A 54,955-nucleotide genomic window follows, 5' to 3' on the forward strand; every position below is an offset into this window, starting at 1 on the left:
GCCGCCGAGGAACTCATCGGACAGTTCGGCATCGGCTTCTACTCGACGTTCATGGTCGCCGACAAGGTCAGCCTGGTGACGCGCAAGGCCGGCGAGACCACCGGTACCCGCTGGGAGTCGACCGGCGACGGCACCTACACGATCGACGACGTGCCGGACGCACCTCAGGGCACCTCGGTCACGCTGGCACTGAAGCCCGTCGACACCGAGGACCACCTGTACGACTACGCCGACAAGTCCAAGCTGCGTCAGCTGGTCAAGCGCTACTCCGACTTCATTGCGTGGCCGATCCGCATGGACGTCGAGAAGACGGTCCCGGTCGAGACACCCGGCTCCGACACCGAGTCCGACGAGGACAAGACCCCTGAGACCAAGACGATCGTCGAGGAAGAGACCATCAACTCGATGAAGGCTCTCTGGGCCAAGTCGCGTTCGGAGGTCTCCGACGAGGAGTACCAGGAGTTCTACCGGCACGTGTCCCACGCCTGGGATGCGCCGCTGGAGACCATCACCCTGCAGGCCGAGGGAACCTTCGAGTACCAGGCGCTGCTGTTCATCCCGACGCAGCCGCCGTTCGACCTGTTCATGCGCGACAGCAAGGTCGGCATCCACCTCTATGTGAAGCGCGTGTTCATCATGGACGACTGCGCCGAGTTGATGCCGGAATATCTGCGTTTCGTGAAGGGGGTCGTCGACGCCGCCGACCTCTCCCTCAACGTCTCGCGCGAGATCCTGCAGCAGGACCGGCAGATCCGCGCGATCCGTCGTCGCCTCACCAAGAAGGTGATCTCGACGGTCACCGAGATGCGCGACAGTCGGCCCGACGACTACCGCACCTTCTGGGACGGCTTCGGCCGCGTGTTCAAGGAAGGCCTCGTCAACGATCCGGACAACCGCGACGCACTGCTCAAGGCGTCGTCGTTCGCGAGCACCCACTCGGAGGAGGAACTGACGACGCTGGCCGACTACATCGGCCGGATGAAGAGCGGCCAGGACACGATCTACTACATGACCGGCGAGTCCCGGCAGCAGATCGTCAACTCCCCACACATGGAGGCGTTCCGCGCCAAGGGGATCGAGGTGCTCGTCCTCTCCGATCCGGTCGACGAGATGTGGGTGTCGGCCGGTGCCGAGTTCGACGGCAAGTCGTTCCAGTCGATCGCCAAGGGCGCGGTCGATCTCGGCGCCGACGACGAGGAGACCGACGACACGTCGAAGGAGGAGCAGAACAAGGCCTACGCCGACCTGCTGTCGTGGCTGACCACCACTCTGTCCGACGACGTCAGCGAGACCCGGTTGTCGTCGCGGCTGACCGAATCGCCGGCCTGCCTGGTGGGGGACACGTTCTCGATGTCGCCGCAGCTGGAGAAGCTGTACCGGGCATCGGGACAGCAGTTCCCGAAGTCGAAGCGTGCGCTCGAGCTCAACCCCGATCATCCGCTGGTGGAAGCGCTCAACAAGGCCTACGCCGCCGGGGACCACGACAAGCTGGTCCCGACCGCGAAGCTCGTCTACGGCATGGCCGTGATCGCCGAGGGCGGCGAACTCGAGGATCCGGCGGAGTTCGCGAAGCTGCTCGCGGGCAGCCTGACCGAGTCGTTCGGGGCCGGATCGGATTCCTGATCGGGTTCGCGACGCACCGGGCCGGTAGCCCGGAATGAATCGCCGAGGGTGGACGATCACCGTCGGCGTCGGGGCGCTGGTCCTCGCCGTGGTGCTGGTGTCCGCTCTCCTCGTGGGACTCTCCCGCGAGGACGAGCGGGCCCGCACCCCGGAGGACGCCGTCCGCACTTATCTGACTGCGCTCGCCGACGCCGACGCGTCGGCGGCCCTCGCCGTCATCGACCCACGCCCGGACACCCGGTTCCTCACCGACGGGGTCCTGCGGCAGCAGCGCACCGAAGCGCCGATCACCGACATCGAGGTCGACGATCCGGGGGAGTCCGGCCAGAGTGTCCAGGCGCGGTATCGCCTCGGGTCACGTGACATCGACATCCCGGTGAAGGTGACGCGGGCCGGGGACGGCTGGACGGTCGTCGACGGTGCGGTGGAGGTGCGCATCGAGTCGCTGCTCATGCCGAGCCCGAGGCTGTTCGGGGCTCAGGTGAAGGCCGGCGACACCGTCTTCCTCTTCCCCGGGCCTCAGCGTTGGGGTTCACGGGACATCGACTTCGTCGGACACACCGTCGAGGCCGCGCCGTTCGGTCCGCATGAACCGATGTCGGTCCGGGTGGTGGCCGAGCTCAATCCCACCGGCGTCTCGGCGGTGAGCGATGCGGTCTCGGCACAGCTCACCCGGTGCGCCGCGTCGACCCGGTCCGATGCCGGTGCCGACGTGCCCGGATGCACGCAGCGACTCTTCAGGTCTGCGGTGGACGGCAGCGTGCGGTGGACGGCTCCGCGCGACCTGTCGGGGCTGCGGTACCTGCTCCGGCGGCCGGATCCGGAGGCCGACTCGGCACCGGACGAGAAAGATCTGGGCACAGTCGACGTCGCCGGTGCCGTCGAGTGGCGGGTGGCCTACACCCCGGCATTCGACCGAGCCGGACCCCGCGTCGAGACGACCGACACCCAATATCTGGTGGGGAGCGTCGACCTCACCGCCGACACACCGACGTTCACCGCCGAACCGGCCACCTGACCTCGATACGGCCGGCGGGAAAGGCCGTCGGCCGCCGGCTTGCCTATCCGGCCGGCGCAGGCCGCAACCGGAAGACCGGGATCCGACGTTCGGTGCGCTTCTCGTACAGGTCGAAGTTCGGCCACACCGTACGCAGCTTCTGCCACGCCGCGTCGCGGTCGGCCCCGTCCAGTTCGGTCGGAACGGCGACGGAAACCCTTCCGCCGACGACGATCTCGATCGTCTCGGCGGCACGGAGGTTGTACACCCATGCGGGCATCTTCGGCCCACCGAAGTATGAGCCGGCGATCAGCCAGTCCTCGCCGTCGGGCACGGCCAGAAGTTGTGTGGTCCGGAGCTCGCCGGTCTTGCGACCAGCCACGCGGATGGTGATGTTCGGGAGATCGGCGATGTCGAGGAGGGTCATCCGATTGCCGGTGACGGTCTGAATGGCGTTGTCGCCCAACACGATCTGCGGGAGAAAACGAGGCATCCAGGGGATCGATCCGATCTTGATCGCAAGCCTGCGCCGCACCTTCATCCGCCTAGTGTGACATGACACCGTCCCCGGGTCGGCACGTTGCCCGGGCACCATGATGAACCGCCACGTCCGTGTCGTCCTCCGATAGCGTGCACATCATGGGCGGTCACACGGCGGGACGCATTCTGGTCGACGGCGGACAGACGGGAATGCGTCTGCGGATCGAGACGCCCGGCGGAAGCGACGACCGCGAACTCGGGCCGATTCGTACGGACCGGCCGGTCGTCGAACAGATCGGGGAGGCCGTCGGTGACGCCGGCATACCGCAGGGCACGTGGTCACTGGCCGCTGGGGTCTCCGGACTCACGCCGCAAGCGGCGAGGTCGTCGGCATTGCTCGCCGCGGTCGCCGATCTCGGGGTTACGGCGGTGGCGCTGGCACACGATTCGGTCACCGCTTACCTGGCCGCGAATCGGGACGGGTTCGGGGTGGTCACCGCGGTCGGAACCGGTGTCGTGACGCTCGGCGTCGGACCCGCCGGAGTGCACCGTGTGGACGGTTGGGGGTACCTGTTCGGCGACGCCGGTAGCGCTTACTGGATCGGCCGCGCCGGGATCAGTGCTGCGTTGCGTGCCTTCGACGGACGGGGGAGCGAGACGATACTGCAGCAGCGTGCCGCAGAGGTCTTCGGGCCGCTCGACGAGCTGTACATGGTGATCCAAGGAGATCCGGACCGCGTGGCGCGGGTGGCCGGATTCGCCCGGGCCGTCGATGCGGCGGCACAGGCCGGTGACGATGTCGCGCAGCGGGTCATCGACGGCGCCGCGGACGAACTCGCCGAGTCGGCGGTCACCGCGCTGGAACGCAGTGGCCACCGACCCGGCGACGACGCTCGGATCAGCTGGATGGGAACGGTGATGTCGGCCAGCGCCCGCCTCCGCCGGCGTTTCGTCGACGTGGTCGGGGAGCGCGTGCCGGGCGTCGACATCGGGGCGCCGCACGGGCAACCGCTCGACGGAGTGCGGTTGCTCACGGATCTCGGCGACGCGCACCCATTGGCCGCCGAGGTTCACCGCAGCAACCTGTGACCCCCTCGATCGTCAGCCGGGCCCGTGGGCTCAGCGACCCTTGAACTCCGGCTTGCGCTTCTCGAAGACGGCGGTGATGGCCTCGGACAGGTCCTCGCTGGGCAGGAATGCCGAGTTCCAGGCCGCGACGTAGCGCAGGCTGTCGTGGACGGCGGCGCTTCGCGATTGGTCGAGGACATCCTTGATGCCGTGGACCACCAGAGGCGGGTTGTCGGCGATCTCCCGGGCGGTCTCGCGGGCGAGCGTGAGAGCGGCTTCCTGGTCGTCGGCGACGTCGTTGACCAGGCCGATCTTCTCGGCGCGGGCGGCGTCGAAGTCCTTGCCGGTCAGCGCCAGTTCACGCATGTGACCGTCGCCGATGATGAACGGCAGGCGCGCGAGCGTGCCGACGTCGGCGACCATGCCGACCTTCACCTCACGAATGCTGAACGTGGCGTCGGCGCTCGCGTAGCGGATGTCGGCCGCACAGATCAGGTCGACGCCGCCGCCGATGCACCAGCCCGAGATCGCGGCGACGACCGGCTTGCGGCAGTCCGCGACGGCGGTGATGCCGGCCTGCAGCTTGCGCAGCGACTCCAGGAACTCGGTGCGGGCCGCCGCCTTGGCCTTGTCGGCCAGGACGTTGGCCAGGGTGCCGCCCATCGCGACGAGGTCGAGTCCGTAGGAGAAGTGCTTGCCGGCGCCGGTCAGCACCACCGCACGCACGGCGGGATCGGCGTCGATGTAGCCGAACAGCTCCGGGAGCTCGCGCCAGAAGTCGGGACCCATCGCATTGCCCTTGCCGGGGCCGGTGAGCGCGACCTCGGCGATGTGGTCGGCGACGGTGACGTCGAACGCGGTCCAGTCGCGGTCATTCCAGGCTTGGTCTGCCATGCGACGGAGCTTACTCGGCAGTCAGGACCTCCCGTGGGCGGACCACCGGTGGTGCCCTGTTAGATGAACCCATGAGCGAATACATCCAGGAGGACCTCGATCCCGAGGAGCTCGCACATCGTTCTGAGCTCGCGTCGTCGATCGCCGGAAGCGTGCGCGAACTGATCGACGCAACCGTCCGCACCGAGGTCGGCGACACCGAGATCGCCGAGGCGCGCCGGCTCATCGAGGCCGCCACCGAGATCCTCCGCAGGGACCAGTTGCCCGGCGCCTACGGAATCCGATTCAACTCCGACGGGACCAAGCGGTCGTGGGGCAATGCCGTGCTGGGGCGCCGCAATCCGATCGCCCCGCCCGTCGAGTTGCAGCACGAAGCCGAGTTCAGCTGGTTCGAGGTCGATCTCGGGGCCGCCTACGAAGGCCCGGCCGGTCTCGTCCACGGTGGTGTCCTCGCACTCATCCTCGACCAGCTCCTCGGCTCGACCGCCGAGTTCCAGGGGGTTCCGGGAATGACCGGCACTCTCAACGTCCGGTATCGCGGCGCGACGCCGCTCGGCCGAATCCGCGGCGAGGCGCGGGTGGATCGTGTCGAGGGCGTGAAAACCTTTGTCACCGGCACGATCACGTCGAAGGGCAAGGTCTGCGCCGAGGCCGAGGGGATCTTCATCCTGCCGAAGTGGGCGCGCGGCGAGGTGTCCGATGTGCTGCGCAAGTCCGTCGGAGAGGGCTGAGCGTCTCTCACGACGCTCCGACCGGGCGGAGTCAGACCTCGGCGAGCGGCTTGCGTGCACCGACGAGTGAGTAACGCGCGCAGAGGAAGGCGCCGTTGCGGCCGAACTCCTGTAGTGCGAGGTCGTAGCGGCGGGGGAAGAGCGGCCGTCCGGACCCGAGGGTGACCGGCGCGATCGAGACGATCATGTCGTCGAGCATCCCGGCCTCGGCGAACTGAGCGGCGAGATCGCCTCCACCCACCACCCAGACGTCCTTACCCGCAGCTGCTCCGGTCAGCAGGTCGCGATGGCCGGCGGGGTCGCCGTCCAGGACGGTGATCGAGTCGGCGACCGGAGTGATCGTCCGGTGGGTGAACACGAAGGACGGGATCTCATAGGGCCAGGGCTTGCCGTCGGCCATCTCGTTGTCGAGAAGCCACTGGTAGGTGGTGTATCCCATCACGGCGGTGCCGATGCCGGCGAAGAAGTCGTCGTAGTTCATCGCGCCGCCGTCTTCGAGCGGTTGGGTCAGCAGCCAGTCGAGGCTGTCGTGATCGTCGGCGAGATAGCCGTCGAGAGTGGTCGCGGTGTAGTAGCGGAATGCCATTCAAAAACCTCCGGAGTGCTTGCGGTGCCACATGATCGGGTCTGGGTCGAGCGTCCTGACGTCGACGCCTACGTCGCGCAGCATCCACCGCGCGAGTTGACGACGATGTGCGGAGAAGGTCAGGACGTGCGCGACGATCTGCGAGAGCAGGAACGATTCGGGTGGATCGCACAGTGCGTCGATGACGCGGTCCTGCCAGGCGTTACGGCGGTCGATGTCGCGGACCAGCGCGAGCCACCTCGGTGTCAGTTCGCGCTGGAGTTCGACGAGGGCGGAGAGGTCCGACGGCGGACCGGGCGGCATGTCGGCACCCTCGATGGTCGCCAGCCACGGCTGCTTGTCCGCGACGAGATGTGACATCACCTGTGCGAGTGACTCTTCCGGGCCGTTCCAGTGCAGCGGTTCATGGCCGGGAAGTCGTCGCCGCGTCCATTCCCGTTCGTCGACCCCCTTGGCGGCGTCCAGCAGGGTGTCGATGTCGTCGAGATCGTGCCTGACCATGATCATCAGGACATCGCCGGCGCTCTCGGTGGTGGGTGTACCGCTGTCGACGTAGAGCACTGTGGGCGAATGGAAGTGGATGCCGTTGGGTGCGGGCAGCCAATGGCTGTGCTCGCTCGGTGCGGTACGCCCCGTCGAGGCCGCGCGACCCGGGCTGTGGCCGAAGGCCCGCGTGAACGCTCGTGCGAAACCGTCGACGGACTCATACCCGGAGTCGAAGGCCACCTCGGTGACGGTCTTGCCGTGTTGCAGCAGCCAGGCCGCGCGCTCGAGGAGTACTCGTCGACGAAGCGCGACCGGTGACTCGCCCGCACCCCGGCTCACCTGGCGGGAGAAGTGGAACGGTGACGAGAACGCGCCGGTGGCCATCTCGTCCAGATTCGAATGCTCGTCGGCCAGCACGGCGTCGAGCAGTTCGCGCAACCGGTCACGGTCGCCGCCGGTCCGGTCGTCGGCTGTCGAGTCAGCGGCTGTCGGGTCAGTGGGGCACGGGGTCACCCTTCGAGTATGGGATGGCGACGCCTGTTTCGACCCGACCGATCTTGCTCGCTTCCCGACGGCTCCCGCGCCGAATCAGTCGCGGGTCAGCAGCGGGATGAGTTTCTCGGTCTTCTCCGGGGTCCAACCGGGCGGCTGCAGGATCTCGGCCCAGGCCGCGGGGATGGCGGCGAGGTAGAAGTGTCCGTGACCGTCGGGCACTCCGGTCGATACTGCCATGTCCGCGCTGACCTGCAGGAATGTCACAAACGGAATCCACCGCATCGCCGGTAGGACATCTCGTCCCTTCTTCTCCTCCAGCCAGTCCGGCTCGCGCAAGATGAGTCGTGGCGACCACCACGAGATCGGATCGGAGGCGTGCTGCAGGTAGACCGCACGGCCCGGAACCCATTCTGCGGTCGGCGCATACAGGTCGGGGGCGTCGGCGATGAAGCGAACCTGTCGGCCGTCCTCGTAGATCGGCTGCGATTCGGGCGTGCCCGCGTCGCGGTTGCCGGTCGTGTCGACCCACAGCTTGTTGTTGAAGGTCGGGCCGACGAACAGCGCGCCGTCGGTCCGGGCGTTGAGGGACGGAATCGTGCCGAAGGCCGACTCGGCGGCGAACGATCCGAGACTCTCGCCGAAGACCACGAGCTTGGGTCGCTGGGCTTCCGGGATCGCGCGCACCCGTTCGGAGACGGCCTCGAACAACGCCTGCCCGGCCTGGCGCGCCCGCTCCTTGTCGACCAGGAACGACAGCCAGCTGGGCAGATACGAGTACTGCATGCTCACCGTCGCCGTGTCGCCGTTGTACATGTATTCGATGGAGTCCACCGTCGCCTGGTTGATCCAGCCGGTGCCGGTGGTCGAGGCGACCGCGACGACCTTCCGTTGCAGTCCGCCGGTACGGACGAGTTCGTCGGCCGCCAGTTGTGCGTTGGCGCGCAGGTCGTCGCCCGACCCCAGTCCCACATAGGCGCGGATGGGTTCCAACGCGGGGGCGCCGTTGAATGCCGACAGTTCCTCGACGGTCGGGCCGACCGAGACGAAGATCCGTCCCTGGCGTCCCAGTGAATCCCACGTCACCAGCGACCCTGGACCGCCGGAACGAAGCGGTGACGTCGGGGGCGTGGAATCGGCGGTGGTCTCGTCGTTGACCGCGGCGAACGACGAGTTCAGCGCTTTCATGCCGTAGTTCGCGACCACGCCGTTGAGGACGAAGACGGTGATAAGAACCGCGACGACCAGCGCCGCGATTGCGGAGATCCGCGGCGGCGCAATGCGGTTGAGCTTCCGGACCAGCCAGACGACGCCGTCGCCCCACGCCTGACCGATCAGGGTGAGCAGAAGGAACACCACCACGCAGATGATCACGATCTGCGGATAGGCGGTCCAGGACAGGAAGTCGACGCCCATCATGCTGCGGATCTGATCCTGCCAGCGCTGGAACATCACCAGCATGACCACGGTTCCGGCGACCGCGGCGAGGCCGAGCGCCACCCAGACCCGGTACATCGGCGCCGGCCAGGGTTTGTCGCGCGAGATCATGAAGCGGATCAGCCACGAGAAGAAGACTCCGAGCGAGTATCCGACTGCCGCGGACGCGCCGCTGACCACGCCCTGGAACAGTGCGCCACGGGGCAGCAGCGACGGTGTCATCGACAGCCAGAGGAAGACGAGCGCGACACTCAGGCCCACACAGGAGAAGCGGTCCAGGCGGCGTCGCCACCATGCCGGACGCGCGTCATCGGCACCGCTCCCGGCGGGAGTTCGGGGCTCCTCGGCGGTTCCGGGCGAGGTATCGGCAGGAGGCTCGACGACGGGGTCGCTGGCATGGGTCGACGACGACACGTGGGTTCCTCTTTTCTCGAGAACCCGAAGAACGCTAGCAGCGAACCCTTCTCGGCGACATGGGCTGTGTCCACTTCGGCCCAATACTGTGCCTGTACGGCGACCACCGGTGACGTTGACCGTCGCCGGCGGCGGTCGGTGGAGGCCCGAATCGATCGAGTTGTGCTATTTCACCTCCGAGCGCATCACCCGGATCACTCCGATTCCGAGGGGGACGGCAATCCAGATCAAGCCGGACACCAGGAACCGCGCCCATTCGCCGCCGGTGGCCCATTCCCCGGACTGGAAGGGCATGTGGGTCAGGGTGGTATCGACCCACTGGCCGACGTTGTCCTTGAACCAGGGGACCAGTTCGCTGACCACCGACAGTGCGGTGGGGAGGGCGAAATACGCGACGATGGCTCCGGGGGTGTTCAGGATGAGTGCGGCGAAACCGAATCCGAGAAGTAGCCCGAAGGCCTGGATCGCAAAGGAGTTGACGAAACCGGCAAGAGTGAGCCCCCAGGAACCGGCGGGGTCGGCGAAGGCGATGGCGGCGATGCCGTTTCCGACGATGCCGAGCACCAGGGCCACGGCGACGGCGGCCACCGCGGTGATCATCGACGCGATGAGTTTCGCACCGATGACCCGTTCTCGACGCGGTTCGAGCGTGAACGTGGTCAGTGCGGTCCGCTGGCTCCACTCGCCGGTCACCAGCAGGATCGCCAGGATCGGCAGGATGATCGCAGTCGGAATGTTCATCAGCCCGAAGAACTCTCCGAGGTTGAGGTTCTCGGGAGTGCTGCGGTTGGCGATGAGCATCGCGACCATGATGATCGCGGCGATCACGCCGATCGACGCGGTGAGCCAGAAGCCGGCCCGGGTGTCGACGAGTTTGCGGAGCTCGACCCGCACGAGGCGGGAGAACGGGATACCCGGACGGTTGACGTCGATACCCGCCGTGGGTGCGAGCGGTGTGCTGAAGTCGGCGATGGTCATCGGAGGGCTCCTTCGAGGTCGGGCTGCTCACGCTGGGTGTCGGAGGTCAGCTGCAGGAACATGGCTTCGAGCTGTGCGCCGTCGGCGGGGCGCAACTCGGTGAGGACGACGCCCACCGCTGCCGCGGCACGGCCGACCTCGACCGGATCCGCCTCGACGTCGAGTCCTCCGGACGTGCTGGGACGGGCCACGATCTGTGCTGCGGTCAGTGCCTGCAGCAGAGCTTCGTCGTCGAGGGACCGGACCCGCGAGCCCGCGCCGGCGAGTAGTTCGGCTTTGGTGCCCTGAGCGACGATCCGTCCGCCGCCGATCACGACGATGTCGTCGGCGATGATCTCGATCTCGTGGAGCAGGTGTGACGACAGCAGAACTGTGCCACCACGGTCGGCATAGTCGCGCAACAGGGTTCGCATCCAGTGGATTCCGGCGGGGTCGAGTCCGTTGGCCGGCTCGTCGAGGATGAGGATCTTCGGGTCCCCGAGCAACGCGGCGGCGATCCCCAGCCGCTGTCGCATCCCGAGGGAGTAGTTGCGGACCCGCCGGCCGGCCTCCTCCGGCGTGAGGCTGACCATCTCGAGCATCTCGTCGACGCGGTCGGTGCTGATGCCCATCGTCATCGCGGCGAGACGGAGGATCTCGGCGCCGGTTCGGCCGGCGTGCTGTGCCGAGGCGTCGAACAGCACGCCGACCTGTGTCGCGGGGTTCGGGATCGAGTGGTAGTCGACGCCGTACAGGCGGGCGACACCCGAGGTCGCCGGGGTGAGGCCGGCGATGATACGCATGGTCGTCGACTTGCCCGCGCCGTTGGGTCCGAGGAAGCCCGTGACCTGCCCGGGGCGGCAGGTGAACGACACGTCGTCGACCGCGACGTGGTCGCCGTATCTCTTGGTGAGGTTCTGAACTGTGATCATGCCGTTCATCGTCGCCGGGGCGGATGCCCCGCCACATCGGCCGACGGACCATCGGCATATCAGCCGAAAGTCGTAGACGCGGACGCCCGATGGTCGGACGTCGATGCCACGTTCGCCGACTACGGTTGCGGTGTGCGACCCGAGCAGTATCAACCTCCGCTGACATGGACCGGCCAGGCGTGGCGGCTGGCCGCGATGCTCTCGCTGTCGGTCACGGTGTTCGCCACCCGCGCGGACTATCTGTGGAACGAGGTGCGGTGGTGGTTCTTCGTCGACATCGCTCTGGGCGCGTTGTCCTACGCCGTGGTGTGGTGGCGACGTCGGCATCCGGTGGCCGTCACGGTGTTCACCAATGTCGTCGCGATGGTGTCCACGTTGTCATTGGGGCCGGCGGTCCTCGCGTTGGTGTCGACCGCGACCCGGCGACGCTGGCGCGAGATCATCCCGCTCACGATCCTGTGTGTGGCTGCGAACGTGATCGCGGTCCAGTTCTTCGCGACACCGGAGGAAGAGGACGATCCGGTCCTCGTGCAGTATCTCGTCCTCGGGGCGATGACTGCGGCAATGGTGTTCTGGGGCATGTACATCGGATCGCGTCGCGAACTCCTCGCCAGTTGGCGGGCGCGTGCACTCGCGTCGGAGGCGGAGCAGCAGGCGAAGGTGCAGCAGGCTCGGTCGCTGGAACGAGCACGCATCGCCCGGGAGATGCACGACATTCTCGCCCACCGGATCTCGGCGATGAGCATGTCGGCGGGAGCGCTGGCCTACCGCACCGACCTGACCGGGGAACAGGTGCGGGAGACAGCGCGAACGATCCAGGAGACATCACATCTCGCACTGACCGAACTGCGGGAGGTTCTCGGCGTTCTGCGCGAAGGTCCGGGCGACGCGGCACCGGAGGAACCGCAGGGAGCGTTCGACCTGGTGGCGCTCGTCGACGAGGCCCGGACACTCGGTATGCGTGTCGACGCCCGGTGCGAGATCGACCTCGCCGCACTGCCTCCGGCCATCGCCCGCACGCTCTATCGATGCGTGCAGGAGGCGCTGACCAATGCTCGACGCCATGCTCCGAGTGCGCCGGTCACAGTACAGATCCGCGGTGGACCCGACCACGGGGTCGATCTCCTCGTCGAGAATCCGTTGCCGTTGTCGGCGGGTTCGTCCTCGCCCGCTCCGGGTTACGGACTTGTCGGCCTCGCCGAGCGTGTCGGGTTTCACGGCGGACGGCAGTCGGCGACCGTCGGCGAGGACAAGAGATTCCTGTTGCATGTGTGGCTACCGTGGCAGTCATGACCGCGCGCATCATGATCGTCAACGACGACCCTCTTGTGCGGTCCGGCCTGCGGTTACTCCTCGGCGGCGACCCCGGGCTGGACATCGTCGCCGAGGCCGCGAACGGACAGGAAGCGCTCGACAGCACCGAGATGGCCCGGTTGATCTGGTGTTGATGGACCTGCGCATGCCGGTCCTCGACGGAATCGCCGCCACCGGTCGCTTCAAGACCCTGCCGACGCCGCCCGCGGTGATCGTGTTGACGACCTTCGACGCCGACGACTTCGTGGTGCGCGCCCTGGCGATGGGAGCGGACGGTTTTCTCCTCAAAGACACCGCGCCCGACGAGATCGTCGCGGCCATCCACGATGTTCTCGCCGGGCGACCGGCGCTCAGTCCGTCGGTGACGGCCGCACTCATCAAGCAGGTGGTGAGTGTCGGCGGCGCCCGATCAGCCTCGGCCGCAAGCCGTATCGAATCCCTCACGGCTCGCGAGCACGACGTCGCCGTCGAACTCGCGCGCGGGGCGTCGAATGCCGAGATCGCCGAACGGCTCTACATGAGTCTTGCGACTGTCAAGGCGCACATCTCCCACATCTTCACCAAACTCGACGCCGCCAACCGCGTTCAGGTCGCGATCGTCATGCACGACGCAGAGGTGGTGTGAGCGCGGGTCCGGTGACCAGCGGTAGATCGAGGGTCGTGCGGAGTCCCGCGCGTCCTTCGACCACCGCCGGTATCGCATTGACGATGCGACCCGCCGCCGCGACGATCGCCGCGTGGTTGTGATCGCCCTTGAGGCTGGTCGGGCAGATGTCGACGGTGTACGAGGGTTCGCCGGTGATCTCGACCCGGTAGCACCCGCCGGGTTGCGCGGGCTGGGCCCAGTCCGGACGCAGGTCGCCGCGTAGCCGGGTGACGTGTTCGATCACGATCGCCGGACGTCCCTCGACCTTGCCGATGTTCTGGAAACGCACCGCCGCACGGGTGCCTTTGGCGATGGGGCCCGCGGCGATCTCGAAATCCTCTGGTGCGGGATCGCTTTCGTGGAGTTCCTCGATCTCGTCGACCGTCACCCCGAGCCCCGCGGCGAGTTGCCGGATCGTCGTGCCCCAAGCCAGGCCCAGGACCCCGGGCAGGAACAGCATCGGCGTCTCCTCGAGGGGTTTGCCGAACCCCATCACGTCGAACATGACCGTCGCGCCGTCGTAGGTGGCGTAGTCGGCGATCTCCATGCAGCGGACCTGCTCGATGCGCTGGCAGGTCCCGGCGAACACGAAGGGGATGAGGTCGTTGGCGAACCCGGGATCGACGCCGGTCACGAACAGGCTCGCGCCGCTCGCCGCAGTGGTCTCCTCGATCTTGGTGATGGCCTTCTGCGGCATCACTCCCCACGGGTACTGCAGGGTGTTCGGCGAGGAGCCCACGACGTCGATCCCGGTTGCGAGGAAGCGCACCACATCGTTGAACGCCTCGACCGGCCGCGTGTCGCCCATGGCGCAGTAGACGACGCAGTCCGGTTTCGCGGCGATCACCGCGCCGAGGTCGTCGACCGCCCGGACGCCGGTCGGGGTCTCGAGGCCGGCGAGGGTCGCGGCGTCGACGCCGACTTTCTCCGCCGTGGACACGCACACCGCAACGAGCTCGAACCGCGAGTCCTCGATCAACTGCGTGAGAGACAACCGGCCGACGTTGCCGGTTCCGACGAGGGCGACCCGAATGGGCATGGCGAGAGTCTCCTTGCGCTGGCATCCGCCGGACGGGCCATGTGAACACCTGTCCGGACTCATGTCTGTTCAGTAGACCATTTCTTGGTGGAACCTGTTCTATTTTCGCTACGACCGAGGTAGCGTGGCTCGCCATGGGACGCGTAGACGACAAGGTTGCAGTGATCACCGGGGGTTCGCGGGGGATGGGTGCCGAGCACGCCCGGGCTCTGGTCGCGGAGGGTGCCAAGGTCGTGATCGGCGACATCCTCGACGACGAGGGCAAAGCCCTGGCCGCCGAACTCGGTGCCGCGGCGCGGTACGTCCACCTCGACGTCACCTCACCGGAGGACTGGCAGACCGCCGTCACCACCGCGGTCGACGAGTTCGGGAAGGTCAATGTCCTCGTGAACAACGCGGGCATCGTCAACGGCTCGACGATCCAGCAGTTCCGCCTCGACAAGTGGAAGCAGATCCTCGACGTCAACCTCACCGGCACCTTCCTTGGCATCCAGGCGGTTGCGGATCTGATGATCGAGGCCGGCGGCGGATCGATCATCAACGTGTCCTCGGTCGAAGGCCTTCGTGGAAGCCCGTGGGCGCACGGCTATGTCGCCACCAAGTGGGGTGTCCGCGGACTCGCGAAGTCCGTCGCACTCGAACTCGCCCCGCACAACGTCCGGGTCAACTCGATCCACCCCGGTCTCGTCCGCACGCCGATGACCGAGGGCATCCCGGAGGACATGGTCAAGGTTCCGATGGGCCGGGCAGCGCAATCAAGCGAGGTGTCGACCTTCGTGGTGTTCCTCGCCAGTGACGAGTCGTCCTACGCCACCGGTGCGGAGTTCGTGATGGACGGCGGACTCAGCGCCGACGTGCCGCATAAGTGAACACCCACACCAGGATCACCATCCCGATCAGCTCGACGAGCGTCTGAGTGATCACCGCTGCCGCGGCGAGTTCGGCACCGACCGGGAGTGCCAGCGCCAGCGGGAGCACGACGAGCGAATTGCGCGTCGCGCCGGAGAAGACCACGGCCGTTCCGGAGGCCGGTGTGAGGCGACATCCGCGCACCACCACGAGACCGATGATCGTCATGGCTGCGAGGAACGCGACGTAGACCGGGATGACCCCGGCGATGTCGTCGAATCGTGAATCGATACGCGGGATCTGAGAACCCACCGCGGTGAACAGCACCGCCATCATCAGCGGCACCATCGTGGTCGAGGCCGCGTCGCCGGCACGACGCCCGACGTCGCTTCGCGCCGCCCACGCCTGCGTGAGCCAGGCCAGCGCCAGCGGAACGACGATAAGGATTCCGAAGGCCCACAGGAACGGTTCCGGATCGATCGCTGCCCGGCCATCTCCGAGCAGGAGCGTCAGATACACCGGGACGATGAGCATCTGGGCGAGCAACAGCAGCGGCGTCGCCGCGAGCAGGCGCTGGTTGTCACCGCCCGCGAGCCCGGCGAAGACGACGACGTAATCGACACACGGGCACAGGAGGACGAGCAGCGCGCCCACCCGGATGGCGTCGTCCGCCGGTAACAGGGGAGACAGCGCCGCGACCACCGCGGGCACGATGACGAAGTTCACCGACAACACCACTGCGAGGAACTTGCGGTCGCGGAGGGAGGCAGCGAGATCGGTCGCCTTCACCTGCAGGAAGGTGACGTAGAGAAGTGCGGCGAGCAGCGGGGTGACCGCCACGTCCATCGATTGGGCCGCCGAGGTCAGTGCCAGGCCGAAGCCGAGACCGGCACCGATCGCGAGGAGATACAACGCGACCTGGTGCTGTTCGAGACGCTCGGGGACCGTGACGGTGGCTTGCACTGCACCATTCTGGGTCACTGCCCGTCGTTCGGCGGCACCGGACACGGTGCCGCGCGACACTCGACGGGTGACCGGATCTTCGAGACGCCACGACGCCGCACTCCTCGTGGTGGTGGTCGCGGTCCTGATCGCGGCCAACATCGCCGCGCACCGGTCGGCCGGTGTGCTCGCGGTGGTGGTCATCCCGGTGGCGGCGATCGTGCTGTTGCTCGTCGCGCGGCTCGGCGGACTCGACTGGCGCGAACTGGGTCTGAGCCGAGCGGAACTACGCGCAGGTATTCCGTTCGCCGTGGCGTCGGTGATCGTGGTCGCGGCCATCGTGTCGACGGCCGTGGCAGTCCCCGCGACCCGGGACTTCTTCCTGTCCGATCGCTACGACGACACATCCGAGGCGCTGCTCGCCGCCTTCGTCATCATCCCCCTGCAGACGGTGATCCCGGAGGAGCTCATGTTCCGTGGCGTCCTGCAGGGGACTCTCGAACGGCTGTGCGGGCCGAGGGCGACCCTGGTGTTCGGCGCCATCGCCTTCGGGCTGTGGCACATCCTGTCCTCGACGGGACTCACCGGAGGCAACGAGGGCCTGAGCGATGTCCTCGGATCGGGCACGGCCGCGCAGGTCGTCGGGATCGCGGGCGCGGTCGTCGCCACCGGCGTCGCAGGTCTCGTGCTCGGCTGGTTGCGGCAGCGCACCACGAGTCTCCTCGCCCCGATCGCCCTGCACTGGGCTCTCAACGCCACCGGCGCCATCGGCGCGGCGGTGGCGTGGAATGTGTCGTGAGCCTTTACTGTCAAGCCGTCCCGAACACCCGGTCGCCGACGTCGCCCAGCCCCGGGCGGATGAAACCGTTGTCGTCGAGTTCCCGGTCGATCCCGGCGGTGTAGATGGGGACCTCGGGGTGCGCCTCGTGCAACACGTCGATGCCCTCCGGGCAGGCGACAAGGCACACGAACTTGATCGATCGCGGCGAGTACTCCTTGATTCGATCGATCGCCGCGACCGCCGAAAAGCCGGTGGCCAGAAGCGGATCGACGATGACCACGTCGCGTTCGTCCAGGTCCGCGGGCATCTTGAAGTAGTACTCGACCACCACCATGGTCTTGGGGTCGCGGTAGAGGCCGATGTGGCCCACGCGGGCGCCTGGTACGACGGTCAGCATTCCGTCGGCGATTCCGGCGCCGGCCCGTAGGACGGCAGCGAAGACCAGTTTCTTACCGTCGATCACGCTCGCGGTGGTGGTCTCCAGCGGTGTGTCGATGGTGATCTCGTGCATCGGGGTGTCGCGCAGCACGTCGTAGGCCATGAGCGTGGAGATCTCGTTGAGCAGACGACGGAAGTCGTTGGTGGAAGTGTCCTTCCGGCGCATCAGCGTGAGCTTGTGCTGTACCAGCGGATGATCGATGACGGCGACGGTGCCCATGGTTCCCCTAATCGTGGTGCTCAGAAGACTGTTCCGGTACTGCGGATCGACAAGGGCGGCGACCCGTTCCGCAACCGTGCCGCCAGTGCTCGCCCGGCCGCCCAGGTGCCGCCCTCGAGCACGCAGGCCAGCGGCATCGCCGTCGGGTCGGTCCCGAGACGATCGCGGACGAGGTCGGCGATCTCGTCGAGCAATGCGACGGTGAGGGCACGCCATTCGACGACGAGTTGATCGCCGACCTCCCATTCGACGTCCACCCACTCCTCGTCCCGAAGCGCGAGAACGCCGGTGTCGAGGAAGAGTCCGCCATTGCGGTACTCGGGCAGGCCGGTCAACTGGTCGATGCCGGTCACCTCCACGCCGGCCCACATGAACGGTTCGAGCAGCGAGTAGGTCAGCCACTGGGACAGCTTGTGGAACGGGATCCAGCCGGCGGTGGCGCCCGGACCGGTCACCGCGTCGTGCTGCCAGCAGTCGCCCAGCGGTACCGAGCCGATCCTGTTGTCCGACGGCCAGATCGGGCCGAGGAAGGTCAGGACGGCGTCCAGGATCGCGGTGGCGCTCACGGTGCCGCGACCGTCTGCGGTCAGGTGGTCGAAGAGGCCCCCGGGTCGGCCGGCGGAACCGAAGATCGCCGGCTGATCGGCGAGGGCGGTGCCGAGGCGGCGCAGCAGCTCCACGCGGCCCTCCAGTCCGGTGATCGGGTTACCCGCTGAGACCTGGAACGCGGCGCCCAGGCTCTCGACCGTCACCGCACGTAGACCCGCGGCGTCGACCCGTGACGGCTGCGCCGCATCACCGGAGAACAGTCCGCCGACGAACGCCTCCCAGCTGGCGACGCCGAGGCCTTCCGAGCGCGTCAGGACCAGACCGGTCGACTTCTCCCGATAGGACCATTCGGGACCGGCTCCGGCGTCGAGGAGGACGCTGACCAGGACGACGTCGACGAGTGCGCGGATGTGGTCAGGGGAGTTCGCGGGCGGAAGCATGTCCCGCAGCGACTCGAGTCGGTCGATGCCGCCGGCTTCGAAATGGCGCCAGCGACTGTGGAAGGGGATCGCACCGTCGGGATGGCGTTCGCGGGTGATCTCGACGACGATGTCGGCGGCAGAGGCGAGCGCGTCGTCCTGGACCGTGAACCAGGGCGACCGGCCACCTCGCGCACGGTCGAGGAGCTGGCGGGAGCGTTCGCGAACCGCGGTGCTCGTTCGCAGCAGCGCGGCCGCGGCGATCTCGGTGTCGGGTGTCGCGGCGGTCCGGGCGGCGGTGTCGTTTCGCGTGGTGCCGTTCATTCGAGCCCCCGGCCCTTGACCTTTCGCAACGCCTCGGCGTCGGGAACCGGTCCGGGGGTGAAGTATCCGGCGGCCATCTTGGCGTCGATCTCCACGCGGGCGTCGGCCGGGACGAGTTCGTCGGGGATGTTGACCCGCTCGCCGACCTCGATTCCCGAACCGGTGATCGCGTCGTATTTCATGTTGCTCATCGACACGAGGCGGTGGATCCTGGTGATCCCGAACCAGTGCAGGACGTCGGGCATGAGTTCCTGGAACCGCATGTCCTGAACTCCCGCAACACATTCGGTGCGGGCGAAGTACTGGTCGGCGGTATCGCCACCCACTTGGCGTTTGCGTGCGTTGTAGACGAGGAACTTGGTGACCTCGCCCAACGCCCGGCCCTCCTTGCGGGAGTAGGAGACCAAACCGACGCCACCGCCCTGGGCGCCACGAATGCATTCCTCGATCGCGTGGGTGAGGTACGGCCGGCACGTGCAGATGTCGGAGCCGAAGACGTCGGAGCCGTTGCATTCGTCGTGGACGCGAGCGGTCAGTTCGACCGTGGGATCGGCGAGATCGCGGGCGTTCCCGAAGACATAGACGGTCTGCCCGCCGATCGGTGGCAGGAACACCTCGAGGTCTGAGCGCGTCACGAGTTCGGGATACATGCCCCCGGTCTCCTCGAACAGGACCCGCCGCAACTCGGCCTCGGAACAGCCGAATCGTTCGGCGACGCCGGGTAGATGCCAGACCGGCTCGACCGCGGCCTTGGTCACCAGGGCGGCGCCGCTGGGCAGGAGCAACCTGCCGTCGGGGACGAGGCGCCCCTTCTCGATCGCCTCGGCGATCTCGGGGAGGATGACGTGTGCCTTGGTGACGGCGATGGTCGGACGGATGTCGTAGCCGGCGGCGATCTTGTCGGGAAAGCTCTCCGCTACCGTGGCACCCCACGGATCGAGGGAGACAATCGCCTTCGGGTCACCCCACTGCGGGTACGGGCCGATGTGGTCGGTGGGCGAGGTGTTGGTCAGATCTGCGCGATGGTCTCGGGCCAGCGCGCCGGCGGCCACCGCGAGCGCGCGGTAGACGCTGTATGAACCGCTGTGGGTGCCGATCACGTTGCGGTGGGCGCGAACTCCGGTCGTGCCGATGACCGGTCCGCGCTCGGCGGCGGTCGGTGCACCCCAGTGGATGGACGGGGCGTCGACGCCGCCGCTGTGCGAGGTCAGTCGGATGTGCCCCAGGGATGTGTGCTCGCCGGACATCGCGATCTCCTTCTGCCACGACGGTCACCCGCCACCTCGAGGAAAGCGCCAGCATAGTTCCGAATCCGCGATCCTGCCGGGCAGAACGGCACCCGCCGCCAGAGACGATGATGCGGTGGCACCCGTCCGTACCGGGCACCACCGCATCATCGTGTGAGAGGTGATCAGCGATTCAGCTGATCGATGGATCGGCTCAGATGTCGAACCGGTCCAGGTTCATGACCTTGTCCCACGCCGCGACGAAGTCCTTGACGAACTTTTCCTTGGCGTCGTCGGAGGCGTACACCTCGGCCAGGGCGCGCAGCTGCGAGTTCGAGCTGAACGCCAGGTCGACGCGGCTGCCGGTCCAGGTCTGCTCGCCGGTGGCGCGATCGGTGCCGACGAAGACGTTCTCGTCGTCGGTCTTCGACCATGCGGTCGCCATGTCGAGCACGTTGACGAAATAGTCGTTCGTCAGCACGCCCGGCTTGTCGGTGAGCACGCCCAGCGTCGAGTTCTGGTAGTTCGCTCCCAGTACACGCAGGCCGCCGATGAGGGCGGTCATCTCGGGTGCGCTCACGGTGAGGAGGTTGGCCTTGTCGAGCAGCTTGAACTCGGCAGGCTGGGTGAGACCCTTCCCCACGTAGCTGCGGAAGCCGTCCGCGGTGGACTCGAGGTGGGCGAACGACTCGACGTCGACGTCTTCCTGCGAGACGTCCGTGCGGCCCGGGGTGAACGGGACGGTGATGTCGACACCCGCATCACGAGCGGCCTTCTCGATCGCCGCGACGCCGCCGAGCACGACGAGGTCGGCGAAGGAGATCTTCGCGCCGGCCTCACCGGTGAACGACTCGGCGACACCCTCGAGCGTCCCGACGATGCCGGCGAGTTCCTCGGGCTCGTTGGCCTCCCAGCCGACCTGCGGCTGCAGGCGGAGACGACCACCGTTGGCGCCACCGCGGAAGTCGCTGCCGCGGAACGAGGATGCGGCCGCCCACGCGGTCTTCACCAGCTGCGAGACCGACAGTCCCGACTCGAGCAGGATGGTCTTCAGCGCGGCGATGTCGGCGTCGGAGACGAGCGGTCCCTCGTGCGCCGGGATGTTGTCCTGCCAGCCGTAGGTGACCTCGGGAACCAGCGGGCCGCGGTAGCGGATCGCAGGACCCATGTCGCGGTGGAGCAGCTTGAACCACGCCTTGGCGAATTCCTCGGCCAGCTCCTCGGGGTGATCCAGCCAGCGGCGGGTGATCTTGCCGTACTCAGGGTCGTAGCGCAGTGCGAGATCACTGGTCAGCATCGACGGGTGGGTCGTGCCGTCGCCGAAGGCCTTCGGCACGGTGCCGTCGCCGGCGCCGTCCTTCGGACGCCACTGGTTGGCGCCCGCCGGGCTCTTGTAGAGCTCCCAGTCGTAGCCATAGAGGGTTTCAAGGAAGGCGTTGTCCCACTGGGTGGGCGTCGGGTTCCAGATGACCTCGAGGCCACTGGTGATCGCGTCGGCGCCGGTGCCGTCACCGTGTGAGCTGCGCCAGCCGAGGCCGTTGTCCTCGAGTGCTGCGGCCTCGGGCTCCGGGCCGACCTGGCTCGCGTCGCCGGCGCCGTGGGTCTTGCCGAAGGTGTGGCCACCGACGATCAGTGCTGCGGTCTCGACATCGTTCATCGCCATCCGGGCGAAGGTGTCGCGAATGTCGGCGGCCGAGCCCAGGACATCCGGATTGCCGTTGGGGCCTTCCGGATTCACGTAGATCAGACCCATCTGGACGGCGGCCAGCGGCCGTTCGAGTTCCCGGTCACCCTGGTAGCGCTGATCGGCCAGCCACTCGAGTTCGGGACCCCAGTAGACATCGTCCGGCTCCCACTCGTCGACGCGGCCGAAGGCGAAGCCGGCGGTCTCGAAGCCCATCGACTCGAGGGCGACGTTGCCGGCGAAGACCAGCAGGTCGGCCCAGGAGATCGCCTGTCCGTACTTCTTCTTGATCGGCCACAGGAGGCGGCGCGCCTTGTCGAGGTTGGCGTTGTCGGGCCAGCTGTTCAGGGGTGCGAAGCGCTGCATTCCGGCTCCTGCGCCTCCGCGGCCGTCCTGGACGCGGTAGGTGCCCGCGGCATGCCAAGACATACGAACCATGAGGCCGCCGTAGTGACCGAAGTCCGCCGGCCACCAGTCCTGCGAATCGGTCATGAGGGCGGTCAGATCCGCTTTGAGGGCGTCGACGTCGAGGGACTTGAGGGCCTCGTGGTAGTCGAAATCCGCGTCGAGCGGATTCACGACATCCGGATTGTGCTGCAGGATCTTCAGATTCATCTGGTTCGGCCACCAGTCACGGTTGCCGCCACCCTCGGTGGGCTGCTTGGCACGATCGTGCATGACCGGGCAGCCGCCGGCCTTCGGTTCGGTGTTCGCCTCGGCGATCGGCGGGTGTTCCTGTGCCATGTCGTTCCTTTCGGGAAATGGTGATGGTGACTGATACAGACGTGACCGCGCCCGGTCCTCTGACGCGGACCGGTCGGTCGGATGTGTTGGTCTTCGGCGAACGGTGAACGGTGAATCGGTGGTGGATCAGTGCTGCGGTCAGGACCGGCAGTCGGGGCACAGGCCCCAGTAGACGACCTCGGCCTCGTCGATGACGAAGCCCTGGTCGTTGGACGCGGTGAGGCACGGGGCCGTGCCGACCGCGCAGTCGACGTCGCCGATCGCCCCGCAGGAACGGCAGACCACGTGGTGGTGGTTGTCGCCGATCCGCGATTCGTAGCGGGACACGTGACCCGATGGCTGAATACGACGGATGAGACCGGCAGATGTCAACGCGGCCAACACGTCATAGACGGTTTGCTGCGACACATCGGGCACATCGATTCGCGTCTCCCGAAGCACCGTGTCGGTGTCGGCATGGGGATGCGCATGCACCGCACGCATGACGGCGACCCGCGGTCGGGTGACGCGGAGTCGTGCTGCGCGCAGCTTGGTGGCGCAGTCGTCGTCGGTGAGCATGACTCGAGTATGCACACGTTTCTGGAATGGTTCAAGTTTGGGTGCTGTCGATGTGTCGGATCCTGACTCGGGTACGACGTACGATCGGCCCATGTGGAAGCGACGTCCTGCCGGCCGTGGGTGACCTGATGTCCCGCTACGACGAGATCGTCGACGAACTCTACGGTCTGACGCCGGATCTGTTCGTGAAACGCCGAAACGAACTCGCCAAGGAGGTCAAGGCCGAGGGGGAATCCGCTCTGGCCAAAGACATCTCGCAATTGCGTAGGCCCACGCAGGCCGCCTGGGCGATCAATCAGTGGGTGCGAGCGAATCCCGATGACTGCGATCAGGTCACCGCACTCGCCGCGGACCTGTCTGCAGCGCAACGGCGTTCGGCAGCAGATGTGATGCGCGAGCTGTCCCGCCGACGTCAGGAGTTGATCAGTTCTGCCGCCGACGGGGTGGCGGGTACCGCCGATTCCCTCGGAGTGCGGTTGTCCGACAGTGCGGTTCGCGAGGTTGCGACAACGCTGCGCGCGGCGATCGCGGACGCCGAGACCCTGGAACGCTTTCGACGCGGCAGCCTCGTCACCTCCGCGGAGTACAGCGGCTTCGGTCCGGCCGGGGTCTTCGTCGTACCAGATCTGCCGGCCGAGCCGGAACACGCGGCCAGGGACGGCGTGGATGCCTCGAGTGATGTCGACGCGGTGGCCGCCGGCGAGACCGACGAGGACGCCGAGGTCAGGCGCGAACTCGAGGCACGCCTGTCCCGGGCCGAAGAGGACGAGCGGACGGCGCGCGACGGTCTCGGCGATGCGTCCACCGCGGTCGACGAGGCGTCCTCAGAGGTCGACGAACTCGTCGCACGGGCGCGGGAACTGCGCGAGCAGCTGTCGCGGGTCGAGGACTCACTGCGCTTCGAGCGTCAGCGACTGTCGACCGCCGAGCGGGGCCGGTCGGACGCCAAGGTGGCGCTGCGCGACGCGGTTGCCGAGTCGAACAAGCTGAGGGCCGCGCTCACGGATCTCTGAGGTCGCGTGCGCCGACGTTGCTCCACTTCCGGCGAGGTGACAGCCTCAGATCAGACGCAACGAATCGTCGCGTCGAACTACGAAGAAGTACGGCGCGGGCGACCCCTTGAGGTCCATGGCGCCGATGACCGCATCGTCGGAGATGCGACGGAAGACGTCGTTGATGGGGAGTTGGTCGTACATCATCGTGGCGGTGTCGGTGCCGCGGTAGCGGGTGGTACGCAGCCGCGCCCGTGCCTTGCGGGTCTGGCTCAGCAGGCGGGTCGCTGCGATCGGTGTGGCGAAAGACATCGCTTTGACCTGTGGTGCCCTCTCGGCGACCGTGAGTCCGCTGAAGGCGATCCCCGGGTTCATCGCCCAGAGGGCGGTGTGGTCGCGGGTGGGGAAGAGCAACGGGTGCACGGTCTCGGCGTCGACGAATTGCTTTCCCCACCAGCCGCTGGCGGCGAGGAACCCGTCGAGGGGGTGTCCGGTCGGCAGTTCCGCACCGCGCCAGGTGCCGATCATGAACTCCGGTTCGACCGCGTCGCAGGAGTCGAACAACTCGAGCGCCTCGGCGGTGTCGGTCGGTGTGGTGGTCAGTATCTCGCGCACGTCCATGACACCGATCGTACGGGCGAAGACACAGATAGATAAGAATGTCGCAACGTCATGGGGGCGAACCCGCGGTGAGTCCGCGGGCCGCGGCCCCGGACTCGGGTTCCGACGTGAGCCACGCGACCGCGAACGCGCCGGCGATCGCTCCCGCGAAACCGACGTACGCGAGCCAGCCGAGTCCGTCGACGGCGCGGTCGCCGAGGAACAGGACGCCGATCACCGATGGGATGCCCACCTCGCCCACGACCAGCACAGCGGTGACGGCGTTGACCGGTCCGAGCTGCAGCGCGACCGTCTGTACGTAGAACGCGACGGCGCCGGCGATGGCGATCGTCCAGGCCGCCGGGTCGGTGAGGAGCGCCGCGGCGTCGAACGGATGCACGCCGTCCAGAACGCGAACCGCCACCGCCAAGGCGCCGTACATCGCGCCGGCAAGCGCTCCCGCCGGGATGGCGCCGCGTCGTCCCAGGAGATGCACTACGACCACACCGACCACGGCGACAGTGGTCGACACGATGAACAGCGCCCAGTGGAACGCCATGTCGTGCGCGGTCGCGGCTTCATGCGATGCCGATGCGCCGAGCATGCAGAGCGAGGCGACGACGACGCCCATTGCGGCCAGGTCCCGACCTCTCAGCGTCGTGCCGAGCAGAACACTGCCGAGAAGTACGGTGATGATCAGGTTCCCGGCGACGATCGTCTGTGCCAGAAAGAGGGGGAGAAGCCGCGCCGCGACGGCACCGCCGGCGAAACCGAGGATCACCATGAGCGTGCCGACGAGGAAGGCCGGATCGCGGAAGGTGTCGAGTGTGGAGCGCAGCGACGGTCCGCGCTCGGTCGTGACCGATGCGGTGTCGGTGGTACCGGCCGCGTTCCGTGCACCCAGTGCACGCAGGACCGTCGACAATCCGTAGGCCACCGCGGCGAGCGAAGCCGCCACTACTCCGATCGTGAACACCGTACGAAAGTACCGGTCCCCGTTGTCCGTCGCCGGGGTTCCGAACCGGGTTCGGTGTCGCCGTCGCACCGGAATAGTCGCCGATCCCCGGCAGTTGCCCAGACCATGACCACCTCGAAGTACGACCCGCGCGACCTCCTCGCCGAATCATCGCTCGGTGTTCTCGCCACGATCAAGTCCTCCGGCCTCCCGCAGCTGTCCCCGGTGACCGCGTACTACGACCGTGATTCCGACACGATCTACGTGTCGATGACCGAGGGCCGGGCCAAGACGGCGAACCTGCGGCGCGACCCGCGGGCAGCCCTGGAGGTCACCGGGCCCGACCGTTACACGTGGGCGACGGCCGAAGGTGACGTCGTGTTGATCGGTCCCGGCACCGATCCCCACGGTCCCGAGGTGGAGGCCCTCGTCGACTACTACCGGAAGGCCGCGGGGGAGCACCCGGACTGGGACGAGTACCGGAGCGTGATGGTCTCTGATCGTCGCGTGTTGATGGTGATGTCGGTGAAGCGCGTCTACGGCGAGCGGCTTCGCTGATTCGCCGGCGAAGTTCTTTGCGATGAGGACCGGTGTTGTCCTCGTTGTGCGCCACAGTGGAGGAATGTCCACAGAAATCCAGGTGACGTTCGATTGCGCTGATCCCGCGGCACTTGCCGCCTTCTGGTCCGAGGTGCTCGGGTACCGGATTCAGGCGCCGCCCACGGGATTCGACAGCTGGGACGCGGCGCTCAATGCGATGGGTGTCCCGCCGGAACGCAGGAACGACGCGTCCGCGGTCATCGACCCCGACGGTCGCGGTCCACGAATCTTCTTCCAGCGCGTGCCGGAGGGCAAGACAGCCAAGAACCGGGTACACCTCGACGTCCGGGCCGCACCCGACTTGACCGGTGACGACCGCCTCGCCGCGCTCGAGACGGAGTCGGCCCGCCTCGTGGTCCTGGGTGCAACTCGCGTTCGACGAGTCGAGCCGGAACCGCCCCTCGGTGCCGGGCACATCGTCATGCGTGACCCCGAGGGTAACGAATTCTGCCTGGACTGAGCGCGATTCGTAGCAGACGACGACGCTATGTCCCCACGCGTTCGACGGATTCGTCCGTCAGCGACATGTCGGCTGCGACGTGCAGGGTGCCGTCCAGGTCGGGCTGTTCGAACGTGACCCGCGCGTCCCGTCCGTCGACGATCAGGGAGGCGATGGTGTTGCCGAACAAGGGGCCGAGCGCGTTGTGCCACGTGACGGGGAGTTGCGGCGCTCCGCGGGAACCGGCCCAGCGTCGGACGATCTTGGCAAGACGCGGCGACCAGCCGAGCCGGAACACGCCCTTCATGTACGGCGGTATGGCGTTGTGCACCGGTGAGCACACCAACTGATAGACCGCCGCACCGGTGGTTTCGGCGAAATCCGCTCGCGCGGCATAACTGTGGTGGACGTCGCCCGACAGGACACTGATGGTCGCCGGCACGAGGGTTCGATCGCTGTTGCCGAGGCCGGCGACCCCCCTGATCATCCGGCTCAGCCGGGTGAAGGAATCGAAGAAGCCGGGCCAGTGCTCCAGGTCGGCACCCTGCCGGATCTTCTCGGCCAGCTGTCCGACCCGGCCGTCGCGGCGGGCTCCGATCTCGTTGAGGGTCTCGACGTCGCTGAGGACGGGAGGGAGCAACCACGGCAACGACGACCCGAGCACCAGGTGGTCCACCGACTCGACGTCGTCGTTGACCTGGTCTTCGATCCAATCGAACTCGGTGTCACTCAACATCTTCCGGACGCCACCGGCGAGAATGCGGCCGTTACGTGAATCGATCATCGTCAGTCGCGTCGCGCCGAGATCCCACCGGAAGCTGAACCGGATCCCTTTGACGCCGTCGGTTTCGGAATCGGCGCGGTCGGCGAGATCGACCAGATGCGGCCAGCAGTCCCCGTCGATCTCCCTCACCTGGCGGTAGTCGTCGGAGGCATCCAGTTCCGCGGGGGACAGGTTGCCGAGGTGCTGATACACCCAGTACGACGCGAGTCCGGCCCGTATCCGGTTACGCCACCAGGGTTGGTCGTCCATCTGCCGGCGCCAGGTGTCCGAGGTGTTCCAGTCGTCGCGGATGTCGTGGTCGTCGAAGATCATCGCGGTCGGGACGGTGGACAGGATCCAACGGATCTCCGGGTCGCCCCAGGTGTGCCGGTAGAGACCCTCGTACTCCTGGAAGCTCACCACCTCGTCAGACGGACCGACGGTCGAGGTCCTGGTCGACTCGAGCTTCTCTTTGACCTGCGGCGTCAGTTCGTCGGCGTAGACCTGATCGCCGAGGAGGATGAGGGTGTCGGGCCATTCGTCGACGGGCAGGTGGCGCATGCGGACGGCATAACAGTCCAGTGCGTCGAGTCCGAGTTTTTCGTCGACCTTCGGGTCCTCCGCCTTGGGGTAGCGGCACGACCCGAAGACGATCCGGTGATGGTGGGCGCTCTCGGGTCCGCGCGTCCGAATGATGCTGGGCGGAAAGTCGGAATCCGGCAGGGGCCATTCCCGAGAACCGTCGACGAACACCTCGTATTCGGTCGTGGTGTCCGGGGCCAGACCGGTGACCTCGACGAGCGCGTAGTGATTTCCGACGACCTCGAAGGTGTGCGCGCGGCTGCCGAGGACCTCCACCTCCGCGGATCCGTCCGTCTGGACCCAGACCAGCGCGGATGTCTCGTCGACGTGCCGAAGGATCGGACCCAGTACCAACGCCATCCGCCCAGACTAGGCCCGTGGAACGGTGTCCGTGGGCCGATAACCTATCTGGGTGGAGACCGGAGACGCCGTGATGGAAACCGCCGACACCGAGGCTGCCGTAGCCCGGGTACTCGCGGAACTCGCCGAACTCGAGGACCCGAAGATCCGCGCGGTCAACGAGAGGCACGGAGACGACCACGGCGTCAATCTGACCAAGCTGCGGGCCGTCGCCAAACGTCTCAAGACCCAGCACGACCTCGCTTCCGCGTTGTGGGCTACCGGTGACACGGCCGCTCGACTGGTCGCAGTGCTCATCTGCCGACCGAAGGCCTTCGACGTCGCACAACTCGACACGATGGTGCGCGAGGCCGGTCGGCCGAAGGTGCACGACTGGCTCGTCGGTTACGTCGTGAAGAAGAACCCGCACAAGGAAGAACTGCGCGTCGCGTGGATGGACGACACGGACGAGGCCGCGCGCAGCGCCGGCTGGGCCCTCACCACCGAACGGGTGGCCAAGAAGCCCGACGGACTCGACCTCGTCGGGCTTCTCGACATCATCGAATCGGAGATGCGGGACGCCCCGGAACGCCTGCAGTGGGCGATGAACACCTGTTTGGCGACGATCGGCATCGAACACCCCGGCCACCGGGCGCGCGCCATCTCCATCGGTGAGCGCCTGAGGGTCCTCGAGGACTACCCCACGTCACCCGGATGTATCTCACCGTTCGCGCCCACCTGGATCACCGAGATGATCGAGCGACAGCAGGCGTGAGCGTCATGCGTCGGTCTGCTCGCGCTGCTGTCGTTGCTGCAGCAGACACGGGAATGCCCGGCTCGCTCCTGACCGACCGGTTGCAGATGAGCGAGCGGACCGTACGCCGTGACGTCGAACGTCTCCGCGAGCTCGGATACCGGATCGACGGCACCAATGGCCGCGACGGTGGCTACCGGCTCGACGCGGGATCCACGTTGCCGGTCGAGGTGATCGGCCCGGAGGAGCTGCGGACGGCCTTCGCGACGCCAGCGGAGCGGTCGGCACGAGTGTCCGGGGGAGTCGCGTCAGATGGGTGCTCTCCCTGATGGTCTCGGTGAAGCACTCAGATCACACCGGGCGGTACGCGGTCCTCTATCCGGCGATCGCCGAGCGGCCCGACGCTGCGCCGCCGAGCGCGTAGGGCTGATCGACGTCGGCCGTCCCGCCGGTCTCAACCTCAACGTCGACCGCGTCGGGATCTTCTACGGAGACAATCAGACCCTCGGTGATGTGTCATCGCCCGTGCAGCTGGAGTGCTCGGTGGTGGGCGATCGCCGGATTCCGAGTGTGCCGATTCCGGATGTCGCGGCGCGGATCGTGCTCGACCGCGCGCCGCTCGACATGTGCAACCCTGTGCACCGGAATCGCATCCGGCCGGCCGACGACCGGTCACCCCATCTCGACGACGAGATCGCGCTCGCAGAATCATCTCCACCGCAACAGATTTCGGGAGATCCGATCACGGCGCTGGCGGATGCGGTCTCGTGTGTCCCGGATCGGGCGCTGCCGGTGGTCATCACCACCTGGTCGCTGTCGCGGTTCTCGCCGGAGAGACGACGCCGATTCGTGCATGCGTTGGGAGAGGTCTCCTCGGCGAGGAGGACTGCATGGGTGTCGGTCGAAGGGGTCGGGGTCGTGCCCACCATTCCGACGCTCGGGGATCGTCCGGTGTCTGGGCACAGCATCATCGGGCTGACCGTGTTCGAGCCGTCAACCGCATTGCCGCGCTTCGATGTCGCCGGCGACGCGCTCGGCCGGTGCTGGTCCCGCGGACGGTTCATGTCCTGGTTCGCCTGAGTGGTCCGCGCCGTCCGCGGGCACCCGGCGACCGGTGCGGTCGAGTGCGGACACGGCGATCGACGCACTCGACAACACCGCGGCCACGACGAAGGCGAGCCCGTAACCCGCTCCGGTGATGATGGCACCGAGTGCGGTGGCACCCACTGCCTGCCCGAACATCAACGCGATGAACAGGAGTGCGGTACCCGCAGCCGATCGTGCCGCATCGATGGTCGAGGTCCAGGCGATGAGCGCGGATGTCGCCGAGGTGAAACCCCACCCGAAGAAGAGGCAACCGACGAGCGTGACCGCCATCTGTCCCGGAGCAGCGGCGACCAGGAGAACCCCGACCGTCATCGTTCCGCAGCTGAGTGTCCACGCCGAGGTCGCCGACCACCTCGCCAACGGTGTGGCGGTGAGAGCCACTGCGGCGCCGCCGATTCCGATCATGATCCACGCGATGATCGTGCCACGTTGGGATGATCCGCCCGTGTCGACGAGGATCGCACGGCCGTATGTCCACATGGCGCTCGACGCCCCGCCCAGCAGAACCGCGATGGTCAGTGCGGTGCCGTGGCGGCGGATCCACCCGACGGACAGGGTGTGCGACTGCTCGTCCTGGGCGGCGGAACCCGGCCGGTCGGTGATGAGGAGGGCGACCGCGATGACCGCGGTCACCACGCCGATGATCGCCCAGGTCAGGCGCCATTCGGGTAGGAAGGCGAGTGCCAGCGCCCCGGCGGCGACGAGTCCGGGTCCGGTGCCGGAGTTGACCATCGACTGCGCCCGGTCCACGCGATTCGCGGCGATGTTGCGCCGGACGACACTCACCATGGCGGGCGATGCCAGGCCTGCTCCCGCAGAACTGATCACGGCGAAGAGTCCGAAGGTGAGCAGGTCCCCGGCTGCGGCCATGCCCCAGACCCCACCTGCCGCGGTGGCTGTGGCGACGACGATCAACACCTGAGGATTTCGGCGTCCGTAGCGGAACCCGCACAACGCCGCGAGGCAGTAGACCAGCGACGACCCCGAGGAGATATACCCCGCACGGGCCGAATCGAGAGCCAGGTCCGCCTGGATGTCGGGTAGGAACAGCCCGTAGGCGAGTCGCACCAGCCCGTAGGTCGCCGCGATGAAAGCTGTGCCGGCCACGATGACCGACGGCTCACGACAGAGACCAAACGAAAACGTGCGTTTCATATTTTCGAGTCTAGGCTGATTGCCATGCCGATGCGCAAGAGCTCCGAGGAGAAACTGCTCGACGCAGTCGATGACCTGGTGTTCTCGTGCGGAATCGACTCGACGCCCGTCGACGCCATCCTCGCGCGGGCGGGCGTGTCGGCGGCGACCCTGTACCGCGGCTACCGCAGCAAAGAGGCGCTGGTCGCAGCTTCCCTCGCACGACGACACGAGCGCTGGCGCGAGACGTGGGGGAGTCTCATCGCGGTTGCGGCCGACGCCGAGGGCCGGTTGCTGGCGATCTTCGACGCCATCGACGAGTTCGCCGCCCGGCCAGACGGCGCCCGATGGTGTGCGTTTCTCGGCATCGCTGCCGAGATGTCCGATCCGCCACCAGAGATCGCCGACGCCGTCACGCGCGACACCGACCACATGCGCCGGACCCTGCGCGACCTCGCCGCGCAATTGCCGTGCGCGAATCCCGACCACCTGGCCGAGCAGATCCTCGTCGTGGTCACCGGCGAACTCGCGATGAGACTGCGTGACAGGCCCTTACGGAAGTCGACGGTGGGTCGGGAGATCGCGACGACACTCATCGCGACAGCGCGACCGTCCGCTGGAGCGTGACCGCGTACTACGGATTGAGTACTGATATCGCATACCGCGGTCCGAGTACGACCCGATCCGCTCAGTCGAAGTACGACGCGTACTTGCTGTAGGGCACTTGACCGTTGGGACTGGCCTTGATCGCGGCGGCCACCGGCGGCGGGATGGGTGCCCAGTAGGCGGGCATCGCGGCGGCGAGTGACGGCTTGACGACGTAGAGCAGTGCGAAGTTCACGATCCAGAGCGGCGGCGCCATCGACATGCCGACGGTACTGGTCACGCCGGCCTTCGCATTCGTCACGAGCTGAGCTTCGCCCGACATCTGTTGCGCGACAAAGCCGAACGGGACCTCGATGGTGTAGGCCGACCGATAAAGAGCCAGCAGGGTGTCGATCGCCCCGTTGTTGCGCAGCCATGTACCGACGTAGCCGCCGGGAGCGATCAGCGAATTGACCTGTCGCGTGGGCGCACTCGCGTTCGCGGGGCTCTGCAGCATTCCCTCTTTGTTCACGTACAGGCCGTAGCTTCCGACAACGGAGTTGCCGAACATCGGGCGACCGGTGGTGTTGGTCAAGATGATCAGGCAGGCGTCGATGATCTTCGCGGCGTCACGGCTGCCGCCGATCCCGCCACCGCTCAAGAAGGCTCGGTATTGCTGTTCGGACAGTGCATCTTTCGGGGACAGGCCGATCGCTGCGGCCACGCGATCGGCAGCCGCGATCCCGAGCGGTTGGTTCAACTGCGCGGGGTTGGTGAGCTTGGGTGGCGCGAACCGCTCGAAGGCCGGCGCACCCGAGAAGGGGAGAGCAAACCCCGTCGCGTTTCCCGGAGCAGCGGTTGCGTTCGGGGTCACGCCCGCGGCGAGGGTGATCACCCCGAGGATGGTGAGCAACGTCGTGAGGACCCGTCGCGGACCGGCAGGCGGCCGATCCGGTCCCGTCGAGTACACACTTCGCATAGCCGGCCCCAATCAGTCGAGCGGACAACCCTTCTGTGAGCACACTGAAGCGCCGGGGCCCGCGCGGTGTCAAGGGGCCACTGAAAGCCGTATGACGTTGTACCCGGAAACCGGGCACAACGTCATACGGATTCAGAGCGGGTGGCGGTGGCTCAGATCAGGCCGAGAGCCAGCATGGCATCGGCGACCTGGGTGAAGCCCGCGATGTTCGCACCCATCACGTAGTTGCCGGGAGCGCCGTACTCCTCGGCGGTGTGCAGGCAGTGATCGTGGATGGAGGTCATGATCTCGGAGAGACGATCCTCGGTGTAGCCGAACGTCCACGAGTCACGAGACGCGTTCTGCTGCATCTCGAGTGCGCTCGTGGCCACACCGCCCGCGTTCGCCGCCTTACCGGGCGCGAAGCTGACTCCGGCCTCGCCGAAGATGCGCACGGCCTCCGGGGTGCAGGGCATGTTGGCGCCCTCCGCGACGATGCGGACACCGTTCTTGACCAGCTGGGTGGCGTCGGCACCGTTGAGTTCGTTCTGCGTCGCGCACGGGATGGCGATGTCGGTGGGCACGTTCCACAGGGAGCCGGTGGTGACGAGTCGCGCTGAGGGGCGGGCGTCCACATAGTCGCCGATGCGACCCCGCTGGACGTTCTTGATCTCCTTGAGGAGCTCCAGGTCGATGCCGGCCTCGTCGACGATGTAGCCGCTCGAATCCGAGCAGGCGACGACACGGCCGCCCAGCTGCTCGATCTTCTCGATGGCGTAGATGGCGACGTTGCCCGATCCGGACACGACGACCGTCTTGCCGTCGAGTTTGTCGTCCGCTGCTGCGAGCATGTCGCGGACGAAGAACACCGCGCCATAGCCGGTGGCCTCGGTGCGCACCTGTGACCCGCCCCAGGCGAGTCCCTTCCCGGTCAGGACGCCGGACTCGTACCGGTTGGTGATGCGCTTGTACTGGCCGAACAGGTAGCCGATCTCCCGACCGCCGACGCCGATGTCGCCGGCGGGGACGTCGGTGTACTCACCGATGTGGCGGTAGAGCTCGGTCATGAAGGACTGGCAGAACCGCATGATCTCGTGGTCCGAGCGGCCCTTGGGATCGAAGTCGGAACCGCCCTTGCCGCCACCGATGGGCAGGCCGGTCAGTGCGTTCTTGAAGATCTGCTCGAAGCCGAGGAACTTCACCACACCGAGGTAGACGCTCGGGTGGAAGCGCAGCCCGCCCTTGTACGGTCCGAGCGCCGAGTTGAACTCGACGCGGAAGCCGCGGTTGACCTGTACCTGGTTCTGGTCGTCGATCCACGGCACGCGGAAGATGATCTGCCGCTCGGGTTCGGTCAGACGCTTGATGATTCCGGCATCGGCATAGTGCGGGTGCTTGGCCAGGACGGGGCCGAGGCTGTCGAAGACCTCACGAACGGCCTGGTGGAATTCGGCTTCTCCGGGGTTGCGCGCAACCACCTGTTCGTACAGATCGCTGACCTTCTCGTCGAGCACGGCCACGGCGGCCACCACTTCCTTTTCGATACCTCTGGGAAAGGCGGTGGACCCCCAAATCGGTCACCGCCGTCCTGCAGCCTATCGATCGACAGGAAGTATCTATGAATCCGGTCGGCGTTGAGCCCAGCCGACGATTGCCGGAAACGCCCCGGATGACCGGTCCGCAGCACTCGTCACGAGATAGAAAGCTGAGGTCAGGGGGTTTCCGTTAATGGCCGACTCGTAGTCGGCGGCGTGGGCGACGTGTCGGGCCCGTTCGCGGGCGATGCCGGTCTCGTGCGGCGTGGAGGCCTCCGCGATCACCACGACGTCGGCCGCGGGTGCGGAGTTCCGCGTCGGGAGTGCAGGCGGCCGGAGTCCGGTCTCCGGGACTTCGGCCGATCCTGCGACGGCCCTCATCGGGACGCCGCCCGTCGGTCGTGACCGCGAGCCCAGTCAGGACGTCGTGATCAAGGGTTTCGCGCGTAGATCGAGCATCGGGTGTCGTGCGGCGATCTCCTCCCGCGAGGCGCGGTCCACATCGGTGCTCAGTGTGAGAATCCACGGCACGGACTCGGCGGCCCCGCTCGTCGACGAACCGGCCGGCAACTCTGTCGCCCACGGGTCGAGCTCGAGATCGGCGAGGATGTCGCGCGACAGACTCTCGAGCTTCGACGCGGTGAGCCGACCCGAGGAGTCCGCGAACGCGAGACAGACGTCCTTGCCCACCGGTACCCCGAAGTCGTCGACGTCATTTTCCCGATGCCACTGCCGACGCAGGAGCAGTGAGTCGGAATCTTCCACCACGAGTGAGCACTTCACAGGTTTCGGAAAAGCATTCAATGCGCGTGACGACGCCTGGTCGATGAATTCTCTGAGTCGCCCCGTCGATCCGCAGACTCGTATACGGCATTCCATGACAACCGCTTTCACGGCCACTCTTCCTTTCGCTGAAAACCGGCCTTCCGGGCCGGTCCCACGGACTCTAGCCGAAAAAAATACAAAAGCCAGCTCGCTCGGGTTCGTCGTCGGAGTGGTCACTGAAATCCGCTGTTCTGCAGTAGATTCAGCAAGCCGTCGACCGTGCGCCGGGGGGCGGTCGGCGGCGACTGGACTTTTTTTCTTTGTGGGCTATGGTCACGGAGGTGAGTGGGTTCGAGACCCACTTTCATCAATCATGTCAGCGGGGAATCATGGCAGAGAAGAATTCAAGTTCGAAAAAACGTCGCCAAGAATTGAAGTTGCGGAGGGAGAAAAAGCGCGCAAATGAAGACAGCTCGATCATTCGGAAACGAAAGAATGTTGGATGACGTGGCACAGAACACGCGCCTCGTAGAGGTTCTCACCTATCTCCACGACCGCTTCTCGGCCCTGGCGACGGTCGAGCAGCCGCAGTCCGAGCTCCTTCGGGGGTTCGGGCGGGCATGACGTTCGCCCGCATCTGCGTCCTCGACGAGATCACCACCGAGTCGCTCCGTCCCGATGCGTTCGTCGGCGCAGCTGTGTTCTCAGGGGGTCTGCGCCGGGACTTCGACGTCGTCCAGGGGCTGGTGGACCGGCTCGAGCGCGAGGGGCGGTGGGCTGCCGACGCCGATGACAGTGAGTTCCGGGTCGGGTATTACGCCGCGCTCGGCATCGCCCGCGACCACCTGGATGTGGCTCGTCGAACGCTCGACATCGGGGAGGCGCCGGCCGGCGTGCACCGCCCGGTCCGTAGCCGGTCCCGGCGAGCCGCAGCCGTCGCCGCAGGTCGGTGACCTACGCGTGGGACGGGCGCGATGTGCCCGTCCCACGCGCAGGGACGAGGCGGCGTCAGCGCCGGACGCCGAGTCCCTTGGCGATGGTCGGCCACGCACGATGGAGGTCCTGATTCCAGTAGCCCCACGAGTGCAGCCCGGACCTGAAATCGTAGGTGACCTGCACACCGGCCGCGTCGGCTCGGCGCTTGAAGCTCTGCGTGCACTGGAGAACGACGCCCTCGAGAACGCCGCCCACCGGGGACGCAAGGCCTGCGATACCCAGCGACGGGTCGGGCAGTCCGTTGCCGACGGAGACATACATCGGCTTGCCGTCCAGTACCTCGATGTGTGCGGCCGGGTTGTGGTCATCCCAGCTCGAGTGGCCCAACGGACCCCACATGTTGTCGGGATTGCCACCGCGGGTGGACACCGACGCGGCCGTGGCCTGACGGTACTCGGGTGAACCCTGGTCGAGACATCCACTGAACGCCACGACGCCGCGGTAGAGGTCGGGGTGGCGAACCGCGATCGACATCGCGCCCAGCGCTCCCATCGACAACCCGCCGATGACGTTGCGGCCGTTGCCATTGAAGCGTTTGTCGATCAGTGGGGGTAGTTCCTTCGTCAGGAATGTCTCCCACCTGTTCCGTCCCAGAACAGGATCGGTCTTCTGCCAGTCCGTGTAGTACGCGGCCATGCCGCCGATGGGCATCACGACGTTGACCGGTTTGTCAGCCATGAACTTCACGATGTCGGTCTGGAATGTCCAGCCGCTCTGCGTGTAGTTGGTGTAGATGCCTCCGTCGATCCCGTCCAGGAGGTACAGGGTCGGGCGACGCTTCTCGCGATCCGAGGGTAGGAGGACGCTGACCCGGACGGGTCGCTGCATCGCGGGGGAGTAGACCGTCACCGTTGCCCGCGTCGGGGTTGTTGGCGAAATCGACAGGACGCGTGCGACCTCACGAGCATTCGTATCGTGCGGCGCAGCCGCGACAGGCTCCGCGACGCCGAGGCTTCCGGTCATGGCGACGCCGGCGCACGCGAGCGCCACGGCTCTCGGCCATTTCGACACTGCTCCCCCTTTGGGATCTTCCGACGGGTGCCCCCGCTCCGCGTCGGCGATGACTCGCTTCATGATGGCGTAGTCGCGGCCGAACCGCCGAGGTATCGGACCGGTCTCGGCGCGTCGCTGCAGGGTGGTTCGCAGAATTTCGACCGAACGGACGAGTTGGTCCGGCGGGAGTGGGCTCGTGGCTCGTGTTTGCGCGGAGGTCGCGCGGGTACCCGACCGAGAGGCTGGCCGTGCCCCCATCGAGTGGGTTCATCAACGCAGCCGATCAGAACCACCGACATTGGAAGGACGGTTCTCTGTGAGCACCTATGTCACCGCGAATCCCACCACAGGAGTGACCGAGCAGGAGTTTCCCGGACTCGCCGACAACGAGATCGACGGGCTCGCGGCGCGGTCCCTCGAGGCGTTCGACAGCTGGCGGCGCACCGAGGTGGCGGAGCGTGCCGACATCCTGTCCCGGACTGCGGGCCTCTACGAGAAGCGTGCGGAGGAACTGGCTTCGGCGATCACGACCGAGATGGGCAAGCCGGCGAAGGAGGCGGCCGGCGAGGTCCAACTCGCCGCCGACATCTACCGGTGGTACGCCGAGCATGGTCCGGATCTGCTGGTCAGCGAGGAACTCGATCCACAGGGTGCGCAGTCCTCGATCGTGCAGACGGCGCCGATCGGACCGCTCCTCGGGGTCATGCCGTGGAACTACCCCTACTACCAGGTGGCACGGTTCGCGGCGCCCAATCTGCTGGCCGGTAACACGATCATCCTCAAGCACGCATCCATCTGCGCGGCATCATCGGCGCTGATGGCGGAGATCGTGCACGACGCGGGGGTGCCGCCGGATGTCTACGCGAATGTGTACGCCAGCAGCGATCAGGTCGCTGAGCTGCTGGCGAATCCGGCCATCCGCGGGGTGTCGTTGACCGGCAGTGAGGGCGCCGGCGCGGCGGTGGCCAAGGTCGCCGCCGAGAACCTCAAGAAGTCGGTCCTGGAGCTGGGCGGTTCGGACCCGTTCATCCTCCTCGACTCCGCAGACCTGGACCGCACCACCACGATCGCCGCTCGGGCGCGGCTGTCCAACGCCGGGCAGGCCTGCAACTCGCCCAAGCGCTTCATCGTCACCGACGAGCTCTACGACGATTTCGTGCGCGGGCTGGTCGAGAAGTTCGAGGCCACGGCGGTGGGGGATCCGGCTGATTCGTCGACCCGGATGGGACCGCTGTCGTCGATCTCCGCGCGAGACACCGTCGCCGAACAGGTCAAGACCGCTGTCGACCAGGGCGCAAGGCTGCGGACCGGGGGTTCTCCGATCGACCGCGACGGTGCCTTCTTCCAGCCGACCGTGCTGACCGACATCACCCCGGACATGGACGCCTACTCCGAGGAGATCTTCGGGCCGGTGGCCATGGTCTACAAGGTGTCCTCGGCGGATGAGGCCGTCGATCTCGCGAATGACGTGCAGTTCGGTCTCAGCGGTTCGGTGTGGAGCGACGACATCTCGAAGGCCGAGCAGGTCGCCGACCGACTCGAGGTGGGGATGGCCTACGTCAACGAACACGGCACCACGCTGCCGGGTCTGCCGTTCGGCGGGGTCAAGCGCTCCGGTTACGGCCGTGAACTCGGACGTTGGGGTCTGGGCGAATTCGTCAACACCAAGCTGCGTCGGACGGCTGCCGAGTAAAACGGCGACCGGGGGCCGGATTCAGCTAGACCGGCGGGGACCCTCACCTCGACATCGTCGGGGCCGAGGGTCTCCTGCTCGCCGGTCACCACCCCGACCCGGATCGGGTTCCGGGACGTGTCGGTGACGGTGAGCGGCGGGCCATCGGGCTGGAGATGCTCGTTGCCCCACTGCATCAGCGACATCACGACCGGGAACAGATCACGCCCCATGTCGGTGAGCAGGTATTCGTAACGGACCCGCTGGCCGGGCTCCTGATACGGGACCTTGGTGAAGATGCCGGCCTCGGTCAGTTCTTTCAGCCGGGCGGACGCGACCGCGTCGGTGATGCCCACGCGACGGGCGAACTGGTCGAACCGGGTCGCGCCGTAGAAGGCCTCGCGCACAGCCTCCGGGCCATCGTCGACCGCACTGGGATCGATCCGGTCGAGATCGACGACGTGATCACCGGAGTCGTCAGCCAGGTCGGCGAGCAGAGCCTCAACCTCGCACGTCGTGCCCTGCTGGCTGCCGGCTACCCGGAGTCGGTGCCCGGCGTGTCGGTCGACTGTCAGTGTGGCAGCGGGCAGCAGGCGATCGCGTTCGCCGCCCAGGGCGTCATCGCGGGGACCTATGACGCGGTCGTGGCCGCAGGAGTCGAATCGATGTCACGAGTACCCATGGGCTCGGCCGCGGTCGGCGCCTCGGACCTCAACGGCACCGCGTTCGACACGCGTTATCCCGACGGGCTGGTCGGGCAGGGCATCTCCGCCGAACTCATCACCGCTCGATGGAACATCTCTCGTACCGAGATCGACGAATTCTCCCTGCGATCTCACGAATTGGCGGCACAGGCGACGAAGAACGGGTTGTTCGACAACGAACTCGCGCCGATCGCCGGTCTGACCGCTGACGAGGGGATCCGGCTGGGCAGCACCGTGGAGAGTCTGGCCGGTCTGCGGCCTGCCTACTACGACGAGGCGATCGCCCGACGATTCCCGGAGATCGACTGGCGGATCACCGCCGCCAGTGCGAGCCAGATCAGTGACGGTTCGGCGGCCGTTCTCGTCATGAGTGAGGAGAAGGCAGCCGAGCTCGGACTGCGCCCGCGCGCCCGAGTGCACACCATCGCGGTCGCCGGCGACGATCCGCTGTTGATGCTCGCCGCGATCATCCCGGCAACCCGAAAGGTGCTCGCGCGCAGCGGACTCGATCTCGACGACATCGACCTGTTCGAGGTCAACGAGGCCTTCGCTCCGGTCGTGCTGGCCTGGGCCCAGGAGCTCGGCGTCGACCTCGACAAGGTGAACGTCAACGGCGGCGCGATCGCGCTCGGTCACCCGCTGGGAGCCAGCGGTGCCCGGTTGGCGACCACCGGATTGAACGCGCTGGAACAGCGGGGTGGACGGTTCCTTCTCCAGACGATGTGTGAGGCAGGCGGTCTCGCCAACGCGACGATCTACGAACGCCTCGACTGAATCGGGCGGGCGGCGGTCGGCGTCAGCTGTCGGTGTGGCGTGCGCGCTCCGCGGCCGCCGCCGCACCGTGGTGCCACGGGACGCCGTGCCCGGGAAGGACGGACTTCGCGCCGGTGGCGGCGATCGCGTCCAGCGAGGCCCGATTCCGTTCGAGGTCGGCGGTCGCCGACCCGGCGATCAGCCGGGGCCCGTGCGCCCCGGTGTAGGGGTCGAGCGTCACCAGTGCATCCCCGGAGATGACCGCGTCGCGGTCGGGTAAGTGGAGGGATGCATGGCCGAAAGTGTGTCCGGGGGTCGGGATCACCTCGGCCCCGCCCGGGAGTTCGGCGTCGTCGTCGAAGGTGGTCAACTGAGCGGCGTCGACTCCCCGGACCTTGAACGCTCCGGCAAAGGCCATGCTGCTCAATAGCTTCCAGGACGACGGGTTGCGCAGCGGGACGCCGAGACGGGTGGCGTTCTGATGCGCGTAACGGTAGGGGTGGGCGGCGAGCCACGCGTCGTCACGATGGATGTGTACTGGGATCCGCCAATGCTTGGCCAGGCGTCGCGCGGTGCCCACATGATCGAAGTGTCCGTGGGTGATGATCAATGCCGACACCACGTCGACGTCATGGCCCAAGTGGTGGATCGCCTCGACCAACGGCCCGTAGGACCGGGGCAGTCCCGCGTCGACGATCACGAGTCGGTCGTCCACCTCGACCAGGTACTGGTTGGTGTACGCGTGCTCGAGTCGATGGATTCCGGGTGCGACGTCGCGTTGGAAGACCATGTCCCAGCGTAACCCCGCAGCGCAGTGCTCAAACCCTGGTTCACCAGGGGAGTAGCCCGTTCTCGTCCTGCAGCGTTTCCGGTCGGCCCGTCGGGTCCGATCGTCGCGAGTCGCACGACGGTTCGCGCACTTTCCTCGACGGGCCGGCCCGCCGGTCATCCCGGCCGACGCGGTCATGTCGGTCGCGGTGAAGCCGGGTTCGAGCGCATTGAACCTGATGCCCGGTTCGGACTTCGAATACGTCGACGGAGTACGCGGTCGGCGACTGCGCACGATGTCGAGTGTACGGACCGGTATGACGTGGATCACACAGTCCGTGTGTGCGCCGAGGCCGACTGCGGTGTCAAGTGTTAGGTCTCCGGTGATCGAAACGCCGAGATCCAGCGATCTGAATGCGGTGGAGTGCGTCTTTGCCGCATACGATCTGGGCTGCTCTGCAGTCGCAGGACAAGACAACTCAGAAGGATTGCCGAACCGATGACGACCCACCCTCTCCTCGTCGACGCCGCCTGGCTCACCGAGCACATCAACGATGAGAACGTGCGGGTTCTCGACGCGACGGCCGAGCGCGGACATCCCGATGGCTCCGGCCGTCCCGTGCCCTCTCTCGGCCCGGCGTTGTACGCGCGAGCGCATATCCCCGGTGCGTTGCACGCCGATCTGGATCGCGACCTCGCAGACCCGGATGCGGCGGTGCCGTTCATGGCCCTCGACAGCGAGACCTTCGCCGAACGCCTCGGCGCATTGGGCGTCGGCCCGGATTCCCACGTCGTGATCTATGACCAGGGAGGCAACATCTGGTCGTCACGTCTCTGGTGGAATCTTCATCTCGAAGGGTTCGACAACGTCTCCATCCTCGACGGTGGGTTGCCCGCCTGGCAGCTCGCCGGGCAACCCACCCGGCCGGGGGTCGAGTCCTATCCCGTGGCCACTTTCACTGCGTCGCGACGACACGAGTTGTACGCCGACAAGGAGACAGTGCTCCGAGCCATCGACGACGAAGGCGTTCTCCTGGTCAATTCGCTCGATCCCGCGACCTTCCGCGGCGAGACCGACACCTACGGTCGGCCCGGGCGCATCCCCGGAAGTGTCAACCTGCCGTATCCCGATCTCATCGACGCGGCAGGACTGCTCCGCCCGCTCGACGAGGTGCGCGCCGACTACGAGAAGATCGGCGCACTGGATTCCGGCAAGAAGGTCATCACCTACTGCGGCGGGGGCCTCGCCGCGAGTCTGCTCGCCTTCGAGCTGGCCATCCTGGGCCGCGACGACGTCGCGGTCTACGACGCGTCGATGTACGAATGGGGTGCAGACGAGTCGTTGCCGCTCGAGTCGACTAGATAGCCGGGAGTCTCCACGACCCGACGTCAGGTCGACGGCGCGCGAGTTGCCCTGGCGGAGAACGGAGGCGGGTTCTACGCCGATGAGGAAGCGGCGCGTGCCATCGCCATCCGGCGGAAGCCGACCTCGGCGCGGCCGCGACGGACCGAACGACATCCCGAACAGTTGACCAATGGCCCTGTGGCCGGATGCTCCGCAGAGCGATCCTGTGAGAATGCAGGACTACGAGGTACATGAGGAGTCCCGGATAGCCCAGGTGACAGCAGTCGTCAGGTCCACGCTCGCAGTCGAGGAGATCGGGCCGTGGCTGAAAAACAGTTACGGGGACATCGATCGCGTGCTGTCGGAACGTCAGGCAGGTCCCACGGGGCCGCCCTTCGCTCGCTATCGCATGCTCGGGGGTGGCCGATTCGAGATCGAGGCAGGGTTTCCCGCGACGTCGCCGATCGATCCGGTCGGCGACGTCGGGCCATCTGAGCTACCGGGCGGGCAGGTCGCCGTCACCGTCCATATCGGGCCCTACGACGCGATGGAGCCGGCGTACAAGGCGCTCGAGACGTGGGTGAACGAACACGGCGGAAAGGTCGGCGATCCCTGGGAGGTCTACTTCAGCGATCCCTCCACCGATCCGGCGGGTTGGCGAACCGAGATCGTCCAGCCCTTTCGACCTGCCGAACCGGAGTTGCCGAGCGGCGACAGTCGCTGACGGCCCGAGTTCGGTCGCGCACCGCGGCAACGACCCGGGTCGTTTCGTGCCCTCGAGCGAGCGCCGAATCCCCGGTGGTCCGGACGCAGGTGAGCAGAAGTGCCAGGGCCAACAGGATCTCGGCGATGTCACCCCAGTAGTACATGAGGGTGCCACCGGCCCGAAGTTCATCGGGCGGTGCATCGACCGCGACGAACAATCCGGCGTACAGCAACTGGGCGATGACCGCGTGGCCGAGGATGGCGAGGCCGAGGACCGCCAGACGCATGCGGACCGACGGACGGTCAGGTCCGGGGTCCGGACCGGCGATCATCCACGCGAACAGATAGCCGCCCACGAAGAAGTGGGCGTGAACGACCATGTGGAGGGCTCCGTGGCGTTCGGTGAGCGTGAACAGCGGGGTGAAGTAGAGTGCCGCGAGGCCGCCCACCGTCGCGATCAAGAGTACCGCGGGATGAGTGGTGATCCGCGCGGGTCGCGAACGCAACAGGTGCACAAGCGGTTTGGCCACCGAGGCCGGAGTGGTCCGCAGTGCCAGAGTCATCGGTGCGCCGAGAACGAGGGCCAGTGGTGCAAACATGCCCAGCAGCAGGTGGCCGAGCATGTGATCCTGGAACGAGTCGGATGTGCTCGGACGCAGTGCCATACCCAGGATGATCAGTCCGACGATGAAACTCGCGGTGCGCCAGTGGTTCCATCCGCGCGGCTGTCGATGACATCTCTGGGCGGCGATGAGGTAGACGATCGCCGGCAGAGCTAGTGCACCGATCGCCAGCAGCATATCGGCGGAGATGACACCGGAACCCGCTTGATGGGCAGTGTTCACGACGTCGGGTTGCGCTGCTCTGCCCGCGGCGGCGCCGTGAGCGGTGTTGCGGTCCGCTGGAGAGCCCATCCGATGAGTACGAGGACTGCGCCGAAGATCAGAAAGCCGATGTCCCAGAGGGTTTGGTTGTCACCGCTCCGGACATGGTGGATTCCCAGGATGTGGTGATCGATGATGCCCTCGACGAGGTTGAACAGTCCCCATCCGACCAGAACCCAGCCCCACAGTGATCGTGAAGTCCACAACCGCTGTCGTGCACGGGTGACACGCGAATACAGCAGTGCCAAGCCGATCAGCACGGCCAGCCAGGTGACAGTGTGGAACAGTCCGTCCCAGAGCGTGTTGATCTCCAGTCCGTGGACCGTGTCGGCAGGGTAGTAGGCGACGCCGACGCGGTCGTCGTCGGTGCTCGTCAGCATGTGATGCCACTGCAGTATCTGATGGAGCAGGATGCCGTCGACGAATCCACCGAGACCGATGCCGAGGACGACTCCCGGCAGAGCGAGCGAGGTTGTCGTGTCTTTACTCTTCACTGGTGAGTTGCTGCGCACCCGACCGACGTACCCGGGACGTCGGGGAGTCCAAACATCGGGCGCGTACTCACTACGCGCTCCAGGAGAGGACCTCGGCGCCTCGATGCGCGAGCATCATCGTTGGAGCTTTTGTGTTACCCGAAGGAAGAGTCGGCTCACGGAAGCGTTGACGACGCTCAGACTCTCGGTGCCCACGACACGCAGCTCGCGCGGTCCGAGGGTGCTTGACGTCGGCACCTTGGATCGCCAGGTGTCGAGGGCGACGAGGTGATCTTGGAAGTTCTCCCCGACGGCCGGTACGTCTGCGACTGACCCACAGGGGCCGACGCCGGAACGTAGGAGAATGGCTGGTGTGCCGATCGCCCCGGCGCAAAGTACGACCGCCTGACCTGCCACGATCCGCGCACCAGGACACCGCGATCGGTCCACCGGTTCAGTCCTCGACGGCCCGAGAGTGGGGGAGATGCGTCCCGGGACGAAAGTGTCGGTGAATCCGTTCTTGCTGGAGTCTGGAGTGCACGGATACAACCAGTTCGCCTGGCGATAGATGGATGCCCTGCCGATGGCCATCGCCACGTCGGGGCGACGGTCCGTGCCGCCGGCTTCAAGCACGACGACCGAGGCGCACGATGCTGCCAATCGCGAGGCGACGATCGAACCGGCGGAGCCGGCGCCGACCACGACATAGTCGGCGCTGTCTGCTGGGCGTGTGCGCATGACGGAGCCTTCGGTCTGGGCGGTGGTAGCGAATCGTACTCGTGCAGAGTGGTTTTGGCCAGGAACGTTGTTTAACCGGACTGTCGGCTGAGTGGTGCAGAGGCGTGCGTCGAGAGCATGTCGTCGATGAACCACCGGGGTCGGCCGACCGGAGTGGACGTCCATCGCCATGACCTCGCTTGCGGCACTGCCGGCGATGGGTGACGAATCCGCGGAATGGGTGGCGCTCCTGTTAGTTAGCCGAAATGCGTTTCGGCGCTCAGTACTTCGTCGTCATGGCGTCTATTCGGTACTGGTTGCGACATCGTTCCGGTAGATAGCGAGGGCGTGTCGCTGGGCTTCGTCGACGTCGGGGTCGGTCGCTGCACGCAGGAAGGTGGGGTGGGTAAGCTGGCGCGCGATCTTGACTTGTTCGGGATACGTCAACGCCCAAAGGTCGTCGATGCCCGTCCGCTCCCGTCGGTGGGCGATTTCGTCGTGGCCAATGATCGCGGGGCTGGCGCAATCCCGGCCGATGAGCATGGGCAGCAGACAGTCGAATAGCCGCACCGACCTCATGACCAGATCTCGCTGTTCATCGACAGCGGGATGCCCAGATCGGCGGACAACTGCTGTCGCCACAACAGATGAAGAACGTTCGCCGTGAGGATGTTCAGCGGTCGGCCCGTCGAAGTGCTGGCGCGACGCAGGCCCGTCTGCAGTGCCGCCGGCTTGGCGAAGCACGTCCGGATCGCTACGGCGGTGTCATTGTCGGGGGCATGACGGTCTTGGCGATACCCGGCAAGCCAACGCAGGTTCTGCGATCGTTCACCAGGCAGACCAGTGAATATCTCATACTGCCAGCCGATTTCGTTGCAAGCCGCGCGCGTCATCGCGAACTGCGCTGCACCCTTCTCGACACGGTCTGGATGGCGGACATCTATGAGCCGGCCGTCCCCGTTGCTCAACCGGACGAAGAAGTCGGGGACATGATCACGCTGACCCTTGGTGTTGTGGGGCCACAGCAGCGCCAGCGGCTGCGCGGCAATTGCGACGACTCGAACATCCACGTCAGCCGCCAGTAGATAGTCACGCTCCAACCGACATCGAAATATGTTGCGGCGCAACAGATTTAGCGCCGAAGTGTCATAATAGATCTTATCGGCTATATATCAGGCTAGCCACAAGCCAGATTAACGGCTATATTACGAAGTAATCTTGCTGCGACCCGCCGAGGTCCGCGCCGCCGACCCAGCCGCAGCCGCTGCCCGGATCGACTTGACCGTTGTGCCGGTCGAGCACGGTCTGTGCCGCTACGGACCAGTCGTCGGCGGTGCCCAATGCCCGTTGCAGAAGAACTGCACCGATAGCCCCCACGGACCGTGCGAATACTTCGTGCTCACCGGCGCGGATCTGGCCTACTGGGAACGCAAACGCGACCGCGACTATCACTTCGCCGAACAAGCCCCCACCGACGAGACACGCGACTACATCCTCAGCCGCTGGCACCCCTGGGAACCCGTGCTCACCGGGCTCCGGGAAGCACTCAACGAACTCGGCCTGCTCACCGAAGCCGAAGAACTGGACCTACGGACACCCGTACACGACTACTTCGATCCACTGTTCTCCACCGGGTTCCCCGTGACAGAACTGAATCATCCGCCGCCAGAGCGTCAAAAGGCATGACGGACACCACGACATCGCTCGGATCGTCGAATCCGGTGCATCCATTGGTTCTCCCCGTGACCATCGGCGCGCAATTCGTGCTCCCGCTATCGCTGGCAGGCACCGCAGTGGCACTGCCAGTCGATGTCGGTTTGGGTGTAGCGGCGGCGGCCGGAGCTGGTGCGGGCTACGGTGCTGACGAGTAGATTTTCGTGTTCGTAGAACCGCAGGGTGTGGATGCTGAGTCCGGTGAGATCCGCGGCTTGGCCGATCGTAAATGTTTGTGTCATAACAGGATTCATCCGTGGGGTTGACCTAGAGTGCACTCTAGATTCTAGCGTGGTGTCATGAGTGAAACGACCGCACAACAGCAGCATTCCATCGCTTCGGGATTTGGGCACGGGACGACGAGTAAGGACGTCATGGCCGGTGTGGATCTCACCGGCTCGGTGGCTGTCGTGACGGGCGGCTACTCGGGCCTAGGCCTGGAGACCACCGGTCACCTGGTCCGGGCTGGCGCTCACGTCGTTGTCCCGGCGCGGCGCCTCGATGCCGCCGCCAGCGCTGTCGTCCCGTTCGGAGATGCGGTGACGGTGGTGGAAGCCGATCTTAGCGACCTGGACTCGGTGTCGGGGTGTGCGCAGCGCATTGGTGACTTGTGGCCGCAGATCGACTTGTTCATCGGCGCCGCGGGCATCATGGCCACGCCACTGTGGCGGGTGGGGCCGGGTTGGGAGAGTCAGTTCGCGGTCAACCATTTGGGCCACTTCGCGTTTGTCGCAGGGTTGTGGCCGAGCTTGGTGCGCGGTGCTGCCCGTGTGGTCGCGTACTCGTCAGCCGGACACCACATTTCAGGCATGCGCTGGGACGATACGCAGTTCATGACCGGATACGACAAGTGGGCGGCCTACGGGCAGTCGAAGACCGCGAACATTCTGTTCGCCCTGCATCTCGATGAACTGGGGGCGGCGGCGGGCGTGCGCGCGTTCTCACTACACCCGGGATCCATCCTCACCCCGCTGCAACGCCATCTCGAGTCGGCCGAGATGGTCGACCGCGGTTGGATCGACGAGCAGGGCACCGTCGCCGACCCGACCTTCAAGTCCGTGTCTCAGGGCGCCGCGACCGGACTGTGGGCGGCGACGAGCCCGCAGTTAGCCGGCCTCGGGGGCTTGTACCTGGAAGACTGCGACGTTGCCGGACCTGCCGCCGATGATGGGACCGGAGTGAAGGCCTACGCCGTGGACCGCCAGGAAGCGGCATCCCTGTGGGATCTTAGTGTGACCCTCACTGGCCGTGACCTGGGGTAATCGGCTGAGGTGTCGACGCCGTCATTCAATCACGGCATGGACGGGTTCGGCCCACGGTGCATCGGTTGCCCCCGATTCCAGATGATCTTCATAAAGCCCAATTTTGTGATCAATCAACGACAACGCGCCGTCGATCGTGTTGCGCCGATCCTGCAGCCGGGTCCGATGAGCCTGCAGAATCGCGACGCGCTCGCGCTCGGTCCCGCTTCCAGCCTTGACCAATTCGACGTAGCGGCGGATGTCGGCGAGCGGCATGTCCGAGTCGCGCAGCCGTACGCAGTTGCGTAGCCAGTCGACGTCGACGGGATCATAGAGTCTGCGGCCTGCCGCGTCGCGGCGAACAGGACTGAGCAGCAGACCTTCCCGTTCGTACTTTCGCAGGACATGAACGCTTAAACCCGTGCGTGCGGCCACTTCTCCGATACTCAGCATCGTTAATCCCCCTCTGATGTGATCTTTCCTACGTTGACCTAGATGCGCGTCTAATTCCTAGCGTCAAAAGGCATGACGGACACCACGACATCGCTCGGATCGTCGAATCCGGTGCATCCATTGGTTCTCCCCGTGACCATCGGCGCGCAATTCGTGCTCCCGCTATCGCTGGCAGGCACCGCAGTGGCACTGCCCTCGATTGCACGTGATCTTGGGTCAGATCCGACCCAGTTACAACTCGTGATCAACGGCTTCAACATCTGTTTTGCTGCCTTCACCATTGTGTGGGGTCGGCTGGCAGACCGCATCGGCTACCGGCGATCGTTCCAGGCCGGCATCCTGACCACCCTCGTAGGCTCGGTGGGCAGCGCCCTGGCCCCGACACTGCTGCTGCTTGATCTGGCCCGCATCGTGGCCGGAATCGGTGCGGCGGCCGTGCTGACCTTGGCCGCCACGATCATCTCCGACACCTTCGACGGCCCGCAACGGGCCCGCGCGTTCACCGCCTTCGGCACCGTGTCGGGGTTCGGACTGGCCGCGGGCCCGGCGATCGCCGGGGCGACCGTGTCGCTGCTGGGCTGGCGTGCGGTGTTCGCCCTACACGCGGTGCTGCTGCTGCTGGCTCTGATGGGTAGCCGGGCCCTGCCCCCGGGTGTACACGACCGATCCGGCACCGGGCATCCTCCCCTGCTGGACCCGGTGGTGTTCCGCAATGCCGCGTTCCTGCGGATGGCGCTGGTGCCGGTGGCCGGGGCAATTGGCTTCGTGGCGATCCTGACCTATCTGCCCAGCGGCTTGCAGGCTATTCACGGCTGGTCCGACGGTGAGGCGGGGGCATTCATGATGCTGATGACGGTGCCGGTCTTCATCGCGCCATTGGTGTCGCACCGTCTGCTGAGTACGGGGTTGTCCTCCGCACGGGTGCTCGCGCTGGTGGCGTTGGCGTGCTTGACACTGGGGCCGCTGGGGCTGTTGGCGATCCGGCAGGACGTGTCACCGATCGCAGCAGCGGCACGCCGCGGCGTTCACGACCAGCCAAAGCGTGACGCTGATGGTTGTCAGTGTCCTGTGCGCGCTGGTGTTGGCGGTCTACCTGCTGTTGAGCCGAGCAGTGAAGGAGCCTGCGACCGCGACCGACAACGCCCAGGATGCGGTCCCAGCCGCGGCGCTGGCCGGTGAAGCATGAGCACCGACAGCCTGCGGGCGTTCCTCGACAGTCCCACTGCCGATCAGCTCATCTCCCGGTTGAACAAGGATCGTCATCCAACTCCTCGTCATCCGCACCTACAGCTTCATGCAGGCCGCCTGCGTCGGTATAGGTGTTGCCTTGATCGCACTGGGAGGCGCGATCCGATCTCGGGTCAGCGTGGACGCGCCTGCCCGGGGGGCCGAGGTTGGACCCGTACGAGGTCCACTCCCTCACACGAATGATCCGACGCAACAGGATGATTGATGAGAATCCGATGTCAGTACAGGACCCCGGCGACAAGCCATTCGTGACTCACCGAACCGAGACAACGGTGATCGAACTCGAGAACGCCGACGACTCGACCGCCCCAGACGGCGAGCTGTTGAGATTCACCGCACGCGTGGAGGACGCCGACGGCAAGCCGACCGGCGAGAGCACCTGCAGCTCGACGTTTCAGCGACCACGGTCGATTCCGGACGACCTGACACCGCAGGAGCGGTGGAGTCCGACGATGAGGTCCGCTCTGAACTCTTTGGTGCACGTACTGGAAAACGACGGATGGGACGCCACCCGCGTGACAGGTGACCGGCCATGGCAGCTGTACTTCGTCCGAACCGCTGTCTGCCCCGCCTCGACGATCGACCGTGCAGACGCGACACGACCGCTGAGGCGCGTTGCCGACCATTGCCGCCCCCTGTGGAGCCGACTTCGATTCGGCCTGTCCCGGGGTCACGACATTCGACCCTGATCCTCAGGGCAACACCACCAATCCGCCGTCGGCTGATCCGATCACTTCCGGATTTCGGCACGGGGTCAGCGCTGATAGCCGAGTCGGCCCAAGGTGAAATAGTACGAACCACCCGAAAGCGGCATAAGATTCGATCTCCGACGTTGGCCACACGAGTGTGGGCCATTGGACACTAGAGGCGGGTGGATTCGTGGAGTCGAATGGTGATGAGGGCCTTCTCCACACCCGACGAAAGCCGCGAATCATGGCAGAGAACCACCAGCCCGACACCGGAGTCGCTCTGATCACCGGCGGCGCCCGTGGAATCGGTGAAGCGACCGCGCGTGCGTTGGCCTCAGCAGGGATGACCGTGGTCATCGCGGACATTCTCGATGGTCATTCCGTTGCCGAATCGATCGGTCCCACAGCGATGTTCGAGCATCTGGACGTCACAGACGCGAACAATTGGCAAGCCGTCCTTTCCAGAACCGAGGAACGTGCCGGGGTCCTGACCGCTCTGATCAACAATGCCGGAATTCTCGACTTCGGCAGCATCGAGACCTTCACCCCCGATCAGTTTCATCGCATTCTCGAGGTCAACCTGGTCGGCCCCTACCTCGGTATGCACCTGGCCGCCGATCAACTGCGGCGCAGCGGATCGGGGGTGATCGTCAACGTGTCGTCGACAGCAGGACTGATGGGTTATCCGAACCTCGCCGGCTACGTCGCGAGCAAGTGGGGGCTGCGGGGACTCACCAAGGCTGCCTCACTCGACCTCAGCGCCGACGGCATCCGCGTCTGTTCGGTACACCCCGGACCGATCCGCACCCCGATGACCGAAGGGCTCGGCGACGAGCTCACGATGAATCAGCCGATCCCTCGATACGGAGAGGCAGATGAAGTCGCGCGGATGATCCGGTTCATCGTCACCGAGGCGACATATTCCACCGGCGCAGAGTTCATCGTCGACGGAGGCGCGGTCACCGGTCTCACAGCCGCCCTCGACATTCCCGAAGCCGCTCCGAACGCCGACGGTTCGCCGACCAGAGCGTCACGATGACCCAACAGCCGGCCGCTCCGCACGCCGCCACCGAGATCATCCGCAAAACGCCGGCGGAGCTGCTGGTGCGCCCCAATTTCGACGACTACCAGGCCACGCGCGCAACGTTCAGCTGGGCGCGGTCAGACCCCCTGCTGCGAACCCCCGACGGCGGGTGCAACATCGCCTACACCGCGGTCGACCGCCACGCCGACGGCGAGGCCGGCGCTCGCACGGCGCTACGGTTCATGGGATCCCCGACCACGACCGGCACGATCGGCAGTGTGGATCTGTCCTATGACCAGCTGGCGCACTCGGCCCGGCGGTTCACCAGCGTGCTCCGCGAACTCGGCATCGGCAAGGGCGACGTCATGTTCGTCGTCGCCGCCCGCGGCCCGGAACTCTATGCCGGGGTGATGGGCGCTCTCCGCAACGGCACGATCGTCTCTCCCCTGTTCTCCGCGTTCGGACCGGAGCCGATCGCCACCCGGATCCGGCTCGGCGGTGGCGCAGTCCTGCTCATCACCGAGTCGCTGTATCGCAAGAAGCTGGCAGCGATCCGCGACACGATGCCGACTCTGCGCCGGGTTATCGTCATAGGCGAATCTGGTTCGGCCGCTCCGGTTTCCGGAACAGAAAGCTTCAGCGAGCTCATGGCCGCGGCCTCCGATGACGCCGACTTGACCCCGACCACCGAAGACGATCCAGCGCTGCTGCATTTCACCAGCGGGACGACCGGAACTCCCAAGGGTGCAGTCCACGTTCACGGCGCCCTCGCGACCCACTACGCAACCGGCCTCTACGCACTCGACCTGCACCCAGACGACATCTACTGGTGCACCGCCGACCCCGGCTGGGTCACCGGCACGTCATACGGAATCATCGCACCACTACTCCACGGCATCACCTCGATAGTCGATCCCGAGGACTTCGATGCCGAGCGTTGGTACCGGATCCTCGAGCAGGAGAAGGTGTCGGTGTGGTACACCGCGCCGACGGCGATCCGCATGCTGATGAGGGCCGGAGAGGATCTGGCTCGAAAATTCTCACACCCCGACCTGCGGTTTGTCGCCAGCGTGGGCGAACCGCTGAATCCCGAGGCGGTGTGGTGGGGACGCGACGTCCTCGGGCTGCCGATCCATGACAACTGGTGGCAAACCGAGACCGGCGGCATCATGATCGCCAACACGGCGGCTTTCGACATCAAACCGGGATCGATGGGACGGCCGCTACCGGGCGTCGACGCGTGCCTCGTGCAACGAAGCGCAGACCACCGCGTCACCGTCATCGATACCCCGGACCAGGTCGGGGAACTGGCCCTTCGCGCAGGGTGGCCGTCGATGTTCCGCAGTTACCTGAACAACGCCGAACGCTACCGGGACTGCTTCGTCGACGATCTGTACCTCACCGGGGACCTCGCCACCAGAGACGCCGACGGCTACTACTGGTTCGTCGGACGTGCCGACGACGTCATCAAATCCGCCGGACACCTGATCGGCCCGTTCGAGGTGGAGAACGTGCTGATGGAGCATCCCGCAGTGGCCGAGGCCGCGGTGATCGGCGTGCCCTCTCCGGTGACCGGCGAAATGGTCAAGGCGTTCGTCACCCTGAAGCACGGATATGAATTCGACGACGCACTGCGTCGTGAGCTTCTCGGGCACGCACGCAAGAAACTGGGGGCGGCGGTCGCCCCCAAAGACGTCGAGTACGCCGCGGCGCTACCGCACACCCGCAGCGGCAAGATCATGCGACGACTGGTACGCGCCCGCGAACTCGGACTGCCCGAGGGCGACTTGTCGACGTTGGAGTCCGACGGTCACATTCCGACATCCGAGGCGAAATCATGAGCAGCCCGTCAGCGATCCGCGCTTATCGCCAGGACTTCCTCCACGGGCTCCTCTGCGACATGGTTCGCATTCGCAGCATGGAGGAACGCGCAGCAGAACTGTACGGAGCCACCAAGATTCGTGGCTTCCTGCACTTGTACGTGGGACAGGAAGCCGTCGCGGTCGGAGCACTACGAGCCTTGACCGACGACGAAGCGGTGGTTGCAACGTACCGCGAGCACGGTCATGCATTGATCCACGGCGTACCCATGACCGCGATCATGGCGGAGATGTTCGGCAAGCAGGAGGGATGCTCACGCGGACGCGGTGGGTCGATGCACCTGTTCGACTCTGGCACCCGATTCTTCGGTGGCAACGCCATCGTGGCCGGAGGGCTACCGCTCGCGGTCGGAATCGCCTTGGCGGAGGCGATTCACGGACGCACGCGGGTGACGGCGTGCTTCTTCGGTGACGGCGCTGTCGCCGAAGGCGCCTTCCACGAATCCGTCAACATGGCGGCACTCTGGAATCTGCCGATACTCTTCTGCTGCGAGAACAACCGGTACGCGATGGGAACAGCTCTCGAACGGGCGCAGTCACAAACCGATCTACGGGCCAAGGCCGCGGCCTACAACCTGCCCACTGTCCAGGTGGACGGTATGGACGTGATGGCCTGTCACGAGGCCGCAGACCACGGCGCGGAATATGTCCGCGATACCGGCGGGCCGTACTTCATCGAGTTCCTGACCTACCGGTTCCGCGCGCATTCGATGTTCGATCCCGATCTCTACCGGGACAAGGCCGAGGTGGACGAATGGAAGAAGAAGGACCCGATATCGACCTTCACCGCACGGCTGCAGGAGTTGGATCTTCTCACCGACGACCAGGTCTCGGCGATCAAGACCCGGGCCGAAGCGGAGGTCGACGCGGCGGTGGCGTTCGCGGAGAAGGGCACCCTTGAACCCGTCGATGACCTCCTGCGTGATGTTTCCACGCCACACGCCGAGGAGAGGCTGTGAAGACCACGTATCGAGGTGCCCTTCGCGACGCCCATCGAGAGGCGCTTCTCTCCGACGACCGTGTCTTCGTGATGGGTGAGGACGTGGGTCGCTACGGCGGTACCTACGCGGTCACGAAAGGGCTACTCGAAGAGTTCGGACCAGAACGGATTCGGGATGCACCGCTGTCCGAACTCGGTTTCGTCGGCGTCGGCGTCGGCGCCGCTTTGAACGGTTTGCGCCCCATCGTCGAGGTCATGACGGTCAACTTCAGTCTGCTGTCACTCGATCAGCTGGTGAACACCGCAGCGGCGTTGCGGCACATGTCCGGGGGGCAGTTCTCCGTCCCGCTCGTGATCCGGATGTCCACGGGTGCCGGCCGTCAGCTCGCTGCCCAACACTCCCACAGTTTCGAGAACTGGTACGCACACATCCCGGGCATCACCGTCCTCGCGCCGTCGACCGTTGCCGATGCACGCGGGATGCTCGCACCTGCCCTGGCAGATCCCGATCCGGTCGTCATATTCGAACATGCACAGCTCTACAACCTCGCCGACGATCTCGAGGACCCGCTCGATGTCGACATCACCTCGGCAGCCGTCCGGCGACCGGGCACCGACCTCACCCTGATCACCTACGGAGGGTCCTTGCCCAAGACAATGGATGCCGCCGACCAGCTTGCCGAGAACGGGATCAGCTGTGAAGTTGTCGATCTGAGAATACTCAGACCGCTCGACATGGCGACGGTCGTGGCGTCGGTGACGCGAACCCACCGGGCGGTGATCGTCGACGAAGGGTGGCGCAGCGGCAGTCTCGCCGGT

The 54,955-nt window shown here is 66.3% G+C and carries 57 protein-coding genes and 2 pseudogenes (2 of these 59 only partly in view); 27 read left to right on the forward strand and 32 right to left on the reverse strand.

Features of this window, described 5'->3' with window-relative positions:
• Together htpG and GOAMI_RS06020 are read left to right on the forward strand one after the other, a co-directional pair.
• Positions 1-1,623 carry the 3' portion of a molecular chaperone HtpG gene (htpG, locus tag GOAMI_RS06015; protein ID WP_006435522.1) on the forward strand. The gene continues 363 nt to the left of window position 1, outside the view, so only the last 1,623 of its 1,986 coding nucleotides appear in the window; its start codon lies off the left edge, out of view; the stop codon is at positions 1,621-1,623.
• Positions 1,624-1,657: 34 nt separating this feature from the next.
• Positions 1,658-2,641 carry a hypothetical protein gene (locus GOAMI_RS06020; protein WP_006435523.1) on the forward strand — a complete coding sequence of 328 codons (984 nt, stop codon included), beginning with the start codon at positions 1,658-1,660 and terminating at the stop codon, positions 2,639-2,641.
• A gap of 43 nt (positions 2,642-2,684) precedes the next feature.
• Here GOAMI_RS06020 and GOAMI_RS06025 read toward each other — a convergent pair whose 3' ends face one another.
• Positions 2,685-3,161 (reverse strand): nitroreductase family deazaflavin-dependent oxidoreductase, encoded by a 477-nt coding sequence (locus GOAMI_RS06025; RefSeq protein ID WP_040004596.1) that lies wholly within the window; start codon positions 3,159-3,161, stop codon positions 2,685-2,687.
• Positions 3,162-3,259: 98 nt separating this feature from the next.
• Here GOAMI_RS06025 and GOAMI_RS06030 point away from each other — a divergent pair, with 98 nt between their 5' ends.
• On the forward strand, positions 3,260-4,189 hold the full coding sequence (locus GOAMI_RS06030) for a BadF/BadG/BcrA/BcrD ATPase family protein (RefSeq protein ID WP_006435525.1): 930 nt from the start codon (positions 3,260-3,262) through the stop codon (positions 4,187-4,189).
• 30 nt (positions 4,190-4,219) lie between these two features.
• Here GOAMI_RS06030 and GOAMI_RS06035 read toward each other — a convergent pair whose 3' ends face one another.
• Complete coding sequence (locus GOAMI_RS06035) at positions 4,220-5,062, reverse strand: crotonase/enoyl-CoA hydratase family protein (protein WP_006435526.1); 843 nt, start codon at positions 5,060-5,062, stop codon at positions 4,220-4,222.
• A gap of 71 nt (positions 5,063-5,133) precedes the next feature.
• On the opposite strand from GOAMI_RS06035, the gene GOAMI_RS06040 reads away from it, so the two are divergent.
• Positions 5,134-5,793, forward strand: coding sequence for a PaaI family thioesterase (locus tag GOAMI_RS06040; RefSeq protein ID WP_006435527.1), 660 nt, complete (start codon positions 5,134-5,136; stop codon positions 5,791-5,793).
• Positions 5,794-5,824: 31 nt separating this feature from the next.
• Here the strand turns inward: GOAMI_RS06040 and GOAMI_RS06045 are convergent, their stop codons facing one another.
• From GOAMI_RS06045 to GOAMI_RS06065, 5 genes are all read right to left on the reverse strand, one after another.
• Entirely contained in the window at positions 5,825-6,379 is a 555-nt protein-coding gene (locus tag GOAMI_RS06045; protein ID WP_006435528.1) for a dihydrofolate reductase family protein, read from the reverse strand.
• On the reverse strand, positions 6,380-7,378 hold the full coding sequence (locus GOAMI_RS06050; protein ID WP_376740321.1) for a helix-turn-helix domain-containing protein: 999 nt from the start codon (positions 7,376-7,378) through the stop codon (positions 6,380-6,382). It lies immediately after the preceding gene.
• Positions 7,379-7,453: 75 nt separating this feature from the next.
• Positions 7,454-9,208 carry an alpha/beta hydrolase gene (locus GOAMI_RS06055; protein ID WP_006435530.1) on the reverse strand — a complete coding sequence of 585 codons (1,755 nt, stop codon included), beginning with the start codon at positions 9,206-9,208 and terminating at the stop codon, positions 7,454-7,456.
• A 165-nt stretch (positions 9,209-9,373) separates the two neighbouring features.
• Complete coding sequence (locus GOAMI_RS06060; protein ID WP_006435531.1) at positions 9,374-10,186, reverse strand: ABC transporter permease; 813 nt, start codon at positions 10,184-10,186, stop codon at positions 9,374-9,376.
• Complete coding sequence (locus tag GOAMI_RS06065) at positions 10,183-11,097, reverse strand: ABC transporter ATP-binding protein (protein WP_006435532.1); 915 nt, start codon at positions 11,095-11,097, stop codon at positions 10,183-10,185. The genes GOAMI_RS06060 and GOAMI_RS06065 overlap by 4 nt, the downstream gene beginning before the upstream one ends.
• Positions 11,098-11,229: 132 nt before the next feature.
• On the opposite strand from GOAMI_RS06065, the gene GOAMI_RS06070 reads away from it, so the two are divergent.
• Positions 11,230-12,390, forward strand: a complete 1,161-nt coding sequence (locus tag GOAMI_RS06070; RefSeq protein WP_006435533.1) for a sensor histidine kinase — start codon at positions 11,230-11,232, stop codon at positions 12,388-12,390.
• A pseudogene (locus tag GOAMI_RS06075) lies at positions 12,387-13,036 on the forward strand (response regulator). The gene GOAMI_RS06070 and the pseudogene GOAMI_RS06075 overlap by 4 nt, the downstream one beginning before the upstream one ends.
• On the opposite strand, the gene GOAMI_RS06080 reads toward GOAMI_RS06075, so the two are convergent.
• On the reverse strand, positions 13,011-14,096 hold the full coding sequence (locus GOAMI_RS06080; protein WP_006435536.1) for an NAD(P)H-dependent amine dehydrogenase family protein: 1,086 nt from the start codon (positions 14,094-14,096) through the stop codon (positions 13,011-13,013). The pseudogene GOAMI_RS06075 and the gene GOAMI_RS06080 overlap by 26 nt on opposite strands.
• A gap of 134 nt (positions 14,097-14,230) precedes the next feature.
• Here GOAMI_RS06080 and GOAMI_RS06085 point away from each other — a divergent pair, with 134 nt between their 5' ends.
• Positions 14,231-14,965 carry a glucose 1-dehydrogenase gene (locus GOAMI_RS06085; RefSeq protein WP_006435537.1) on the forward strand — a complete coding sequence of 245 codons (735 nt, stop codon included), beginning with the start codon at positions 14,231-14,233 and terminating at the stop codon, positions 14,963-14,965.
• Here the strand turns inward: GOAMI_RS06085 and GOAMI_RS06090 are convergent.
• Entirely contained in the window at positions 14,940-15,908 is a 969-nt protein-coding gene (locus GOAMI_RS06090) for an arsenic resistance protein (RefSeq protein WP_006435538.1), read from the reverse strand. The genes GOAMI_RS06085 and GOAMI_RS06090 overlap by 26 nt on opposite strands.
• 67 nt (positions 15,909-15,975) lie before the next feature.
• Between GOAMI_RS06090 and GOAMI_RS06095 the strand changes: the two genes are divergently transcribed.
• Positions 15,976-16,686: a CPBP family intramembrane glutamic endopeptidase gene (locus GOAMI_RS06095; protein WP_040004613.1), complete on the forward strand. Its 711-nt coding sequence runs from the start codon at positions 15,976-15,978 to the stop codon at positions 16,684-16,686.
• 10 nt (positions 16,687-16,696) lie between these two features.
• On the opposite strand, the gene upp is transcribed toward GOAMI_RS06095, so the two are convergent.
• The 5 genes from upp to GOAMI_RS06120 all read right to left on the reverse strand — a co-directional run bounded on the left by upp (position 16,697) and on the right by GOAMI_RS06120 (position 22,830).
• Positions 16,697-17,326 carry a uracil phosphoribosyltransferase gene (upp, locus tag GOAMI_RS06100; RefSeq protein ID WP_006435540.1) on the reverse strand — a complete coding sequence of 210 codons (630 nt, stop codon included), beginning with the start codon at positions 17,324-17,326 and terminating at the stop codon, positions 16,697-16,699.
• Between the two features lie 20 nt (positions 17,327-17,346).
• Complete coding sequence (locus tag GOAMI_RS06105; RefSeq protein WP_006435541.1) at positions 17,347-18,618, reverse strand: DUF1688 family protein; 1,272 nt, start codon at positions 18,616-18,618, stop codon at positions 17,347-17,349.
• Positions 18,615-19,865, reverse strand: a complete 1,251-nt coding sequence (locus GOAMI_RS06110) for a GTP cyclohydrolase II (RefSeq protein ID WP_006435542.1) — start codon at positions 19,863-19,865, stop codon at positions 18,615-18,617. Before GOAMI_RS06110 ends, GOAMI_RS06105 begins: the two co-directional genes overlap by 4 nt.
• Before the next feature lie 193 nt (positions 19,866-20,058).
• Positions 20,059-22,272 carry a catalase/peroxidase HPI gene (gene katG / locus GOAMI_RS06115; RefSeq protein WP_006435543.1) on the reverse strand — a complete coding sequence of 738 codons (2,214 nt, stop codon included), beginning with the start codon at positions 22,270-22,272 and terminating at the stop codon, positions 20,059-20,061.
• A 138-nt stretch (positions 22,273-22,410) separates the two neighbouring features.
• Positions 22,411-22,830, reverse strand: a complete 420-nt coding sequence (locus tag GOAMI_RS06120) for a Fur family transcriptional regulator (RefSeq protein ID WP_006435544.1) — start codon at positions 22,828-22,830, stop codon at positions 22,411-22,413.
• 128 nt (positions 22,831-22,958) lie between these two features.
• Between GOAMI_RS06120 and GOAMI_RS06125 the strand changes: the two genes are divergently transcribed.
• The gene (locus GOAMI_RS06125; protein WP_040004615.1) at positions 22,959-23,843 is read left to right on the forward strand and encodes a hypothetical protein; all 885 of its coding nucleotides are present in this window, start codon (positions 22,959-22,961) and stop codon (positions 23,841-23,843) included.
• Between the two features lie 45 nt (positions 23,844-23,888).
• On the opposite strand, the gene GOAMI_RS06130 is transcribed toward GOAMI_RS06125, so the two are convergent.
• Complete coding sequence (locus GOAMI_RS06130) at positions 23,889-24,443, reverse strand: DUF4334 domain-containing protein (RefSeq protein ID WP_006435546.1); 555 nt, start codon at positions 24,441-24,443, stop codon at positions 23,889-23,891.
• Between the two features lie 49 nt (positions 24,444-24,492).
• Positions 24,493-25,398 carry a hypothetical protein gene (locus tag GOAMI_RS06135; RefSeq protein ID WP_040004616.1) on the reverse strand — a complete coding sequence of 302 codons (906 nt, stop codon included), beginning with the start codon at positions 25,396-25,398 and terminating at the stop codon, positions 24,493-24,495.
• A gap of 105 nt (positions 25,399-25,503) precedes the next feature.
• Between GOAMI_RS06135 and GOAMI_RS06140 the strand changes: the two genes are divergently transcribed.
• Positions 25,504-25,935 (forward strand): PPOX class F420-dependent oxidoreductase, encoded by a 432-nt coding sequence (locus tag GOAMI_RS06140; RefSeq protein ID WP_006435548.1) that lies wholly within the window; start codon positions 25,504-25,506, stop codon positions 25,933-25,935.
• A gap of 64 nt (positions 25,936-25,999) precedes the next feature.
• Positions 26,000-26,437 carry a VOC family protein gene (locus GOAMI_RS06145; protein WP_006435549.1) on the forward strand — a complete coding sequence of 146 codons (438 nt, stop codon included), beginning with the start codon at positions 26,000-26,002 and terminating at the stop codon, positions 26,435-26,437.
• A 25-nt stretch (positions 26,438-26,462) separates the two neighbouring features.
• On the opposite strand, the gene GOAMI_RS06150 is transcribed toward GOAMI_RS06145, so the two are convergent.
• The gene (locus tag GOAMI_RS06150) at positions 26,463-28,121 is read right to left on the reverse strand and encodes an alkaline phosphatase D family protein (RefSeq protein ID WP_006435550.1); all 1,659 of its coding nucleotides are present in this window, start codon (positions 28,119-28,121) and stop codon (positions 26,463-26,465) included.
• 73 nt (positions 28,122-28,194) lie between these two features.
• Here GOAMI_RS06150 and GOAMI_RS06155 point away from each other — a divergent pair, with 73 nt between their 5' ends.
• From GOAMI_RS06155 to GOAMI_RS06165, 3 genes are read left to right on the forward strand one after another with little or no spacing between them, the layout of a single operon-like run.
• The gene (locus tag GOAMI_RS06155; RefSeq protein ID WP_006435551.1) at positions 28,195-28,875 is read left to right on the forward strand and encodes a DNA alkylation repair protein; all 681 of its coding nucleotides are present in this window, start codon (positions 28,195-28,197) and stop codon (positions 28,873-28,875) included.
• Between the two features lie 53 nt (positions 28,876-28,928).
• Complete coding sequence (locus GOAMI_RS06160; RefSeq protein WP_006435552.1) at positions 28,929-29,183, forward strand: HTH domain-containing protein; 255 nt, start codon at positions 28,929-28,931, stop codon at positions 29,181-29,183.
• A complete protein-coding gene (locus GOAMI_RS06165) occupies positions 29,167-29,934 on the forward strand; it encodes a DUF2332 family protein (protein ID WP_006435553.1) in 768 nt (255 codons plus the stop codon). The genes GOAMI_RS06160 and GOAMI_RS06165 overlap by 17 nt, the downstream gene beginning before the upstream one ends.
• Here GOAMI_RS06165 and GOAMI_RS06170 read toward each other — a convergent pair.
• Positions 29,848-31,116: an MFS transporter gene (locus tag GOAMI_RS06170; protein ID WP_006435554.1), complete on the reverse strand. Its 1,269-nt coding sequence runs from the start codon at positions 31,114-31,116 to the stop codon at positions 29,848-29,850. The two genes, GOAMI_RS06165 and GOAMI_RS06170, sit on opposite strands and share 87 nt — an antisense overlap.
• A 24-nt stretch (positions 31,117-31,140) precedes the next feature.
• Here GOAMI_RS06170 and GOAMI_RS06175 point away from each other — a divergent pair, with 24 nt between their 5' ends.
• On the forward strand, positions 31,141-31,722 hold the full coding sequence (locus GOAMI_RS06175; RefSeq protein ID WP_040004598.1) for a TetR/AcrR family transcriptional regulator: 582 nt from the start codon (positions 31,141-31,143) through the stop codon (positions 31,720-31,722).
• A 61-nt stretch (positions 31,723-31,783) separates the two neighbouring features.
• Here GOAMI_RS06175 and GOAMI_RS06180 read toward each other — a convergent pair whose 3' ends face one another.
• The 4 genes from GOAMI_RS06180 to GOAMI_RS06195 form a co-directional block, all read right to left on the reverse strand.
• Positions 31,784-32,659: a hypothetical protein gene (locus GOAMI_RS06180; protein WP_006435556.1), complete on the reverse strand. Its 876-nt coding sequence runs from the start codon at positions 32,657-32,659 to the stop codon at positions 31,784-31,786.
• A 152-nt stretch (positions 32,660-32,811) separates the two neighbouring features.
• The gene (gene gdhA / locus GOAMI_RS06185; RefSeq protein ID WP_040004599.1) at positions 32,812-34,170 is read right to left on the reverse strand and encodes an NADP-specific glutamate dehydrogenase; all 1,359 of its coding nucleotides are present in this window, start codon (positions 34,168-34,170) and stop codon (positions 32,812-32,814) included.
• 84 nt (positions 34,171-34,254) lie between these two features.
• Positions 34,255-34,554 (reverse strand): hypothetical protein, encoded by a 300-nt coding sequence (locus GOAMI_RS06190; RefSeq protein ID WP_006435558.1) that lies wholly within the window; start codon positions 34,552-34,554, stop codon positions 34,255-34,257.
• Between the two features lie 36 nt (positions 34,555-34,590).
• Positions 34,591-34,941 carry a hypothetical protein gene (locus GOAMI_RS06195; protein WP_243828807.1) on the reverse strand — a complete coding sequence of 117 codons (351 nt, stop codon included), beginning with the start codon at positions 34,939-34,941 and terminating at the stop codon, positions 34,591-34,593.
• Between the two features lie 617 nt (positions 34,942-35,558).
• On the opposite strand from GOAMI_RS06195, the gene GOAMI_RS06200 reads away from it, so the two are divergent.
• On the forward strand, positions 35,559-35,891 hold the full coding sequence (locus GOAMI_RS06200; RefSeq protein ID WP_006435560.1) for a hypothetical protein: 333 nt from the start codon (positions 35,559-35,561) through the stop codon (positions 35,889-35,891).
• Positions 35,892-35,946: 55 nt separating this feature from the next.
• On the opposite strand, the gene GOAMI_RS06205 is transcribed toward GOAMI_RS06200, so the two are convergent.
• Positions 35,947-36,945 carry an alpha/beta hydrolase gene (locus GOAMI_RS06205; protein ID WP_040004600.1) on the reverse strand — a complete coding sequence of 333 codons (999 nt, stop codon included), beginning with the start codon at positions 36,943-36,945 and terminating at the stop codon, positions 35,947-35,949.
• 298 nt (positions 36,946-37,243) lie between these two features.
• Between GOAMI_RS06205 and GOAMI_RS06210 the strand changes: the two genes are divergently transcribed.
• Complete coding sequence (locus tag GOAMI_RS06210) at positions 37,244-38,620, forward strand: NAD-dependent succinate-semialdehyde dehydrogenase (protein ID WP_006435562.1); 1,377 nt, start codon at positions 37,244-37,246, stop codon at positions 38,618-38,620.
• Positions 38,621-38,658: 38 nt separating this feature from the next.
• Here GOAMI_RS06210 and GOAMI_RS22500 read toward each other — a convergent pair.
• Positions 38,659-39,006 (reverse strand): annotated as a pseudogene (locus GOAMI_RS22500) (winged helix-turn-helix transcriptional regulator); the annotation flags it as partial.
• Here GOAMI_RS22500 and GOAMI_RS06215 point away from each other — a divergent pair.
• Positions 38,968-40,077 (forward strand): acetyl-CoA C-acyltransferase, encoded by a 1,110-nt coding sequence (locus GOAMI_RS06215; protein WP_081598198.1) that lies wholly within the window; start codon positions 38,968-38,970, stop codon positions 40,075-40,077. The pseudogene GOAMI_RS22500 and the gene GOAMI_RS06215 sit on opposite strands and share 39 nt — an antisense overlap.
• Before the next feature lie 22 nt (positions 40,078-40,099).
• Here the strand turns inward: GOAMI_RS06215 and GOAMI_RS06220 are convergent, their stop codons facing one another.
• Positions 40,100-40,846 carry an MBL fold metallo-hydrolase gene (locus tag GOAMI_RS06220; protein ID WP_006435565.1) on the reverse strand — a complete coding sequence of 249 codons (747 nt, stop codon included), beginning with the start codon at positions 40,844-40,846 and terminating at the stop codon, positions 40,100-40,102.
• A 477-nt stretch (positions 40,847-41,323) separates the two neighbouring features.
• On the opposite strand from GOAMI_RS06220, the gene GOAMI_RS06225 reads away from it, so the two are divergent.
• Both GOAMI_RS06225 and GOAMI_RS06230 read left to right on the forward strand, forming a co-directional pair.
• Entirely contained in the window at positions 41,324-42,190 is an 867-nt protein-coding gene (locus GOAMI_RS06225; RefSeq protein ID WP_006435566.1) for a sulfurtransferase, read from the forward strand.
• Between the two features lie 211 nt (positions 42,191-42,401).
• Positions 42,402-42,893, forward strand: a complete 492-nt coding sequence (locus GOAMI_RS06230) for a GyrI-like domain-containing protein (protein WP_157228279.1) — start codon at positions 42,402-42,404, stop codon at positions 42,891-42,893.
• Here the strand turns inward: GOAMI_RS06230 and GOAMI_RS06235 are convergent.
• The 5 genes from GOAMI_RS06235 to GOAMI_RS06255 form a co-directional block, all read right to left on the reverse strand.
• Positions 42,796-43,719 (reverse strand): cytochrome c oxidase assembly protein, encoded by a 924-nt coding sequence (locus GOAMI_RS06235; RefSeq protein ID WP_006435568.1) that lies wholly within the window; start codon positions 43,717-43,719, stop codon positions 42,796-42,798. The two genes, GOAMI_RS06230 and GOAMI_RS06235, sit on opposite strands and share 98 nt — an antisense overlap.
• Complete coding sequence (locus tag GOAMI_RS06240) at positions 43,716-44,252, reverse strand: DUF2243 domain-containing protein (RefSeq protein WP_006435569.1); 537 nt, start codon at positions 44,250-44,252, stop codon at positions 43,716-43,718. Before GOAMI_RS06240 ends, GOAMI_RS06235 begins: the two co-directional genes overlap by 4 nt.
• A 114-nt stretch (positions 44,253-44,366) precedes the next feature.
• Entirely contained in the window at positions 44,367-45,140 is a 774-nt protein-coding gene (locus tag GOAMI_RS06245) for a GMC family oxidoreductase N-terminal domain-containing protein (protein WP_006435570.1), read from the reverse strand.
• Positions 45,141-45,251: 111 nt separating this feature from the next.
• The gene (locus GOAMI_RS06250; RefSeq protein WP_040004603.1) at positions 45,252-45,527 is read right to left on the reverse strand and encodes a hypothetical protein; all 276 of its coding nucleotides are present in this window, start codon (positions 45,525-45,527) and stop codon (positions 45,252-45,254) included.
• Entirely contained in the window at positions 45,524-46,018 is a 495-nt protein-coding gene (locus GOAMI_RS06255; RefSeq protein ID WP_255219182.1) for a TnsA-like heteromeric transposase endonuclease subunit, read from the reverse strand. The genes GOAMI_RS06250 and GOAMI_RS06255 overlap by 4 nt, the downstream gene beginning before the upstream one ends.
• 148 nt (positions 46,019-46,166) lie before the next feature.
• On the opposite strand from GOAMI_RS06255, the gene GOAMI_RS06260 reads away from it, so the two are divergent.
• Entirely contained in the window at positions 46,167-46,634 is a 468-nt protein-coding gene (locus tag GOAMI_RS06260) for a hypothetical protein (RefSeq protein ID WP_006435573.1), read from the forward strand.
• 86 nt (positions 46,635-46,720) lie between these two features.
• On the opposite strand, the gene GOAMI_RS23765 is transcribed toward GOAMI_RS06260, so the two are convergent.
• Positions 46,721-46,990 (reverse strand): MerR family DNA-binding transcriptional regulator, encoded by a 270-nt coding sequence (locus GOAMI_RS23765; RefSeq protein WP_369403352.1) that lies wholly within the window; start codon positions 46,988-46,990, stop codon positions 46,721-46,723.
• Here GOAMI_RS23765 and GOAMI_RS06265 point away from each other — a divergent pair.
• A complete protein-coding gene (locus GOAMI_RS06265) occupies positions 46,961-47,923 on the forward strand; it encodes an oxidoreductase (protein WP_006435575.1) in 963 nt (320 codons plus the stop codon). The two genes, GOAMI_RS23765 and GOAMI_RS06265, sit on opposite strands and share 30 nt — an antisense overlap.
• Before the next feature lie 21 nt (positions 47,924-47,944).
• Here GOAMI_RS06265 and GOAMI_RS06270 read toward each other — a convergent pair whose 3' ends face one another.
• Positions 47,945-48,355, reverse strand: a complete 411-nt coding sequence (locus GOAMI_RS06270; RefSeq protein WP_006435576.1) for a MerR family transcriptional regulator — start codon at positions 48,353-48,355, stop codon at positions 47,945-47,947.
• Positions 48,356-48,427: 72 nt separating this feature from the next.
• Between GOAMI_RS06270 and GOAMI_RS06275 the strand changes: the two genes are divergently transcribed.
• The 5 genes from GOAMI_RS06275 to GOAMI_RS06300 form a co-directional block, all read left to right on the forward strand.
• The gene (locus GOAMI_RS06275) at positions 48,428-49,534 is read left to right on the forward strand and encodes an MFS transporter (RefSeq protein WP_051995377.1); all 1,107 of its coding nucleotides are present in this window, start codon (positions 48,428-48,430) and stop codon (positions 49,532-49,534) included.
• Positions 49,535-50,536: 1,002 nt separating this feature from the next.
• Positions 50,537-51,331 (forward strand): SDR family NAD(P)-dependent oxidoreductase, encoded by a 795-nt coding sequence (locus tag GOAMI_RS06285; protein ID WP_006435579.1) that lies wholly within the window; start codon positions 50,537-50,539, stop codon positions 51,329-51,331.
• Positions 51,328-53,157 (forward strand): acetate--CoA ligase, encoded by a 1,830-nt coding sequence (gene acsA / locus GOAMI_RS06290; protein ID WP_006435580.1) that lies wholly within the window; start codon positions 51,328-51,330, stop codon positions 53,155-53,157. Before GOAMI_RS06285 ends, acsA begins: the two co-directional genes overlap by 4 nt.
• Positions 53,154-54,155, forward strand: a complete 1,002-nt coding sequence (gene pdhA, locus GOAMI_RS06295) for a pyruvate dehydrogenase (acetyl-transferring) E1 component subunit alpha (protein WP_006435581.1) — start codon at positions 53,154-53,156, stop codon at positions 54,153-54,155. Before acsA ends, pdhA begins: the two co-directional genes overlap by 4 nt.
• Positions 54,152-54,955, forward strand: partial view of an alpha-ketoacid dehydrogenase subunit beta gene (locus tag GOAMI_RS06300; RefSeq protein ID WP_006435582.1) — the 5' portion only. The gene runs 171 nt beyond the window's last position; 804 of the gene's 975 nt are visible here — the first part of the coding sequence; its start codon is at positions 54,152-54,154; its stop codon lies off the right edge, out of view. The genes pdhA and GOAMI_RS06300 overlap by 4 nt, the downstream gene beginning before the upstream one ends.

It is taken from the genome of Gordonia amicalis NBRC 100051 = JCM 11271, from assembly GCF_000332995.1.
In the GTDB taxonomy this organism is placed as follows: Bacteria; Actinomycetota; Actinomycetes; order Mycobacteriales; family Mycobacteriaceae; genus Gordonia; species Gordonia amicalis.

What these genes read in the sequence shown, in the direction of transcription:
- GOAMI_RS06020 (WP_006435523.1), top strand. Translation starts at nt 1,658, where the DNA reads ATGAATCGCCGAGGGTGGACGATCACCGTCGGCGTCGGGGCGCTGGTC.
- GOAMI_RS06025 (WP_040004596.1), bottom strand. Translation starts at nt 3,161, where the DNA reads ATGAAGGTGCGGCGCAGGCTTGCGATCAAGATCGGATCGATCCCCTGG.
- GOAMI_RS06030 (WP_006435525.1), top strand. Translation starts at nt 3,260, where the DNA reads ATGGGCGGTCACACGGCGGGACGCATTCTGGTCGACGGCGGACAGACG.
- GOAMI_RS06035 (WP_006435526.1), bottom strand. Translation starts at nt 5,062, where the DNA reads ATGGCAGACCAAGCCTGGAATGACCGCGACTGGACCGCGTTCGACGTC.
- GOAMI_RS06040 (WP_006435527.1), top strand. Translation starts at nt 5,134, where the DNA reads ATGAGCGAATACATCCAGGAGGACCTCGATCCCGAGGAGCTCGCACAT.
- GOAMI_RS06045 (WP_006435528.1), bottom strand. Translation starts at nt 6,379, where the DNA reads ATGGCATTCCGCTACTACACCGCGACCACTCTCGACGGCTATCTCGCC.
- GOAMI_RS06060 (WP_006435531.1), bottom strand. Translation starts at nt 10,186, where the DNA reads ATGACCATCGCCGACTTCAGCACACCGCTCGCACCCACGGCGGGTATC.
- GOAMI_RS06065 (WP_006435532.1), bottom strand. Translation starts at nt 11,097, where the DNA reads ATGATCACAGTTCAGAACCTCACCAAGAGATACGGCGACCACGTCGCG.
- GOAMI_RS06080 (WP_006435536.1), bottom strand. Translation starts at nt 14,096, where the DNA reads ATGCCCATTCGGGTCGCCCTCGTCGGAACCGGCAACGTCGGCCGGTTG.
- GOAMI_RS06085 (WP_006435537.1), top strand. Translation starts at nt 14,231, where the DNA reads ATGGGACGCGTAGACGACAAGGTTGCAGTGATCACCGGGGGTTCGCGG.
- upp (WP_006435540.1), bottom strand. Translation starts at nt 17,326, where the DNA reads ATGGGCACCGTCGCCGTCATCGATCATCCGCTGGTACAGCACAAGCTC.
- GOAMI_RS06105 (WP_006435541.1), bottom strand. Translation starts at nt 18,618, where the DNA reads ATGAACGGCACCACGCGAAACGACACCGCCGCCCGGACCGCCGCGACA.
- GOAMI_RS06110 (WP_006435542.1), bottom strand. Translation starts at nt 19,865, where the DNA reads ATGTCCGGCGAGCACACATCCCTGGGGCACATCCGACTGACCTCGCAC.
- katG (WP_006435543.1), bottom strand. Translation starts at nt 22,272, where the DNA reads ATGGCACAGGAACACCCGCCGATCGCCGAGGCGAACACCGAACCGAAG.
- GOAMI_RS06120 (WP_006435544.1), bottom strand. Translation starts at nt 22,830, where the DNA reads ATGCTCACCGACGACGACTGCGCCACCAAGCTGCGCGCAGCACGACTC.
- GOAMI_RS06125 (WP_040004615.1), top strand. Translation starts at nt 22,959, where the DNA reads ATGTCCCGCTACGACGAGATCGTCGACGAACTCTACGGTCTGACGCCG.
- GOAMI_RS06130 (WP_006435546.1), bottom strand. Translation starts at nt 24,443, where the DNA reads ATGGACGTGCGCGAGATACTGACCACCACACCGACCGACACCGCCGAG.
- GOAMI_RS06140 (WP_006435548.1), top strand. Translation starts at nt 25,504, where the DNA reads ATGACCACCTCGAAGTACGACCCGCGCGACCTCCTCGCCGAATCATCG.
- GOAMI_RS06145 (WP_006435549.1), top strand. Translation starts at nt 26,000, where the DNA reads ATGTCCACAGAAATCCAGGTGACGTTCGATTGCGCTGATCCCGCGGCA.
- GOAMI_RS06150 (WP_006435550.1), bottom strand. Translation starts at nt 28,121, where the DNA reads ATGGCGTTGGTACTGGGTCCGATCCTTCGGCACGTCGACGAGACATCC.
- GOAMI_RS06155 (WP_006435551.1), top strand. Translation starts at nt 28,195, where the DNA reads ATGGAAACCGCCGACACCGAGGCTGCCGTAGCCCGGGTACTCGCGGAA.
- GOAMI_RS06160 (WP_006435552.1), top strand. Translation starts at nt 28,929, where the DNA reads ATGCCCGGCTCGCTCCTGACCGACCGGTTGCAGATGAGCGAGCGGACC.
- GOAMI_RS06165 (WP_006435553.1), top strand. Translation starts at nt 29,167, where the DNA reads ATGGGTGCTCTCCCTGATGGTCTCGGTGAAGCACTCAGATCACACCGG.
- GOAMI_RS06170 (WP_006435554.1), bottom strand. Translation starts at nt 31,116, where the DNA reads ATGAAACGCACGTTTTCGTTTGGTCTCTGTCGTGAGCCGTCGGTCATC.
- GOAMI_RS06175 (WP_040004598.1), top strand. Translation starts at nt 31,141, where the DNA reads ATGCCGATGCGCAAGAGCTCCGAGGAGAAACTGCTCGACGCAGTCGAT.
- GOAMI_RS06180 (WP_006435556.1), bottom strand. Translation starts at nt 32,659, where the DNA reads ATGCGAAGTGTGTACTCGACGGGACCGGATCGGCCGCCTGCCGGTCCG.
- GOAMI_RS06190 (WP_006435558.1), bottom strand. Translation starts at nt 34,554, where the DNA reads ATGAGGGCCGTCGCAGGATCGGCCGAAGTCCCGGAGACCGGACTCCGG.
- GOAMI_RS06200 (WP_006435560.1), top strand. Translation starts at nt 35,559, where the DNA reads ATGACGTTCGCCCGCATCTGCGTCCTCGACGAGATCACCACCGAGTCG.
- GOAMI_RS06220 (WP_006435565.1), bottom strand. Translation starts at nt 40,846, where the DNA reads ATGGTCTTCCAACGCGACGTCGCACCCGGAATCCATCGACTCGAGCAC.
- GOAMI_RS06225 (WP_006435566.1), top strand. Translation starts at nt 41,324, where the DNA reads ATGACGACCCACCCTCTCCTCGTCGACGCCGCCTGGCTCACCGAGCAC.
- GOAMI_RS06230 (WP_157228279.1), top strand. Translation starts at nt 42,402, where the DNA reads ATGCAGGACTACGAGGTACATGAGGAGTCCCGGATAGCCCAGGTGACA.
- GOAMI_RS06245 (WP_006435570.1), bottom strand. Translation starts at nt 45,140, where the DNA reads ATGGCGATGGACGTCCACTCCGGTCGGCCGACCCCGGTGGTTCATCGA.
- GOAMI_RS06250 (WP_040004603.1), bottom strand. Translation starts at nt 45,527, where the DNA reads ATGAGGTCGGTGCGGCTATTCGACTGTCTGCTGCCCATGCTCATCGGC.
- GOAMI_RS06265 (WP_006435575.1), top strand. Translation starts at nt 46,961, where the DNA reads ATGAGTGAAACGACCGCACAACAGCAGCATTCCATCGCTTCGGGATTT.
- GOAMI_RS23765 (WP_369403352.1), bottom strand. Translation starts at nt 46,990, where the DNA reads ATGCTGCTGTTGTGCGGTCGTTTCACTCATGACACCACGCTAGAATCT.
- GOAMI_RS06270 (WP_006435576.1), bottom strand. Translation starts at nt 48,355, where the DNA reads ATGCTGAGTATCGGAGAAGTGGCCGCACGCACGGGTTTAAGCGTTCAT.
- GOAMI_RS06275 (WP_051995377.1), top strand. Translation starts at nt 48,428, where the DNA reads ATGACGGACACCACGACATCGCTCGGATCGTCGAATCCGGTGCATCCA.
- GOAMI_RS06285 (WP_006435579.1), top strand. Translation starts at nt 50,537, where the DNA reads ATGGCAGAGAACCACCAGCCCGACACCGGAGTCGCTCTGATCACCGGC.
- acsA (WP_006435580.1), top strand. Translation starts at nt 51,328, where the DNA reads ATGACCCAACAGCCGGCCGCTCCGCACGCCGCCACCGAGATCATCCGC.
- pdhA (WP_006435581.1), top strand. Translation starts at nt 53,154, where the DNA reads ATGAGCAGCCCGTCAGCGATCCGCGCTTATCGCCAGGACTTCCTCCAC.